We start from the raw sequence: 43,048 nt of genomic DNA, 5'->3' as shown, positions 1-43,048 counted from the left end.
TGCAGCACCGCTGCGTGAAGCGCATGGCGTCGTGAGCAGGGTCCATGGGCCGATCAAGCCGATGAATGCCGTCGATTTCCTCGACGGCCATGACCACCGGGCCACCCTCGGCCGCCAGGATCAGCATGCGCGGCAAGCCACGAGTGCTGCGCTGTTCAGTCACGCTGCCAGGCCACCCAGCTCCTGCAACGACAGGCACGGCACCAAGGCACCGCGTACATTGGCAACGCCCAACAGCACGCGCGAGCGCTGATGGGGTAGCGAATGCACGGCCTGCAAGGGCGCGATCTCGGCCAGGCATGCGGTAGGCAACGCCAGCCACTCCTCCCCAGGCGGAACAACAGCATCGAGCGCCCTGTACAGGCCTGCTCGACTGGCTCCAAGTCCGGCTGGGCATCGGTGTCCTGCACCAGTGCATAGCGGTCCAGCAGACGCGTGGCAGCGGCGGCGTACACCTCGCAGTTGCGGCAATGGGCATGACATGACGCTCAAGCAGCGGGCACTGCTTGTTGCCATGCACACCGATGCGATTCCAGCAGTCGTCGATGCGCACATCGGTTTCGGCGAGCAGGTCGGTCACAGCCTCATCGTTCATCGGTCAGCCTCCCGACCGGCACGCATGGCACGGCTCTGCAAACGCAGGGCCCCGGCCTGGTCACCTTGGGCCTGCAACAGCGCGGCCAGGTGAACGAGCGCTTCTGGGTGCTGCGGCTCAAGGTACAGCGCCTTGCGGTAGTGAACCTGTGCTTGTTGCAAATCACCTTCGGTGTCGCTGAGCAGGCCCAACCAGTAGTACACCTGGGCCGACGGCGGGTACTGGCGAAGGTAGCGCTGGCAGGCATCACGCGCCTGCTGGCTATTGCCGGCATTGGCATGCTCGGCAATGCTTGCCAGCAATTCGTGGGGGCCGGTCCGGGGGGCTTCGACGGTCTGCCGGTCAGGCACAGGCCCAAGGGACCCGCGCAAGCGCGGCACCGGGCGCTGGCCGAGCGGTAGCCGGTCAACGGCTTGATGGGTGGGGTCGTTGAATCGGCACGGCCGGCGCCGGGCGTTGCTGGGTCACATCGTCCTGGCGGACATAGGCAAACGACTGGGCAATACCCACCGGGCGCATGCCAAGGCGAGCCAGCAGGCTGCCTTCGGCAGGCCCGATGAACAGCACGCCTTGAGGATGAAGCAGGCGCTTGAGGGTTTCGAACACCCGTTGCTGAGTAGGCACATCGAAATAGATGAGCAGGTTGCGGCAGAACACGAAGTCGTAGAGGCCCTCCCGGTTGGCCAATGCCGGATCGAGGACATTGCCCACCTGCAGGGTCACTTGCTGGCGCACACGGTCATGCACGCGATGGCCTTCGTCAGCGACATCGAAATAACGTTCGCGAAAACCCAGGTCATCGCCACGAAACGCATTGCGCCCGTAGAGACCCTGGCTGGCCTTGGCCACGGACGCAGGGCTGATGTCCATACCGTCGATCAGGAAGGATGCCGGGGGAATGCCGGCATCGAGCAGCGCCATCGCCAGTGAATAGGGCTCCTCCCCTGTCGAACAGGGCAGGCTGAGCAAGCGCAGTGGGCGAGCGGCGGCCAATTTGGCCAGGCGTTTGTGCGCAAGGCCTGTCAGCGCAGTGAAGGACTCGCGGTAGCGGAAAAAACCACGTCTCCGGCACGATCACCGCTTCGATCAGCGCCTGCTGCTCGGCCAGCGATTGCTGCAGGCGCACCCAGTAGTCGTCCAGGCCGCTGGCACCCAGTGCCGCGCTGCGCTGACGCAGGGCACGCTCGACCATCGACGCGCCTACCGATTCGACATCCAAACCTATGCGCTCACGCAGAAAATGAAAGAAATGCCGTTCGTTCATGTGCAGGTCCCGCCCTGTGGGTCAGGGTACAGCACTCGGTGCACGGCCTCGGGCAACACCTGGTCGACCTCGATGCGCTGCACCAGACCCAGGGCATCCTGGCGGACCGGCCCCAGGTAAGGTGCGGGGTCATTGTTTACGCCATAGGGTTTGAATTCATCAGCACGGCAGCGCAGGGTTTCAGTGGCATGCTCCAGAATCAGGCCCAGTTGCAGTGCGCTGCGATAGCGCACCAGCACCAGGCGGGTACTGGTACGCTGCAACGCCGGCCGCCCCACGCACAGGGCAGCCAAATCCACCACCGGCACCAACTGCCCCCGGTAGGCAAGAATGCCCGCCCCCAGTGCGGCGCTTGCAGCACTGGCTTGAGGGGCTGACGGGGCAGCACCTTGATCACGTCCTGCACAGACAGGGCAAAACGCTGGTCACCCAGGTGAAACTGCAGGTAGCGCACCGTTGTCGTGGCCTGCCGGCACGGCGCGCGGTTGCATGTCGATCATCGCCTTCAGACTTTGAAGCGCGACACGCCGCCGCGCAGGCCGGCGGCGACCTGGCTCAGCTCGTCGATGGCAAAACTGGCCTGGCGCAGCGACTCCACGGTCTGGGTACTGGCGTCGCTCAGTTGCGCCAGCGCCTGGTTGATCTGCTCGGCACCGGTGGCCTGGGCCTGCATGCCTTCGTTGACCATCAGTACACGCGGCGCCAGTGCCTGGACCTGATGAATGATCTGGCTCAGTTGCTCACCGACCTGCTGAACCTCGAACATGCCGCGGCGCACCTCTTCGGAAAACTTGTCCATGCCCATGACCCCGGCCGACACGGCCGACTGGATCTCGCGCACCATCTGCTCGATGTCATAGGTCGCCACCGCCGTCTGGTCAGCCAGGCGGCGCACTTCGGTGGCCACCACGGCGAAACCGCGGCCGTATTCCCCGGCCTTCTCGGCTTCGATGGCCGCGTTGAGCGACAGCAGGTTGGTCTGGTCGGCCACCTTGATGGTGACGACCATCTGGGTGATGTTGCTGGCCTTCTCGTTGAGGATGCCCAGCTTGGCGTTGACCAGGTCGGCCGCACCCATGACCTGGTGCATGGTTTCTTCCATGCGCGCCAGCCCTTGCTGCCCGGAGCCGGCCAGGCTCGACGCCTGATCGGCGGCCGAGGTGACTTCGGTCATGGTGCGCACCAGGTCGCGGGAAGTGGCGGCGATTTCACGCGAGGTGGCACCGATTTCGGTTGTGGTGGCGGCCGTCTCGGTGGCGGTGGCCTGCTGCTGCTTGGAGGTGGCCGCGATTTCCGTCACCGAGGTGGTGACCTGCACCGACGAGCGCTGCGCCTGCGCCACCAGATTGGCCAACGCCTCGGCCATTTCATTGAAGCCACCCTGAACCGCGCCGAACTCGTCCTGGCGATCCAGGTTCAGGCGCATGCTCAGGTCACCCGAGCGAAGCCTGTCCAGCGCAGTCACGATGAGGCTCATGGGCGAGGTGATGGCGCGCAGCAGCAGCAAGCCACAGATACCGCGGCCACGATGGCCAGCAACAGTGACACAACCATGCTGCCCTTGGCCGTGTTCACCGCGCTGACGATTTCTCGGGTGGCCGCGTCGGGCGGACAGGCGATTCTGTTCGATCACCTCGTTCAGGTGCTTGCGCCCTTCGACCCAGGTGGGGGTCAGCACTTGGGCGATCAAACGCTGGGCTTCGGCATAATTGCGTTCGCGATACGCACTGAGCACCTGGTTGACGTTCTGCATGTAGGCTTGTTCGAGCTTCACGAAGGCGTCGAAGCGGGCCTGGTCCTCGCCATCGCGAATGGTGGTCTGGTAACTGGCCATGTGTTGCTTGAGCCGGTCTTCGAAACTCTTGAAGAGTTCCATGTCGGCCGAGCTGATCTCGCGCCGGTCAGAAAGACCAACTGTTGGCTGGTGACGTAACTGTCCACCCATGCGCTGCGGATCATCGAGCTGTAGTAGACCCCTGGAATGCTGTCGGCCCCAACTTCCTGCTCGGCAGATTCGATGGTCACCAAGCGCGAATAGGCCGCCACGATCATCAGCAGCATGATGGCGATGATCACGGCGAAACTTGCCAGGATCCGTTGGCGCAACGTCCAGTTCTTCACATTCAGCCCTCAGGGATTCACTACGAGCAGGAAAAATCGCCGAAGTATAGCCCAGGCGTCCTACAGAATTGCGTGTCATGTTCTGACAGAACGCCCAGACAACGCAGTGACCCTCCCGATCAGGCCAAAACTGCACGCGCGGCTCAGACCTGCCGCGCCTGCTTTTCCAGCTCCTCGCGCAACCCTTGGGCCAACCCCAGCTGGCGCGCCAGTTCGTCCAGATAAGCACGTTCCATGTAGTTTTCCTGATCGACCATCATCACGCTGGCCAGGTACATCTCGGCAGCGATTTCCGGCGTCTGGGCCGCCCGGGCCACCTCGGCCGGGTCCAGCGGCTTGTCGAGCTCCGCATGCAGCCACTGCTGCACTTCACGGTCACCGTCCAGGCGGGTGAACTCCCCCTCGATCAGCGCGCGTTCGCGCTCATCCACATGACCATCGGCCTTGGCCGCAGCGACCAGTGCACGCAGCACCGCCTGGCTGTGCTGCTCCACCTGGGCCGCAGGTACGCGTCTACCGTCTGGGGCTCTGGGGTGGGGGGTCTGTTGGTTGGCCTGCTGGGCCTGCCAGTTGCATAGGCCTTGTAGGCAAGCACGCCAAGCGCGCGAGAGCCCCCCGTAGGTAAGCGCCTTGCCACCAAACTTGCGGGCTTTCTTGCTGCCGAGTAACACGCCCAGCGCACCGCCGCCAAGCAGGCCACCACCTGCGCCTGACAGCAACCCGCCGAGCCCGCCGGCGCCTGCACCCGTCTTGGCCCCGCCTGCCTGCTTTTCTAGCAGTTGCTGGCCGGATTTGAGCAATTGATCAAGCAAACCCCGGGTATTCATCATGCGCATCTCCACATCATGGAAGTCAGCAGCCAGATTAAGACTTGCCCCACAACACGGCACAGAGGATTTGCTTCCAGATGTTGCATCGCCGGAGGCGGCTTGCCGGTGCCTGCACACCCGCCGCCGGCATCCACGTCCTTTCAGTCGCGCAGGTCCGATTCGTGAATTGGGCTCGACCGGCTGGTGGCCCGCTGGTATTGCGCCGGCCAGGTGGCCTGGTGCCCGCCCAGGTCGTCGTCTGCATGCAACGGCCAGTACGGGTCGCGCAGCAGCTCCCGGGCCAGGAAAATCAAGTCGGCCTGGCCTGTGCGCAGGATGTGCTCGGCCTGGGCAGGCTCGGTGATCATGCCCACGGTGCCCGTGGCCATCTCCGACTCCTTGCGCACGCGCTCGGCAAAGCGGGTCTGGTAGCCAGGGCCGGTCGGAATCTCGGCATTGCTGGACGTGCCACCTGAAGACACATCGATCAGATCCACGCCAAGCACACGCAGGCGCCGGGCCAGCTCGACGGTTTCGTCCGGGTTCCAGCCGTCTTCCACCCAGTCGGTGGCCGACACCCGCACGAACAATGGCAACTCGGCCGGCCAGACTGCGCGAACCGCTTCGACCACCTGCAAGGTCAGGCGGATGCGGTTCTCGAAGCAGCTGCCGTATTCATCCTGACGCTGATTGCTCAACGGCGACAGGAACTGGTGCAACAGGTAACCGTGGGCAGCGTGCACCTCGGACCACTTTGAAGCCCGCGTCCAGCGCGCGCCTGGCCGAGGCGACAAAAGCCTGCACCACGTCCTGGATCTGCGCATGGGTCAGCTCACTGGGCACGGTGTGCTCAGGATCGACGCGATCTTCGACGGCCCGACCGGCTGCCAGCCGCCCTCCTCCAATGTGACGCTGCCATGCTTGCCCAGCCAAGGGCGGTAGGTGCTGGCCTTGCGCCCGGCATGGGCGAGCTGGATACCCGGGATGGACCCTTGAGCGGTGATGAAACGGGTGATGCGCTGCAAGGGGCGATCTGCGCGTCCTCCCACAGGCCGAGGTCTTCAGCGGTGATGCGCCCGTCGGCCGTGACCGCCACGGCCTCGGTGACGACCAGGCCCGCACCGCCGACAGCGCGACTGCCCAGGTGCACCAGGTGCCAGTCGTTGGCCAGGCCATCGACCGAGGAATACTGGCACATCGGTGATACGGCGATACGGTTCGGCAGGGTCAGCTGACGCAGGGTGTAAGGCTCGAGCAGCATGCTCATGAGGGCACCTCCCAATGGCTGCAAAGTGATCCGGCCGGGCACTCGTTCACACATTCCTGGCCCGGTACCGGTCTGTGTTCAGACTAGACCAGATTGGTAGGGGAAGGTTCCATGGGATTTGGCAGTGATGCCCTGGGCGCTGGTGTGAAAAGCCTCGATACGCGGTGAGGCTGGGTTAAATACAGCCAGGCCTCTTCTCGAAACGTTTCACACAGATCCTGGCTCAGCGCGGCTCCATGTGGGCGATCATCAGTTGCACGCTTTCATTGCCGCGGAACTCGTTCACATCCAGCTTGTAGGCCAGCTCCACCCAGCGCACGGTCGGGTTGGGCCAAACCTCGCGGTCGATACCGAAGGCGATGCCGTCCAGGCGCACCGTGCCGCACTCGCTTTTGAGCACGACTTTCAGATGGCGCTCACCCACCACGCGCTGCTCGACCAGCTGGAACACACCGTGGAACAGCGGCTCCGGAAAATGTTGCCCCCAAGGCCCGGCTTGACGCAGCGCCTTGCCAGGTCCAGGTGGAATTCCTCCACCGCCAGACTGCCATCAGACAGCAGTCGCCCGGTGAGGTCGTCCTCGCACAGTTGGCGGCGGACCTCCTGGTCGAAGGCCTCGGCGAACGCGGGATAGTTGGCTTCGGGCAGGGACAGCCCCGCCGCCATGGCATGGCCGCCGAACTTGCTGATCAGCTGCGGATGGCGCGCGGCCACCGCATCGAGCGCGTCGCGGATGTGAAACCCCGGCACGGAGCGCGCAGAGCCCTTGAGCATGCCGTCACCGGCATCGGCGAAAGCGATGGTTGGGCGGTGATACCGTTCCTTGAGGCGAGAAGCCAGGATGCCAATGACGCCCTGGTGCCACTCTGCATCGAACAGGCACAGGCCATAGGGCATCGATTCGACCGGCAAGTCCCGCAACTGGGCCAGTGCTTCACGCTGCATGCCCTGTTCGATGGACTTGCGGTCCTGGTTCAGGCCATCCAGTTGCTGAGCCATGTCCAACGCCAGGGCATAATCCTCGCAGAGCAGGCACTCGATACCCAGGCTCATGTCGTCCAGGCGCCCGGCGGCGTTCAGCCGCGGGCCAGAATGAAACCCAGGTCGGTGGAGGTGATGCGCCGGTGGTCGCGCTTGGCTACCTCCAGAATTGCCTTGAGGCCAGGCCGGGCGCGCCCGGCACGAATGCGCTCCAGGCCCTGATGCACCAGGATGCGATTGTTCGCGTCCAGCGGCACCACGTCAGCCACGCTGCCCAAGGCAACCAGGTCCAGCAGTTCGCCAATGTTCGGCTGCGGCCGGGTGTCGTAGCGGCCCAGGCTGCGCAAGCGCGCGCGCAGGGCCATGAGCACGTAGAAAATCACCCCGACGCCTGCCAGCGACTTGCTCGGAAACGGGCAGCCTGGCTGGTTGGGGTTGATGATGGCATCGGCGTCCGGCAGCGCCTCGCCAGGCAAGTGGTGGTCGGTCACCAGGACCTTGAGGCCAGCCGCCTTCGCCGCCGCGACGCCGTCGACGCTGGAAATCCCGTTGTCAACCGTGACCAGCAGCTGCGGTTGGCGCTGCAATGCCACTTCGACGATTTCCGGCGTGAGGCCGTACCCGTATTCGAAGCGGTTGGGTACCAGGTAGTCCACGTGGGCCGCACCGAGCAGGCGCAAACCCAGCACGCCGACGGTACTGGCCGTGGCGCCATCGGCATCGAAGTCACCGACGATCAGAATGCGCTGGCCTTGGTCGATGGCCTGCACCAGCAGGTCGACGCCCGCGTCCATGCCCTTGAGCTGCTGGTAGGGCAGCAGGCGCGCCAGGCTCTTGTCCAGCTCGGCCTCGCTTAGCACGCCACGGGCGGCGTACAGGCGCGTCAGCAAGGGTGGCAGGTTGCCAAGAAACGGCAGGGTCGGGGGCAGCGGGCGAGATTCGATACGCATGGGATGCTTCAGCCACGCTCCCCCAGCAGCCACTGCAATTGCACTTCGTGCTGGCCACGGTCATCGGTCACGAACACCGTGCCTTCGCTGATCATCACATCCCATTTGATGCTGCGGGGCATGTCGGTGGCCAGGGTCTCGAGCACCTCCTGAGGCACGGCCGCGATGCTGAGGTTCTTGAGGTTCTTCACCGCGCTCACCACCTTGCCTTCCCACACACGCAGACTACCGTAGGCCAGCAGGCTGGTGCGTTCGGTACGGCGCGAGCACCAGGTCAGGCGATCGGCATCTGGCTGGCCTACTTCGATCCAGTGCAACACGCGGTCGTCCAGGCTCTTTTCCCAGAGCGCCGGCTCATCGACGTCCGACAGCCCCCGGCCGAATGTCAGGTTTTCGTTGTACCACAGCGCATAGGCCAACAGACGAACCGCCATACGCTCCTCGGTTTCCGACGGGTGCCGCGCGATGGTCTGCTTGACGTTCTCGTAGACATTGCGGTCGAGGTCGGTCAGGTTCAGTTCGAATTTGTAGGTGGTGGACGGCTGGGCCATGGTCGGGGTGCTTCTTGCCTGAAGAAAAGTCGCACAGTCTAACCGATCCAGTCCACGGTTGCGCCGCGGCAGTATCTGCCGCATCGCAGCTGTGATAAAAACACCGCTCTTCATAGCTGCCACGGATGCCCCATGTCGACGTCAAGCAAACCCCTCGCCGGCCTTAAAGTGGTCGAGCTCGGCACCTTGATCGCCGGGCCATTCGCATCGCGCATCTGCGCCGAATTCGGCGCCGAGGTGGTCAAGGTGGAATCGCCCGACGGCGGCGACCCGTTGCGCAAGTGGCGCAAGCTTTACGAGGGCACCTCGCTGTGGTGGTTCGTGCAGGCGCGCAACAAGCGCTCGCTCACCCTCAATCTCAAGCACCCCGACGGGCGCGACGTCCTGCGCAAACTGCTGGCCGAGGCGGACATCCTGATCGAAAACTTCCGTCCGGGCGTGCTCGAGAAGCTCGGTTTTGGCTGGGACGTGCTTCATGCGCTCAACCCACGGCTGGTCATGGTGCGCCTGTCAGGCTTCGGCCAGACCGGCCCATGAAGGAGCAACCAGGCTTTGGCGCGGTGGGCGAGTCCATGGGTGGCTTGCGTTACATCACTGGGTTCGAGGATCGCCCGCCCGTGCGCACCGGTATTTCCATCGGCGACTCCATTGCGGCGTTGTGGGCGGTGATCGGCGCACTGATGGCCCTGCGTCATCGCGAGGTCAACGGGGTTTGGGCCAGGTGGTCGACGTGGCGCTGTACGAAGCCATCTTCGCCATGATGGAGAGCATGGTGCCGGAGTTCGACGTCTTCGGTTTCATCCGCGAGCGCACGGGCAACATCATGCCGGGCATCACGCCCTCCTCCATCCATACCAGCGCAGACGGCAAGCATGTACAGATCGGCGCCAATGGCGATGCCATCTTCAGGCGCCTGATGTTGACCATCGGCCGTAGCGACCTGGCCGAGGACCCGAGCCTGGCCACCAATGACGGGCGAGACCTGCGCCGCGATGAGCTGTACGGGGTCATCGATCGCTGGGCCAACGGATTGCCACTGGAGCAGCTTATGCAGGCCCTGACCGCAGCCGAGGTGCCGGCCAGCCGCATTTACTCGGCCGAAGACATGTTCAGCGACCCTCAGTACCTGGCGCGCGAGATGCTTCTGGAGGCGCGCCTGCCCGATGGCAAGGCAGTGCGCATGCCGGGCATCGTCCCAAAGCTATCCGACACCCCAGGCTCTGCCGATTGGGTCGGGCCAGCACTGGGCGAACACACCGACGAGCTGCTAAGCCAGCTGGGCTATGATGCGGCCGCCGTCGCCGCCCTGCGTCAGGCGGGCGCTGTCTGAGCCTGTCGCTGTTCCATTGCCTGCGCCCCGTTAGGTTGGCATGGACGGGTGCCCTACTGGCTGCACTGCTGAGCGTGCCATCAAGCGCTCAGGAGCGGTTGCTGTGGCTGGTGCGCGATCTGCCACCGTTCAGCGTATCCGAGGGCCCGGAAGAAGGTCGTGGGGTGATAGACCAGCTGTTACCGCAGCTGATCCAGCAGATGCCCGAATATGCCCACAGCACCGTGCGGGTCAATCGTGCGCGTGGCTTGCAGATGCTGCAGGACAGCAGCAGCCTGACCTGTGATCCGATGCTGCTGTGGACTGCCGAGCGCGCTCGCTATGTGCGCTTTTCCATCCCGTTGCTGGGCGTGCAAACCAGCGGCCTGGTCGTGCGCAAGGAAAACCACGCCCTGGTGGCGCCCCACCTCGACGGTGAGGCGGTCGATCTTCAAGGCCTGCTGAGCGACCCATCGCTACGCCTTGGGGTAGTGGCAGAGCGCAGTTACGGGGCTGTGATCGACGATACGCTGAGCCACTTGCCAGATGCCTCCGTCAGCCGGCACTACGGCACGCAGGCCACCGCCAACCTGCTGCAGATGCAACGCTTGGGCCGACTGCGCCTGGTGCTCGGCTACTGGCCGGAAGTTCGCTATCTGATCCAGCAACAGGGCGGATCGCCTGCTGACTACCAATTTCACCCGGTTCAGGGTGTGAAGCCCTACCAATTCCTGCATGTAGGCTGCTCGGCCAGCCCGCAAGGGCAAGCCGCCATGGCCCACATCGATCAGGTCTTGACCCAGCTGCGCCAGACGGTGCTACCGAACCTGTATGCGCATTGGCTCGACCTCGCTCAGCGGGCGGACTACCTTGAACACAGTCGCGCTTTCTTCAGCGAGCACACGGCGGCACACGCCGAACGCCCTGAACAGGACGAGCGCCACGCCGCTGGGCCGATCAACCTTCAAGATCCCCAACCCAGATAAAAAGAAACCCCGGACGCTGGGGAAGAACGTCCGGGGTCAAGCGAAAGCCCTTGGGCTTCCAGCGACAGCAGTGGCCATGCGGGAGCAAAGCAGTGGCCGGCTGTACTGATCAATCTGATGACTCGCTCAGGCAAAGGTTCCCTGAGGTTGCTGACGCTGCTGCAATGCAGCAATCACGCAAGGTTGCAGCCGCCCTTCGGCGATCTGCAGATCACGGTGCAGACCATCGACCATGTCCACCAGCAGACGTTGCTCCTGCAATTGACGCTCGCTGACCGTGCGCTGTAATACCACCCTGGCCAGGTGGTCGTGGACGGTCAATTGCCGGTTACCGTGGCTATCGGCCAGGCCCAAGTGCGCCTGGTAAGGGGTGAGGGCTTGATTGAGCAGTCTGCAGATTCGTTCCATCCGGATTACTCGCTTGCTTGATGAGTTGTAAGGAGCAGACCTGCAAGCGAAGCGGAAAGTTCTAACCCTTCATGCTGTTGAATGCGCCGTCGGTGCGTTGATGGGTTGCGACCTTTCACGTTCGGACGGGCTTGGCAGTATTTGCAACACCCTTTGCAGGGCCGGGGAAGACAATGGCCATGGCAACTCCGCAATGACTTGCAAGCCAAAACCGCGGGCCTGATCAGCCAGGTTGCGTCGCCGGGCACCTGCCTGACCGACGAACAGCACCGGGCAGGCCAGCGGTAGCCGCTTGAGTATCGCAATGCCTGTGCGGGTGGGCATGGCATGGTCGAAAATCAATAAATCCGGGGAGAATGCGCCCGAAAGGCACGCGTCGAGCTCGGCCTTGTCCTGACAGACCCGCACCCGAAACACGCCCTGGGCATTGAGGGCCTGGTGCAGAAGGATCTGGTGGGACGGGCGCACCTGATGAATCAGTACATGGGGCTGTTGCATGAGCCGCTCCTGCTGGGAGGACCGGCTAATCTAGGCGCGATGACGATCGGCCAGAATAGGATTTTTCTGAATTAATGCATCGAAACCACTGAGGCTCCGGATCGGCCCGACCCGGAGCCTGCAAGGTCAGAGCGGCTTGCCGCGATTGCCGTGCTGGCTGACGAAGCCTTGTACTGCCTTGAGGTCATTGGGCAATACGGTGCATCGCTCTTCACGGCTGAACAGGTCGCTCATGTGCACGGGCAATTCAAGCGCCTTGCCAACGCCTGCCTGCTCGACCGCTTCAGGGAACTTGACCGGGTGTGCGGTACCCAGCACAACCATGGGCGTATCCAGGCTACGGCGGCACTCGCGACCGGCCTTGACGCCGATGGCCGTGTGCGGGTCCAGCACCTCGCCGGTCGTCTCAAACACCTCGGCGATGGTCTGGCAGGTCTGTTCATCGGTGACGGCCAGCGAATCGAAGAGCTTGCGCGCCTCGGTCCAGCGGTCCTGTTCGACGCTGAAGCCGCCGCCTTGGCGGAAGTTGGCCATCAACTCGGCAATCGACGCGCCGTTGCGACCGTGCAGATCGAACAGCAGGCGCTCGAAGTTGGACGAAACCATGATGTCCATCGACGGCGACAAGGTGGCGTGCAACTGCTCCTTGACGTACTGGTTGCCGCTCATGAAGCGGTGCAGGATGTCGTTGCGGTTGGTGGCCACCACCAGCTGGCTGATCGGCAGGCCCATGTTGCGTGCCAGGTAGCCTGCGAAGATATCGCCGAAGTTGCCGGTGGGCACCGAGAAGGCCACCGAACGGGCCGGGCCGCCAAGCTGCAGGGCTGCGTGGAAGTAGTAGACGATCTGGGCCATGATCCGCGCCCAGTTGATCGAATTGACAGCTACCAGGCGGGTGCCCTTGAGGAACGACTGGTCGGCGAAGCTCGCCTTGACCATTTCCTGGCAGTCATCGAAATTGCCTTCGATGGCGATGTTGTGGATGTTCTCGCCGAAGAGGGTCGTCATCTGCCGACGCTGCACTTCCGAAACCCGCTGGTGCGGGTGCAGGATGAAGATGTCGACATTGTCGCACCGACGGCAACCTTCGATGGCCGCAGAGCCGGTGTCGCCGCTGGTGGCACCGATGATCACCACACGTTCGTTACGCTTGGCCAGCACGTGGTCGAGCAAGCGACCGAGCAGTTGCAAGGCGAAATCCTTGAATGCCAGGGTCGGCCCGTGGAACAGCTCAAGCACCCACTCGTTGCTGTTGAGCTGGCGCAGCGGGGCAACGGCAGCATGGGCGAATTCGCCGTAGGTTTCTTCGAGAATTTTCTTGAAGTCGGCATCGGCGATGCTGCCCTCGACGAACGGGCGCATGACGCGGAAGGCCAGCTCGTGGTACGGCAGGCCCGCCCAGGATGCGATTTCTTCCTGCGTGAAACGTGGCAGGTTTTCCGGGACGTACAGGCCACCGTCGGTAGCCAGGCCGGCGAGCAATACGTCTTCAAAGTTCAGGGCCGGTGCCTGGCCGCGGGTACTGATATAGCGCATGGGACAAACCTTTGGTTTGAGCGGCAAGCCTGGTTTACCCGCAGCAGAAAAGGGCCGGAGGCCTCGTTCCTGGGCGGCACGCCTTGGCTTGCCGTGACTATAGGGTGTTCTAAAGCCCCTTCGCTGCGTATGGCTGCAGCGCCGGGGGTGTCGCTGGGGCTCTGTGCGAGAAGCCCCGGTACTCGGTCACGCATGTCCGAAAACAGCATTGCCGGACGTTCGTCACAAGGCTGTTCAGGCCAACCCTAGTTGAGCTGCTCGACGCGAATGCGCACGACCTGGCCTACCACATCCTGCAGGGCCTCGAGGGCAACGATAGCGTCGTTGATGCCCTGCTCCACCACCCGGTGGGTCAACAGGATCATCGGCACCAAGCCGTCTTGCTCTTCGGCTTCCTTTTGCATGATCGATTCGATGTTGATGCCACGCTCGGACAGAATGCTCGCCACCTGGGCCAGCACCCCTGGATGATCCTTGGCCTGAATACGCAGGTAATAGGCGCTCTCGCAGGCTTCGATCGGCAGGATCGGGTGCGCTGACAGCGAATCGGGCTGGAACGCCAGGTGGGGTACGCGGTTTTCCGGGTCAGAGGTCATGGCACGGACCACGTCCACCAGGTCACCCACCACCGAGGACGCGGTTGGTTCCATTCCTGCGCCTGCACCGTAGTACAACGTCGAGCCGGCGGCGTCGCCGTTGACCATCACGGCATTCATCACCCCATTGACGTTGGCAATCAGGCGGTCGGCCGGAATCAGCGTCGGGTGCACGCGCAACTCGATACCTTCGGCGGTACGGCGTGCCATGCCCAGGTGCTTGATGCGGTAGCCCAGGGCTTCGGCGTAGTTCACGTCCGCCGTGGTCAGCTGGGTGATGCCTTCGGTGTAGGCCTTGTCGAACTGCAGCGGAATGCCGAACGCGATCGATGCCAGGATGGTCAGCTTGTGCGCCGCGTCGATGCCTTCGACGTCGAACGTCGGGTCGGCTTCGGCATAGCCAAGCGCCTGGGCTTCGGCCAGCACATCCGGGAAGGCACGGCCTTTTTCGCGCATTTCGGTGAGGATGAAGTTGCCGGTACCGTTGATGATCCCCGCCAGCCAGTTGATACGGTTGGCCGACAGGCCTTCGCGAATGGCCTTGATTACCGGGATGCCGCCGGCCACCGCTGCTTCGAAGGCGACGATCACGCCCTTTTCACGGGCTCTGGCGAAGATTTCGTTGCCATGCACGGCGATCAGCGCCTTGTTGGCGGTGACCACGTGCTTGCCGTTCTCGATGGCCTTGAGCACCAGGTCGCGGGCCACGGTGTAGCCCCCAATGAGCTCGATGACGATATCGATCTCGGGGTTGCTCGCGACTTCGAACACATCAGCGGTAATGGGGGTACCGGTAATCTGGCAGTTCGGGTTCTGCGAGCGCATGGCGATCTGTGCCACTTCAATACCGCGCCCGGCACGGCGGGCAATCTCCTCGGCGTTGCGCTGAAGTACATTGAAGGTTCCGCCACCGACGGTCCCCAACCCACAGATGCCTACTTTGACCGGTTTCACTGTGAACTCCCCATTGAACGGCCGACACCTTTGCCGACCGTGAAACATGCCGTCACCCCATGACGACGGCGTATAGAACTGTATTACTTGGCAAGCGCCAGCTTGGCGACCTGCGGTGCAGGCTGGTAACCCGGAATCACCTGGCCATTTTCGAGCACGATGGCCGGTGTACCGTTGACGCCGATCGACTGCCCCAGCTGGAACTGCTTGCTGACCGGGTTGGTGCACTTGGCTGCCTTGATTTCATCACCCTCGACCATCTTGTCCATGGCTTTGCGACGGTCGCTGGAGCACCACACCGCCTGCAATTGCTGGTCGCCGGCCGAGCCCAGGCCCTGACGCGGGAAGGCGACGTAACGCACTTCGATACCGCGGCGGTTGAGTTCGGGCACTTCGGCATGCAGCTTGTGGCAGTACGGGCACGTGGTGTCGGTGAAGACGGTGATATGGGACTTGGTTTCGCCCTTGGCCGGATACACCACCATCTCACCTGCCGGAATGCCATTGATGAGCTTGGCTATGCCCAGGCGCTCGGCTTTTTCGGTCAGGTTGACGGGCTTGCCGTCCTGGATCTGGAACAGGTAGCCCTGCATCACGAACTGGCCATCAGCGCTGGCGTACAGCACACGCCCGCCTTGCAGCTTGACTTCGTACAGGCCGCTGACCGGGCTGCTGGCCACGCTCTCGACAGGCACTTCCAGGGACAGGTTCTGCAATGACTTGCGAATGGCCTGCTCGGCGCCGACTGGCGTATCGGGCGCCGCAGCCACGGCAAAGGTGCTGGCCAGCGCCAAGGCGGCGGCGGCGAAAAACGGGGTCACGCGCATGGATACTCCTGAGGGCGGACAGGGGCCGCAGAGCGTCACCTGAGTAAAACGACGAGGTGACTGGGCGGCCCTTGGTGCTAACCGCCCAAGCCTACCACATCACGCCTGGCTTGAAGCCGCCGCAGACTGCCGGTTGGGCGAACATGAAAAACATTCATCCGCGTGGATGGTGCTCGGCGTGCAGTTGCTGCAACCGTGCCTTGGCCACGTGGGTGTAGATCTGCGTGGTCGACAAATCGCTGTGGCCCAGCAACAGCTGCACCACGCGAAGGTCCGCACCGTGGTTGAGCAGGTGCGTGGCGAATGCGTGTCGCAGCGTGTGCGGCGACAAGGCCTTGTCGATGCCCGCCATCTGGGCATGGTGCTTGATGCGATGCCAGAAGGTCTGCCGGGTCATCTGCTCGCCGCGCAGGCTAGGGAACAGCACATCGCTGGGACGGCCGTTGAGCAATTCGGCACGGCCGTGGCGCAGGTAGCGCTCCAGCCACACCACCGCCTCCTCGCCCATGGGCACCAGCCGCTCCTTGCTGCCTTTGCCCATCACCCTGAGTACGCCCTGGCGCAGATTGACCTGATCGAGCGTGAGGCTGACCAGCTCGGTGACGCGCAGGCCGCAGGCATACAGCACTTCGAGCATGGCGCGGTCGCGCTGGCCGATGGCCTCGCCAAGCTCCGGGGCTTGCAACAAGGCTTCCACATCGGCCTCGGACAGCGACTTGGGCAGCGGTTTGCCCAGTTGTGGCATGTCTACCTGAAGCGTCGGGTCGATGGCGATGAGCTTTTCGCGCAGCAGGTAGCGGAAGAAACCGCGTAGCCCGGACAGGAAACGTGCGGTCGAGCGCGGCTTGTAGCCTTGGTCCAGGCGCCAGGCCAGGTGGTCGAGAATCAGTTCGCGGCCCGCATCGGGGAGGTTGACCGAGTGTGCTTGTAGCCAGCCGTTGAACAGGGCGAGGTCGCTGCGGTAAGAGGTGCGAGTATTGTCGGACAATCCCTTTTCGAGCCACAGGGCGTCCAGGAATTGATCGATGAGCGGGTGGTCCAGGGCGGGCATGCTGGGGGCTATTTGCGGCTGTGGGGGCGGTAGTGTTTCATAGCGATTGGCGGGTTGTCTGTATTTGGGGTGGGCTGGCTTGCAGTGCTTATCGAGGTTCGCGGGTTTTTATGGACCGGCGGCGAAGGGGGCGCGGTGAGATTAAATAATCGGTATGAACGTTTGAGCGCCTTGGGGCCTTGGCGCCTTAGCTTGGGCGTATGTGGCAAGTTGGTATTCATTGGCGAGGGGGGCGCACAGTCACCCTTCCGCCCTTACGGCGGCTCACTTTTTGTCTTGGCAAAAAGTAAGCAAAAACCGCCTGCTCCTGTCATCCGGCCCCTACGCTGCGCTCCGGGGTTCCCTCGCTCCGGGCTTGCTCCCGGGAGGACCGCGCTGCAGGCCCCATCCTGGGGCCCAGCGCTTGACAGGCATCCATGCCTGTCACCTCCCTGCGCAAGCCCTGCGCTCGGCCTCCTGAAGTCGCGATCTGCGGTGCCTGGGCTACCGCGCGCTTAGAAGCAAAAGCTAAAGCAACGGCACTGGCACTGGCACTGGCAAGAAGCCTGTCGAATTTCGTGCGGGAGCGGCGCTCCGGCGACGCCTTGCCTATGCAGGTTTTGATATTTCCTGCAGTACCGGCACCGGACGCTTGTCCTCGTCGATGGCAACGAAACTGAAGACGCCGTGAATCGCCCGCTCCCGGCCATCGAGATACATGTTTTCGACGAAGACATCCACCTGCACCTGCAAGCTGGTATTGCCTACCTTGATCACCGTACCCACCAGCTCGACGATTGAGCCCGCCGGGATCGGGTGCTTGAAGTCGATGCGATCGGTGGAAACAGTCACCAACGGCAAGCGGCAGAAACGCGTGGCCGCGATGAAGGACACTTCGTCCATCCACGCCAGGGCCGTGCCACCGAACAAGGTGTTGTGATGGTTGGTGGTGTTGGGGAACACCGCCTTGGTCACGCGGGTGACCGAAAGCTCGGTGCGGCGCTGAATTTCCTGGTCTCGGGTGGTCATGGCTGTCACCTGTACGAAGTTCAAAACGCAAAAAAGCAGCCCGAAGGCTGCTTCTTTCTCGCTAGGCGACCTGGGCCGCCGGGCAAACTGTACTCAGGACAGTTTTTCCTTGATGCGAGCGGCTTTGCCGGACAGATCGCGCAGGTAGTACAGCTTGGCTTTACGCACGTCACCACGACGTTTCACGGCCAGGCTGTCGATCTGTGGGCTGAAGGTCTGGAAGGTACGCTCTACACCAACGCCGCTGGAGATCTTGCGCACGGTGAAGGCGCTGTTCAGACCACGGTTGCGCTTGGCGATAACGACGCCTTCGAACGCCTGCAGACGGGAACGCTCACCTTCCTTCACTTTAACTTGAACGACAACGGTGTCGCCGGGTGCGAAGGTCGGGATTTCCTTGCTCATCTGCTCGGCTTCGAGCTGCTGGATGATCTTGTTGGTCATGCTGTGCTCCTAAGATGGATCGTGATCCACCATCGATACGTTTAACTATCGTCCCGCTCGTGGAGGTATTCCTCGAGCAGCTTCTTCTCTTCTCCAGAAAGCGAGCGACTTTCCAGAAGATCGGCGCGTCGTTCGAAGGTCCTACCAAGGGACTGCTTCATTCTCCAACGCCGGATGTGTGCATGGTTGCCACTAAGCAACACGTCGGGAACACGCTGATCCGCATACACCTCAGGTCGGGTGTAGTGCGGGCAATCAAGCAGACCATCGGTGAAAGAGTCTTCTTCCGCCGAGTCCACATGCCCTAAAGCTCCGGGCAGCAGCCGTGTAACCGCATCGATCAGTACCATGGCCGGCAGCTCGCCACCGGAAAGCACATAGTCGCCAATCGACCACTCCTCATCGACATGAGCTTCAATGAAACGCTCGTCGATGCCTTCATAACGACCGGCGATCAGGATCAATGATTCCTGTTCGGCCAGGCCTTTGACCGCCTGCTGAGTCAGCTTGCGGCCTTGTGGCGAGAGATAGATCACCTTCGCCGCAGCTCCGGTTGCCTGCCTGGCGTTGACCAGGGCATCTTCCAGAGGCTTGATTTTCATCACCATGCCAGGACCACCGCCAAACGGCCGATCATCTACCGTATGGTGACGATCTGTGGTGTAGTCCCGCGGGTTCCAGCACGTTACCTGAAGCAACCCCTGTTTCACCGCGCGGCTGGTAATGCCGTACTCCGTGATGGCCGAAAACATCTCGGGGAACAACGTGATGACGTCTACGCGAAGGTTACCCATCGATTAGAAGTCCGCGTCCCACTCAACCCGCATCACGCCTGCATCCAGGTCGATATCGAGCACGCATTGCGCAGTATAGGGCAACAAACGCTCGCGATCATCCAGGCTGCCTGCACACGGCTTGACCACCATTACATCGTTCGCACCGGTCTCCAACAGATGATCGACCTTGCCGAACAGGTGTTCGTCCTGGTTGATGACCTTCAGACCTACCAACTGGTACCAGTAGTACTCATCGGCGGCCAGGTTGGGCAAAAGGCTCCGCGCAATGCAGATTTCGTAACCGCTCAGAAGACGGGCTTCGTCACGATCCTCGAGACCTTTCAGTTTCACGACCAGGCCCTTTTGGGAGCCACGACCGCTGACCAGCTCGACCTGCTTTACCTTGCCTTCGTGCCGAAGCGTCCAGCTTGGATAATCCAACAGGTTTTCAATCGGATCGGTAAAGGAATACACCTTCACCTCGCCGCGAACGCCGTGAACCGAAAAAATCTTGCCAACGACGATGAGGTCGTCAGCCTTTTCTGGCGTCGCGTTCATATTGCTCAGGCGGCAGCCTTGGCAGCGTCCTTCAGCAGCTGAGCAACACGCTCAGACGGCTGTGCGCCCTGGCTCAGCCAGTAGGTGACGCGCTCTTGGTTGACCGACAGCTTGACTTCGGCGCCAGCAGCGATCGGGTTGAAGAAACCTACGCGCTCAACGAAACGGCCGTCACGGGCGTTACGCGAGTTGGTCACGGTCAGGTGGTAGAAAGGGCGCTTTTTCGAGCCGCCACGGGCCAGACGAATGGTTACCATGTGAACATCGTTCCTATAGTCGGTGCTGCAGTTGGTACTGCAAATCTGAATGCCAAATAGGCACACGGGTGCCCAAAAGGCCGCATATTCTCAAGGAATACACGGACATTTGCAAATGACTTTTTCGGTCGAAGCTTGCCCGACCGTCCAGACTTGCTGCGTAAGCCGCGAAAATCGCGACCGTTGTCCCGCTTGCGCGGGGTGAGGGGCCGGCACGAAGACGGTCTGCCCCGAAAACTTCACAGCTTGGGCATGCCGCCGCCCGGCAGCATGCCGCCGAGCCCTCGCATCATCTTGGCCATGCCGCCTTTGCTGGAGAACTTCTTCATCATCTTCTGCATCTGCTTGTGCTGCTTGATCAGCCGGCCGATGTCCTGCACCTGGGTACCGGAGCCTAGGGCAATGCGGCGCTTGCGCGAGCCGCTGATCAGGTCGGGATCGCGGCGCTCGGCCGGCGTCATGGAGTTGATGATCGCCTCCATCTGCTTGAACTGCTTCTCGGCAGCGCCCTGGGCATTGCCCATCTGCGACAGGTTGACGCCGCCGATGCTCGGCAGCTTGTCCATCAGCCCGCCCAGGCCGCCCATGTTCTTCATCTGCTGAAGCTGGTCACGGAAGTCTTCAAGGTCGAAGCCCTTGCCCTTCTTCAGTTTCTTGGCCAGCTTGTCGGCCTTGGCCTTGTCGATGGTCTGCTCGGCCTGCTCGATCAGGCTGAGCACGTCGCCCATGCCCAGGATGCGCGAGGCCACCCGGTCGGGGTGGAACGGCTCGAGCGCTTCGCTCTTCTCGCCCATGCCGATGAATTTGATCGGCTTGCCGGTGATGGCGCGCACCGACAGCGCCGCACCACCACGCGCATCACCATCGACCTTGGTCAGCACCACGCCGGTCAACGGCAAGGCTTCCCCGAACGCCTTGGCGGTGTTGGCGGCGTCCTGGCCGGTCATGGCATCGACCACGAACAACGTTTCGATGGGCTTGACCGCGGCGTGCAGGGCCTTGATCTCGTCCATCATGTCGGCGTCGATGTGCAGACGGCCTGCGGTATCGACGATGACCACATCGATGAACTTGAGCTTGGCTTCGCGAATGGCGGCTTCGGCGATGGCGACCGGCTTCTGGCTGATGTCGGACGGGAAGAAGGTGACGCCGATGTCGTTGGCCAGGGTCTCGAGCTGCTTGATAGCCGCGGGACGATAGACGTCGGCAGACACCACCATCACGCTCTTTTTCTTGCGCTCTTTAAGGAAGCGCGCCAGCTTGCCGGCGGTGGTGGTCTTGCCCGCACCTTGCAGGCCGGCCATCAGCACCACGGCAGGCGGGGCGGCATTGAGCGCCAGGTCCTCGTTGGCCGCCCCCATCAGGCTTTCGAGTTCGGCCTGGACGATCTTGACGAAGGCCTGGCCTGGGGTGAGGCTGCGCGACACTTCTGTGCCGACGGCACGTTCCTTCACGCTGTTGACGAAATCCTTCACCACCGGCAGGGCAACGTCGGCCTCGAGCAGGGCCATGCGCACTTCGCGCAGCGTGTCCTTGATGTTGTCTTCGGTCAGCTTGGCCTTGCCGGTGACATGGCGCAGCGTCTGTGACAGGCGGTCGGTCAGGTTTTCGAACATGATGATCCTTTCTGGCCCAGTAAAAGCCGAGGTTGTCAGGCGCCCGCGGGGAAATGCACACCCGCCAGGCACAGCAAGGCGGCGATTATAGCGAAGTGAAGCGACCGCGCACACCTTCAGTGGCACTCGCCAGTCGCGACGTGGGTTTGCCCCGTGCCTGCGCCGCCTCCGCCTTGCGCGCCCGTCAGTCTTCCTAGAGCGGCGCGGTTTATGCCAAACTCCGTCTCTTTAAGGCTCGCCCACCAGGACTTATGGTCTCCTCTCCCAGCCTCATCCCCAACCTGATTGCCGCTGCGCTCTACATCGTCGCGGCCATCTACCAGGGCTCATCCCTGGCCAAGGGCCGCAAGATCGACAAACGGCTACCCGGTCTGTTGGGCACCATTGCCGTGATCGCCCAGGGCGGTGCGCTGTTCTTCCAGCTGATCACCCCGCTTGGCCTGAGCCTGGATTTCTTCAGTGCCGCCAGCCTGATCGCCGTGGCCGTCATCGCCCTGACCTTGCTGGCATGCCTGCGCATCCCGGTGGAGAACCTGCTGGTGCTGTTGTTCCCGCTCGGTGCGGTCACTGCGCTGCTGGCCCAATTCGCGCCGCCGGGGACCGTGCCGCTGATCGATGAGGAACCGGGCATTCTTGCCCATATCCTCTTGTCGATTCTGGCCTACGGGCTGTTCACCATCGCCGTGTTCCAGTCGTTGCTGTTGCTGGTCCAGGACCATCAACTCAAGCACAAGCACCCCTCAGGCCTGATTCGAAACTTCCCGCCACTGCAAACCATGGAAAGCCTGCTGTTCGGCTTTCTCTGGGCAGGCTGGTGCCTGCTGTCCCTGTCGCTGGTGTCCGGCTGGTTGTTCCTTGACAACCTGTTCGCCCAGCACCTGGTGCACAAGACGTTGCTGGCCTGCGTGGCCTGGGTTGTGTTCAGCGTATTGTTGTGGGGGCGTACCCGCCTGGGCTGGCGGGGCCACAAGGCCATCCGCTGGACCCTGGCAGGCTTCTGCCTGCTGATGCTGGCCTATTTCGGCAGCAAGCTGGTTCGCGAATTCATCCTGCACATCTGACGGCCTTACATGAACATCCTGCCGTACGCACCTCTTCTCGGCACCTCGGCAATCGCCCTGCTGTGGTCTGCACTGCTCACCGCCATCGAGACCGCACGCCTGCACACGATGGTGTCGGGCGGCGAGAATGACAGCCCACCCAAGCTCTCGGGCCCTGCCCTGGTCCTGGGCGCCAGCCTGGGCAAATGGCTGGTGCTGGCGCTGGCCTGCCTGATCGGGCTGCGCCAAGGCGGTGACAATGGCCTGTGGCAGGCAGGCCTTGCTGCCGCTGCCGTTCTGTTGGTGTTCGCCGAGTACCTGCCGCGTCGCCTGGCCAGACGCAACCCGCACGTCTTCGTCAGCCTGGGCGCCTTGCTCAAGCCGCCACTGGTACTGCTGCAACCGCTGGCCGGTGTACTCGACGGCTGCGCCAAGCTGCTGCTGCGCCCACTGCGCAAGCAGCCCGCCGCAGTCGCCCTGCACCCCGAGCAAGCCGACGCCTTCGAGGACGACGAGCACCCGGAAACACCACGACGGGGCTTGCTCGACGGCATCCAGTCGCTGGACAAGATCACCGTCAACGACATTCTGGTGCCGCGCAACGAGGTCGATGGCATCAACCTCGACGAGCCGATCGCGCGCATCATCGAGCAACTGATCGTCAGCCGCCACACCCGTCTGCCGGTGTATCACAACGACATCAACCAGGTTGAAGCCATCCTCAACACCAAGCTGATCAGCCACTTGTTGCCGCAGGCCGAGCTGACCCTCGAAGCACTGCGCCAGGCGTGCTACGAGCCCTATTTCGTGCCCGAAAGCACGCCCTTGAACCTGCAGTTGCTCAATTTCCACAAGCAGCAGCGGCGCCTGGGCGTGGTGGTGGATGAGTACGGTGAAGTACTGGGTATCGTCACCCTGGAAGACATTCTCGAGGAAATCGTCGGCGAGTTCGAAGATGACCAGAGCCTGGGCAATCCCCATGTGCACAAGCAGCCTGACGGTACCTATGTCATCGACGGCACGGCCTCGCTGCGGGAGATCAACCGTAGCTTGGGTTGGCACCTGCCGTGCGATGGCGGACCAAAGACCCTCAACGGCCTTGTGACCGAAGCGTTGGAAAGCATCCCGGAGAGTGCGGTGTGCCTGAAAATCGGCCGCTATCGCCTGGAAATCCTTGAAACCGAAGACAATTGCGCCAGCAAGGTACTGGTATGGACGGCAACCCGATAGCTATACTCGGGCAACGCTTACCCAGCCCTGCCGTCCCGCCTGCTACCCGCACTCGGCGCTCCACGGTCAGTCCGCTTCGCTGAAACGCCCTGCGGCCCTGCTTCACCATCCTGAGCAGTGTCCGCCCGCCCCTATCCCCTTGGGCTATCGTCAGCCAGGCGAACACAACAACAATCGCGCCAGCGCCATGCGAACCGCTGTTCAGCCGGCTGCAATCGGTGTGTCCGTTGCAGGCTGACAGAGCACCATGGCGTTGCCCCAGACTGCCAGGGACCTTTGAATGACAACCAGCACCTACGCCGGCGCACCTGCCGCGCCGGTCAACTCGCCCGCGCGGGTTGCCACTGCCAGCTTCATCGGCACCGCCATCGAGTTCTACGATTTCTATGTCTACGCCACGGCAGCCGCATTGGTCATCGGGCCGGTGTTCTTCCCGTCCGGGTCCGGCACTGCCCAGATGCTGGCGGCCTTCCTGACCTTTGGCATCGCCTTTCTGGCCAGGCCACTGGGCTCAGCACTGTTCGGTCACTTCGGCGACCGTATCGGACGCAAGTCCACCCTGGTTGCCTCACTGCTATTGATGGGCGTTTCCACCACCGCCATCGGCGTTTTGCCGGGGTATGACAGCATTGGTGTGTGGGCACCGATCATCCTTTGCCTGTTGCGCTTTGGCCAAGGGCTGGGGCTGGGCGGCGAATGGGGCGGTGCGGCACTGCTGGCCACCGAAAATGCACCGCACGGTAAACGGGCGTGGTTCGGGATGTTCCCACAACTAGGCCCTTCGATCGGGTTTCTGGCAGCCAATGGCCTGTTCCTCACGTTGGCACTGACGCTTAGCGACGAACAGTTCCGCGAGTGGGGCTGGCGCATACCGTTTCTGCTCAGCGCCGCCCTGGTCCTGGTGGGGCTGTATGTGCGCCTGAAGCTCGAGGAAAGCCCGGTGTTCGCCAAGGCGGTGGCCCGCCAGGAGCGCGTGAAGCTGCCGGTGGTGGACCTGTTCGCCAAGCACTGGCGCCCGACCTTGCTCGGTGCCGCCGCCATGGTGGTGTGCTACGCACTGTTCTACATCTCCACCGTCTTTTCCTTGAGCTACGGCGTAAGCACGCTGGGCTACAGCCGTGAAACGTTCCTGGGGCTGTTGTGCTTTGCGGTGGTGTTCATGGCCTTGGCGACGCCGCTGTCGGCCTGGCTCAGCGATCGCTACGGACGCAAGCCTGTGCTGATCGTCGGCGGCCTGCTGGCCGTGGCTTCGGGCTTTACCATGGAACCGCTGCTGACCTCGGGTTCGACCACGGGCGTGGCGCTGTTCCTGACCATCGAGTTGTTCCTGATGGGCGTGACCTTCGCGCCGATGGGCGCCTTGCTGCCAGAGCTGTTCCCGACCCATGTGCGTTATACCGGCGCTTCGGCAGCCTATAACCTGGGCGGTATCGTGGGCGCGTCGGCAGCGCCGTTCTTCGCTCAGAAGCTGGTGAGCATGGGCGGCCTGAGTTGGGTGGGCGGGTATGTTTCAGCGGCGGCCGTGATCAGCTTGATTGCCGTGCTGTGCCTGAAGGAGACGCGCAATACCGAGCTCTAGGACGCTCAGGGTGGCCTCATAGCAGGAGCGTTGGGGCCGCCTGAGCGGCCCCAACGGCCTATCAGAACTCTACTTGCACGGCCTGGGCCGCACGGGTCGCCTTGGCGCGCGCCGCTTCGATGGATTCGTCACGGGCCAGGCAAACACCCATGCGACGAGTGCCGCTGATCTCAGGCTTGCCAAACAGGCGGATCGCGGTATCCGGCTCGCTCAGCGCAGCGCCGAGATTGGTGAAGGCGGTCTGCTTCGAGTGCCCCTGCGGAAGGATGACAGCCGAAGCACTTGGACCGAACTGGCGCACTACCGGAATCGGCAACCCGAGAATGGCGCGGGCATGCAGGGCAAACTGCGACAGGTCCTGGGAGATCAGGGTGACGAGGCCGGTGTCGTGCGGGCGTGGCGACACCTCGCTGAACCAGACCTGATCGCCCTTGACGAACAGCTCGACACCGAACAGCCCTCGCCCGCCCAGGGCATCGGTGACCGCCTTGGCAACCCGCTGCGACTCGGCCAGCGCCTTGGGGGTCATGGCCTGCGGCTGCCAGGACTCCTGGTAGTCGCCTTTTTCCTGACGGTGCCCAACCGGCTCGAGGAAGGTGGTGCCCCCGACATGACGCACGGTCAGCAGGGTGATCTCGTAATCGAAATCGATGAAGCCTTCGACGATCACCCGCCCCTTGCCGGCGCGCCCACCTTCCTGTGCGTAGGCCCAGGCGCTCTGCAGGTCGGCATCGCTGCGCAGAAGGCTCTGCCCCTTGCCGGACGAGCTCATCACAGGCTTGACCACGCAGGGGTAGCCGACATCGGCGACAGCCACCGCATAGTCTTCGTAGGTGTCGGCAAAGTGGTAGGGCGAGGTGGGCAGGTCCAGTTCTTCGGCAGCCAGACGACGAATGCCTTCACGGTTCATGGTCAGTTGCGTGGCGCGTGCAGTGGGCACCACGTTGAAGCCTTCGTTTTCCAGCTCCACCAGCGTGGCGGTGGCGATGGCTTCGATTTCCGGCACGATGTAATGCGGCTTCTCGGCCTCGATGACAGCGCGCAGCGCCACCCCATCGAGCATGTTGACCACGTGGCTGCGGTGGGCCACCTGCATGGCCGGCGCGTCGGCGTAACGGTCGACGGCGATCACTTCCACACCCAGGCGCTGGAGCTCGATCACCACTTCCTTACCCAACTCGCCACAGCCACAGAGCAGTACACGGGTCGCGGTCGGCGACAGGGGGGTTCCGATACGGGTCATTTCAGGTCCTCGAAGGCATCCGGGGCCGCGCCTGACTCGGCACCACCCGCTGAAAAAGGACCGCTATTCTACACCATCAGCCCGCCACGGCAGCCCGTCGGGCGCGAAATGCCATGGCCAGCCAGACGGCCGTGACGCCGGCGAACTTCGACGCCATGGCGGTACCGATGACCATGGGTGTGAGCGCACCGATCATGCCGAAGAAGATGAACGTATCGACCGGGATGCTCAAGGCCGAGCTCAACCACAGCCGGTCGCGCAGCGGGCGTCGGGTGACGCTGAAGACCAGCCAGTCGATCAGCTCGGAGACGAAGAACGCCGTGGCGCTGGCCAGGGCGATAGCGGGTTCGGAGGTGACGTAGGACAGCACCAGGGCCGCCAGCATGGCCACCAGTGCCCCATGCCCGAAGCGGGTCTGCACCATGTCGCGCAGGATGAAGACCAGGCCACCCCAGGCGGACCAGATGACGTCCAGGTGCGGGGCGCTGGAGAAGGCGTAGTTGATCAGCACGACACTGCTGATATAGGCAATCAGAAAGAGCATGGCGGGTAGTCTTTGGGCAAGCGGCACAGATTACCGTCGCCCGCCCTGGGAGGCAACCGCAGGACCGCTAGAGCACCAGCCCGGCTTCGGTAGCGCGCTCGTGGCAGCGCCTGAGCACCCCACGCCGCTCGTCGTTGCTCATCCGGCCCCACTGGCCGATCTCTGCAACGCTGCGCTGGCAGCCGGTACAGATATCCTGCTCATCCAGGGCACAGATATTGACGCACGGGGACGCCACGGGGCGCTCGCTCACCTCACTCATCGTCGGGCACCAGTTCCTTTGCGTAGCGCTGGGCGTTATGGACATAGTGCGCTGCGCTGGCCTCGAGCATGCGTTTCTGTTGCTCGGTCAGCTCGCGCACCACCTTGCCGGGCGAGCCCATGACCAGAGAGCCATCGGGAATTTCCTTGCCCTCGGCAATCAGGGCATTGGCGCCGATGATGCAGTGCTTGCCAATACGCGCACCATTGAGCACGACGGCGTTGATGCCAATCAGGCTGTAGTCGCCCACCGTGCAGCCATGAAGCATGGCGTTATGCCCAACGGTCACACCTTTACCCAGGGTCAGGGGCGAGCCCATGTCGGTATGCATCACGGTGCCGTCCTGCACGTTGCTACCTTCACCGATGTCGATCAGCTCGTTGTCGCCACGCAGCACAGCGCCGAACCAGACGCTGGCATGGGCCTGGAGACGGACATTGCCGATGAGCGTGGCGTTGGGCGCAGCCCAGCTGGTGGGATGAGTCTCGACCCGCAGGTCGCCCAGGCGATATTTCATGGTTGCTCCTCAGGCTGGGGTGCAGATGGCAGGGTGGGCCCTGCTCGTTTGTCGGTAGGACGTACAGGGGGATGGTGCAGGGAGATTCCGGCGTCGAACAACAGGTTGACCAGTTCGACGATCATGATTGCCGACAGCCCCCAGATCTTGTATTCGCCGTAGCGGTAACTGGGCACATACCAGCTGCGGCCCTGGTAATCGATGCGGTGGGTATGGTCACGTGGGTCCTGGCGAAAGAACTCCAGCGGAACAGTGAACACCGCCGCGATCTCGGCATCGTTGGGGCGGTATTCGACGAAGTCGGGAATGACGCCGACGTACGGCGTTACCTTGAGGCCATGCAGAGATATCAGGGGGCTGAGCGGGCCAAGCACCTCTACCAACCCCGGCGGCAGGCCAATTTCTTCTTCAGCCTCGCGCAGGGCGGTGAAGACCAGGTCCGGGTCTTCGGGATCGCGCCGGCCACCCGGGAATGCGACTTCGCCACCGTGGGTCGAAAGCCCCTTGGCACGCAGGGTCAGCACGAGCTCAGGTACTTCGCTGCGGGTAATGGGCAAGAGTACCGCCGCTTCCGGGAACCGCCGATCCGATTCCAGGGTTGCAGGTTGGTGGTTGCTCATTCGGCGAAGTAGCTCGTCCAGCATCGCGCTCACTCGTATCCAAGGCCTGCCCTGCATGATGCACGAAAGCCGTCAGCCACCCAACCCCTGCTGCTTGCGGCGACCGACCCGCCGCGCCAAGATAGGCCACGACAAAAGGAAGCCTCCATGAATTTCTGCAGTGCGTGCGGTCAGCCGGTCATCGAGCAGATCCCCCAGGGCGACACACGGTTGCGGTACGTCTGCCCCGCGTGCCACACCATCCACTACCAGAACCCCAACGTGGTGGCCGGTGTACTGCCTACCCATGGCAGCCGAGTGCTGCTGTGCCGCCGCGCCATCGAGCCGCGCCGTGGTTTCTGGACATTGCCAGCCGGCTTCATGGAAAACGGCGAGACGCTCGACCAGGCCGCCCGTCGCGAGACCATCGAAGAAGCCTGCGCGCGTGTAGGCTCGATGACGCTGTACCAGCTGTTCGATTTGCCGCACATCAACCAGGTGCATGTCTTCTTTCGCGCCGAGCTGGCGGACCTTGAGTTTGCCGTCGGGGTCGAGAGCCTGGAAGTAAGGCTGTTCGAGGAGCATGAGATCCCCTGGGATGCCCTGGCTTTCCGGACCGTGGCGCGGACATTAGAATGCTACTATCGCGACCGAATCGAGCAGCAGTTCCCCATAGGCCATGAATACCTGCCGCCGATGAACGTGTCGCCCACACCCCGTTAGGGTTTACGAAATGCCGCCCGGTGATGATTACCGCCGCGGGCCTTTCGCGAAGCCCGGCACAGAGCCTTCAGGATATTGCTACATGCGCTGGTTGCTTGCCCTCCTCTGCCTTGGCGTTGCCTCGATGTCCCAGGCGGCCTACACCGAAACCATCATCCGCAAACCGGTCTCGGCGGTGCAGACGGGCTCGCCTGCGCAACCGGCCGTGCAGCCTCAGGTCGACAAGGTACTGGTCATCAAGTCCGAGCGTCGCCTGCAACTGATCAGCCGCGGCGAGCCAATCAAGACCTACCGCATTTCCCTGGGCAAGCAACCGAAGGGCCCCAAGCAGCGCGAAGGCGACAAGAAAACCCCGGAAGGCTTCTACTGGCTGGACTGGCGCAAGCAGAGCGAGCGCTTCAACCTGGCCATGCACATCGACTACCCCAACGTCAGCGATGCGGCCCGGGCCAGCCAGGCAGGCGTGAAGGCCGGCAGCATGATCATGATCCACGGCACGCCGATCAATGACGAATACCCCGAGTGGTATTTCCATACGCTGGACTGGACAGACGGCTGTATCGCCATGCGTAACCGCGACATGCAAGAAGTCTGGAGCCTGGTGCGCGATGGCACGATGATCGAGATTCGGCCCTGATTTAGCGCAATTCATCTGTTTTTGCAGGAAAGACCCCACCTATTTGCTGGAACCTGCCTGACAGTGTCTTAGGCACGGGACGGCATCCAAGTGAATGCAGCGGCTTAAAGCATCCACGCAATCGGGTACGAGGCCCGTACCGCATCGCATGCCGTGCATGGGCGTTGCCCAGATCAACGCGCTGCTCTAGGTCACCACCGAAGGCTGCCCAGGGCTGAAACGCGGTGGATCCTGGGCTGATCCGCACCAGTAGGCATAACCGCTCTGAGCAGTGGGCATCGAGCCTGGGCGCCAGGCGCCACTTAGCAACCTTGGGACGGCGCCCTTCTCCGAGGCTCCTGCCAGATACACCACAGGGTTGCAACGTCCGTTCATGGTTCTGCAAACGAAATATCACAATTGCCCACTAGAGTGCGGTCTGGATCAATTCTGCAACCCAAGGACATGTGATGAGTCGTGATACCGGCGACAACCTGGACCGAAACCCCGGCACCAACACGGCCATGGCCACTGTCATGGACATTTACCTGAGCCGACGCAGTGTGATGCGCGGCGGTCTGGCCGCCGCCGTCACCTTGATCGCCGGCACCGGCTTGGGCGGTTGTGTCAATGGGGCTGAGATTCGCAGGCCTGCCGGCCCTGGTGTGTCGGCCAGCGGTAACGCTGCCAGGTCAGGGCTGACGCTGGGCTTCGACTCGATCCCCGGGTCACGCACCGATGCGTGCACCATTGCCAAGGGCTATCGTGCACGCGTCCTGGCCCCCTGGGGAACACCACTCAACCGGAAAGCCGCGCCCTGGAAGCCTGACGGCAGCAATACCGCTGTCGACCAGGCCAACGCCATGGGCATGCACCATGACGGCATGCATTTCTTCCCCATCGATGGCAGCTCGGATGATGGCCTGTTGGCCATTAACTTCGAGTACATCGACCCTGCAGCTTTGCACCCGGCCGGCCCCACCAGGGCAGCTAACGGCAAGCGGCCGGCAGAAGAAGTTCGCAAGGAAATCAACGCACATGGCGCTGGCGTGGTACGCCTGCGCAACGTGCATGGCCACTGGCAGGTGGTGGAGAACGATCCACTGAACCGGCGTTTCACCACCGCCTCGCCCATGCACATCAGCGGCCCGCTGCGCGGCACCGCTCATGTCAAGACCCCATACTCCACTGCCGGCACCCACTGCCGTGGCACCAACAACAACTGTGGCAATGGCTACACGCCTTGGGGCACCTACCTCACCTGCGAAGAGAACTGGCCAGGCATTTTCGTCAACCACGGTACGTGCCCGGAGGATCAGCGCCGCTTGGGCGTGGCCACCTCCAGCAGCCAGTACCAGTGGGAAAGCGCCGCGGGTGATAGCGGTGAAGACGCTGGCGAGTTTGCCAGATTCGATGTAACGGCCAAAGGCACCAGTGCACTGGAGGATTACCGCAACGAAGCCAGCACTTACGGCTACATCGTCGAAATCGACCCGTATGACCGCACCACCCTGGCCACCAAGCGCACGGCGCTGGGTCGCTTTCGTCACGAAGGCTGTGCACCGGGCGTGCCAGTCGCTGGCAAGCCTCTGGTCTGGTACATGGGTGACGATTCGAACAACGAGTACCTTTACAAGTGGGTGTCGCAGGCACCGTGGGACCCCGCCGACGCTCAGGCTGCCAACCGCCTGGCCACAGGGGCCAAGTACCTCGACCACGGCACGCTGTACGTGGCTCGCTTCGAGGCCGATGGCACGGGGGTATGGTTACCGCTGGACGTGCTTACCCCTACCACCGGGGGTGGCACGCTGGGTGCACGCTTTGGTGACCTGCCGGGCATCTTGCTCAATACCCGTGGCGCTGCCGACGCCGTGGGCGCTACGCCGATGGATCGGCCGGAGTGGACCACTGTCAATCCGCTCAACGGCGATGTGTACCTCACACTGACCAATAACAGTACGCGCACGCCGGACAAGGTCGACGCGGTCAATCCACGCGGGCCCAACCGTCATGGCCATATCATTCGCTGGCATGACAGCGACGATCACCTGCGCTTGACCTGGGACATCTTCGTGTTTGGCGCCAATGCGGGCGGTGGGGCCGAGATCAACCGTTCTGGACTGACGGAACTCAACCAGTTCGCCAGCCCTGACGGGATGCGATTCGATAGTCGCGGGGTGCTGTGGTTCGAGACGGACAACAGTGAGTCGACGGTCAGTGACTACACCAACGACCAGCTGTTGGCGGTGATTCCAGGTCTGCTGGTGGATGCGGCGGGGCGGCAGGTGCCGGTCAATGGGCAGAACCAAGGGGGGTTGCGGCGGTTTTTCGTGGGGCCCAACGGGTGTGAGGTGACGGGGATTGCGTTTACGCCGGATAACAGGACGTTGTTTGTCAATATTCAGCATCCGGGGAATTGGCCAGTTTCGGAGGATGCTACCGAGGGGGCTGTTGGGGGGAAGCGGGTTAGGCCGCGGTCTTCCACGGTGGTGATTCAGCGGGAGGATGGGGGGGAGATTGGGACGGTTTGATTGGGTTCTGGGGGACTACGTAGGTTATTCAACCTTAAGTTTCAAGTTCCAGATTCTATAGTCCATGTTTTATGTGAGATAGGAATTTTGGCGGGGGCGCTTGTATCGATTAGATATTCAGTGGCGGGGGTGGCGCACAGTCACCTTTCCGCCCTTACGGCGGCTCACTTTTTGTCTTGTCAAAAAGTAAGCAAAAACCGCCTGCTCCTATCATCCGGCCCCTCCGCTACGGGCTTGCTCCCGGGAGGACCGCGCTGCAGGCCCCATCCTGGGGCCCAGCGCTTGACGGGCATCCATGCCCGTCACCTCCCTCCGCAAGCCCTGCGCTCGGCCTCCTGAAGTCGCGATCTGCGGCGCCTGAACTACCGTGCGCTTAGAAGCAACAGCAACAGCAACAGCAACAGCAACAGCAACAGCAACAGCAACAGCAACAGCAACAGCAACAGCAACAGCAGGCTGTAAACTTGATGTAGTTATTTAATGCGCGTGCATCATTTAAATATTACTCGATATCCATGTGAGAGCGGTCCATCGCGGCGCAAGGCCGCTCCTACAGGACATGTATAACTATGTGCGGCGCTCGATCTTGATCTTGATCTTGATCTTGATCTTGATCTTGATCTTGATCTTGATCTTGATCTTGATCTTGATCTTGATCTTGCTTTTGATCTTCGCGACTTCAGAAGGCCGAACGCAGGTCTTGCGGAGGGAGGTGACAGGCATGGATGCCTGTCAAGCGCTGGGCCCCAGGATGGGGCCTACAGCGCGGTCCTCCAGGGAGCAAGACCGGAGTGAGGGAACCCCGAAGCGCAGCGTAGGGGCCGTATGAACGGAGCGCAGCCTTTTTTGGTTACTTTTTGTGGCGTTTGACAAAAAGTAACTCGCCGTAAGGGCGAAAAGGTGATTAAGCGTCGCCATCGCAAATGGACTATGCGCTCTATCAATACCCACACCAACCCAATCAAACTTCAACTTCAACTTCAACTTCAACTTCAAACTTCAAACTTCAAACTTCAAAGCATTGGCACATATATCGAGTTGGTATTCATTGGCGCGGGTGGCGCACAGTCACCCTTCCGCCCTTACGGCGGCTCACTTTTTGTCTTGTCAAAAAGTAAGCAAAAACCGCCTGCTCCTATCATCCGGCCCCTACGCTACGCTCCGGGGTTCCCTCGCTCCGGGCTTGCTCCCGGGAGGACCGCGCTGCAGGCCCCATCCTGGGGCCCAGCGCTTGACGGGCATCCATGCCCGTCACCTCCCTCCGCAAGCCCTGCGCTCGGCCTCCTGAAGTCGCGATCTGCGGCGCCTGAACTACCGTGCGCTTAGAAGCAACAGCAACAGCAACAGCAACAGCAACAGCAGGCTGTAAACTTAATGTAGTTATTTAATGTGCGTGCATCATTTAAATATTACTCGATATCCATGTGAGAGCGGTCCATCGCGGCGCAAGGCCGCTCCTACAGGACATGTATAACTATGTGCGGCGCTCGATCTTGATCTTGATCTTGATCTTGATCTTGCTTTTGATCTTGCTTTTGATCTTCGCGACTTCAGAAGGCCGAACGCAGGTCTTGCGGAGGGAGGTGACAGGCATGGATGCCTGTCAAGCGCTGGGCCCCAGGATGGGGCCTACAGCGCGGTCCTCCCGGGAGCAAGACCGGAGTGAGGGAACCCCGAAGCGCAGCGTAGGGGCCGTATGAACGGAGCGCAGCCTTTTTTGGGTACTTTTTGTGGCGTTTGACAAAAAGTAACTCGCCGTAAGGGCGAAAAGGTGATTAAGCGTCGCCATCGCAAATGGACTATGCGCTCTATCAATACCCACACCAACCCAATCAAACTTCAACTTCAACTTCAACTTCAAACTTCAAACTTCAAACTTCAAACTTCAAACTTCAAACTTCAAACTTCAAACTTCAAACTTCAAACTTCAAAGCATTGGCACATATATCGAGTTGGTATTCATTGGCGCGGGTGGCGCACAGTCACCCTTCCGCCCTTACGGCGGCTCACTTTTTGTCTTGTCAAAAAGTAAGCAAAAACCGCCTGCTCCTATCATCCGGCCCCTACGCTACGCTCCGGGGTTCCCTCGCTCCGGGCTTGCTCCCGGGAGGACCGCGCTGCAGGCCCCATCCTGGGGCCCAGCGCTTGACGGGCATCCATGCCCGTCACCTCCCTCCGCAAGCCCTGCGCTCGGCCTCCTGAAGTCGCGATCTGCGGCGCCTGAACTACCGTGCGCTTAGAAGCAACAGCAACAGCAACAGCAACAGCAACAGCAACAGCAACAGCAACAGCAACAGCAGGCTGTAAACTTAATGTAGTTATTTAATGCGCGTGCATCATTTAAATATTACTCGATATCCATGTGAGAGCGGTCCATCGCGGCGCAAGGCCGCTCCTACAGGACATGTATAACTATGTGCGGCGCTCGATCTTGATCTTGATCTTGATCTTGATCTTGATCTTGATCTTGATCTTGATCTTGATCTTCGCGACTTCAGAAGGCCGAACGCAGGTCTTGCGGAGGGAGGTGACAGGCATGGATGCCTGTCAAGCGCTGGGCCCCAGGATGGGGCCTACAGCGCGGTCCTCCCGGGAGCAAGACCGGAGTGAGGGAACCCCGAAGCGCAGCGTAGGGGCCGTATGAATGGAGCGCAGCGTTTTTTGGTTACTTTTTGTCGCGTTTGACAAAAAGTGACTCGCCGTAAGGGCGAAAAGGTGATTAAGCGTCGCCATCGCAAATGGACTAAACACTTTATCACCACCCACACCTAAGCATTCAAGTTCTAAACATATAACTCCGAACTTAGAACTTAGAACTTAGAACTTAGAACTTAGAACTTAGAACTTAGAACTTAGAACTTCCACATCATCAGGCAGGATATCGAAACCCATCAAAACTCCCGACCCAACCTGTAAGAGGCTAACTCACCCCTCACCCACCACGACGAGCATTAAAAGTCCACCAACCGATAAACCTCATAGGCCGGCGTCTCATACGGATGACTCTGCTTGAGCGCAGCAACAACCTGACGAATCAGGTCATCGCCCACCACAAGCTCCACCCTCCACTCCTCCACCACCTCGACCTGACCCGCCCGCCCAAGAAACGGCGAACTGCCGTCCAATGGACGAAACTGGCCCTGGCCCAAGGTCTGCCAAGCACAGTGGTCATAATCACCCATGTGCCCACCACCTGCGGCGAACACAGCAGCCTTGACCACCTCCACATGGCTGGCAGGGACGAAGAAGGCGAGCTTGTACACGCCTTAGTTCACCCACACCCGCGCATTGCGGAACATACGCATCAGCGCCGCATCTTCCTGCCACTCATCCGGGCGCCACGAGTTCTGCACGGCACGGAACACACGCTCCGGGTGCGGCATCATGATGGTCACGCGGCCGTCGCGGCTGGTGAGCCCCGTGATACCGCGTGGCGAGCCGTTGGGATTGGCCGGGTAGGCCTCGGTGACCTTGCCGTGGTTGTCCACGTAACGCAGCGCCACGCAACCGGACACATCGGCCTCCAGCAAGGCCTCTTCACTGGCGAACTCGGCATGGCCCTCGCCGTGGGCGATGGCGATCGGCATGCGCGAGCCGGCCATGCCCTGCAGGAAGATCGAGTTGGACTTCTGCACCTCGACCATGGCCACCCGCGCCTCGAACTGCTCGGAGCGGTTACGCACGAAGTGCGGCCAGTACTCGGTGCCCGGAATCAGCTCGTGCAGGTTGGACATCATCTGGCAACCGTTGCACACCCCCAGGGCGAAGCTGTCGTTACGCTCGAAGAACGCCTGGAAGGCATCACGCGCACGGCTGTTGAACAGGGCCGACTTGGCCCAGCCCTCGCCTGCACCCAACACGTCGCCGTAGGAGAAGCCGCCACAGGCGACCAAGCCCTTGAAGGCCTCGAAGTCCACGCGACCAGCAAGGATGTCGCTCATGTGCACGTCGATGGCCGCGAAACCGGCACGGTCGAAGGCAGCCGCCATTTCGACCTGGCCGTTGACGCCCTGCTCACGCAGGATGGCCACTTGCGGGCGCACGCCTTTCTTGATGTAGGGCGCGGCGATGTCGTCGTTGACATCAAAGCCCAACTTGACCGACAGCCCTGGGTTGTCTTCTTCGAGCAGCAGGTCGAATTCCTGATCCGCGCAATCGGCGTTGTCGCGCAGGCGCTGGATCTGGTAGCTGGTCTCAGCCCACTGGCGCTGAAGCATGCGGCGGTCGTCATCGAACAGCACTTCGCCGTTCAGGCTGATGGAGACTTCGGCGTTGTTGACCGGCTTGCCGATCACCGCCACGCACTGCTCACCCAAGCCAGCGGCGCTGAACTGGACCAGTACGTCCGGGGTAGCGTCCTGACGCACCTGAATGACCGCGCCCAGCTCTTCGTTGAACAGGATGGCCGGGATGTCGGCCTTGCTGTCGGTCAGCGGATCGAGGTGCAAGTCCAGACCGCAGTGACCCGCGAAGGCCATTTCCAGCACGGTGGCGAAGAGGCCGCCGTCGGAGCGGTCATGGTAGGCCAGCAGGTGGCCGTCGGCATTCAGGCCCTGGATGACGGCGAAGAACGCCTTGAGGTCTTCGGCATCGTCCACATCCGGCGCCTGGGCACCGAGCTTGCCGTAGGTCTGCGCCAGGATCGACGCGCCCATGCGGTTCTTGCCACGGCCCAGGTCGATCAGGATCAGGTCCGTCTCGCCCTTGTCCATGCGCAATTGCGGGGTCAGGGTGCCGCGGATGTCGGTAACCGGCGCAAAGCCGCTGACGATCAGCGACATCGGCGAGGTCACGCTCTTGTCCACGCCGTCCTCGCTCCACTTGGTTTTCATCGACATGGAGTCTTTGCCGACCGGAATCGTCAGGCCCAGCTCTGGGCACAGCTCCATGCCCACAGCCTTGACGGTGTCGTACAAGCGGGCGTCTTCGCCCGGGTGGCCGGCGGCCGACATCCAGTTGGCCGACAGCTTGATGTCGGACAGTTTGTCGATACGCGCGCCGGCCATGTTGGTCAGGACCTCGCCGATGGCCATGCGCCCGGAAGCCGGGGCATCGAGCAGGGCCAGCGGGGTACGCTCGCCCATGGCCATGGCTTCACCGGTGTACACGTCGAAGCTGGTGGCGGTGACGGCACAGTCAGCCACCGGCACCTGCCAGGGGCCGACCATCTGGTCGCGCGCCACAAGGCCGGTGATGGTGCGGTCGCCAATGGTGATCAGGAAGCTCTTGCTGGCAACGGCCGGGTGGTTCAGCACGCGCTGCGCAGCGCTGTCCAGGTCCAGGGTGCTCGGATCGAAGTCGTCGCCCAACTCGGCTTCGCGGCTGACCGAGCGGTGCATGCGCGGCGGTTTGCCGAGCAGCACGTCCAGCGGCATGTCGACCGGCGTGTTGCCAAAGTGGCTGTCGGTCACAGTCAGGTGCGGCTCGGCAGTCGCCTCGCCGACGACTGCGAACGGGCAGCGCTCGCGCTCGCAGATGGCCTGGAAGCGCTCGAAGTCCTCGGCGCTGACTGCCAGTACATAGCGTTCCTGGGATTCGTTGCTCCAGATTTCGTGCGGGGCCATGCCCGGCTCGTCATTGGGCACGTTGCGCAGCTCGAAGCGGCCACCGCGACCGCCGTCGTTCACCAGTTCAGGGAACGCATTGGAGATACCGCCCGCCCCCACGTCGTGGATGAAGGCGATGGGGTTGTGTTCACCCAACTGCCAGCAACGGTCGATGACCTCCTGGCAACGGCGCTCCATCTCGGGGTTTTCGCGCTGCACCGAGGCGAAGTCGAGGTCGGCCGAGCTGGCGCCGGTGGCCACCGACGAAGCGGCGCCGCCACCCAGGCCGATCAGCATGGCCGGACCGCCCAACACGATCAGCTTGGCACCGACGGTGATCTCGCCCTTCTGCACGTGATCTTCGCGGATGTTGCCCATGCCGCCGGCCAGCATGATCGGCTTGTGGTAACCGCGCACTTCTTCGCCGTGCGGGGTGTTGATGGACTGCTCGAAGGTACGGAAGTAGCCGGTCAGGGCCGGACGCCCGAACTCGTTGTTGAAGGCAGCGCCGCCCAGCGGGCCTTCGACCATGATGTCGAGGGCATCGACGATGCGGCCAGGCTTGCCGTAGTCCTGCTCCCAGGGCTGCTCGAAGCCTGGGATGCGCAGGTTGGACACGGTGAAGCCGGTGAGGCCGGCCTTGGGCTTGGCGCCACGGCCGGTGGCACCTTCGTCACGGATTTCGCCGCCAGAACCGGTCGATGCCCCGGAGAAGGGAGCGATGGCGGTCGGGTGGTTGTGGGTTTCCACCTTCATCAGAATGTGTACCGGCTCCTGCACCGCACCATACTGGCGGGTTTCAGGGTTCGGGTAGAAACGACCAGCAACGTTGCCGACGATGACCGAAGCGTTGTCCTTGTACGCCGACAGCACACCTTCGCTGTGCATCTGGTAGGTGTTCTTGATCATGCCGAACAGGCTCTTGTCCTGCGCCTGGCCGTCGATGTCCCAACTGGCGTTGAAGATCTTGTGGCGACAGTGCTCGGAGTTGGCCTGGGCGAACATCATCAGTTCGATGTCGTTGGGGTTGCGCTTGAGGCCCTGGAACGCGGTGACCAGGTAGTCCACCTCGTCCTCGGCCAATGCCAGGCCGAGGTCGATGTTGGCCTGGGCCAGAGCGTCGCGGCCACCGGCGAGGATGTCCACTGACGTCATGGGCCTTGGCTGGGCGTGGCTGAACATGTCGGCGGCCTGCTCAAGCTGGCCCAGCACGCGCTGGGTCATGCGGTCGTGCAACTGCGCCGACACCTGCTCGGCCTCGGCGTCGCTGAGGTCACCGGCAACGTAGTACGCAATGCCGCGCTCCAGGCGCTGGATCGACTGCAGGCCGCAGTTGTGGGCGATGTCGCTGGCCTTGCTGGCCCAGGGCGAAATGGTGCCCAGGCGCGGTACGACCAGGAACAGGCGACCGGCGGGCTCCTGCACCGGTACGCTCGGGCCGTACTTGAGCAGACGGCCCAGCACCTGCTGCTGGTCGGCGGTCAGCTCGCCGTCGGTATCGGCGAAGTGGGCAAATTCGGCATACAAACCAGTAACAGCGGGGACTTTCTGGCTCAGTTGCTCGAGTAACTTACCGTGGCGAAAGGCAGAAAGGGCAGGAGCGCCGCGCAGGATCAACATCGTCGGGACAGCCTCAGAAGGGGTGTGCTTGGAGGCCGTGCATTCTAGCCTAATTCGTTGGCTTGCGGCACCCGCTGTAGCGCATGGCTGCCGGGCGGCGGAACCGGACCGGCGGGTCAAAATTTCCGGGGGTTCTACCACTTGTCAGGGGCCGTGTTGGCAGCTCATCGGCAGCGCCTGCCCGGGCTGGCAAAAGGGGGGGCGATCGCTCTGATGCAGGGCCTGCACCCTGTACCAGACCATGAACGCAGCGCTGGACGGTGCGCACGAGTGACAAACCCCAGTAAGCGCTATCAGACAAGCTAGCCGTTGTCGAGATATGGCACGGCCAGTCCTTTGCGTATACTGCAACCTATGTTCACCCACACTGCTTTGCGCCAGCGTTGCGCCAGATGGCTTTTCGCAACCGGACTCTTTCTGCTGCTTGGTGGCTGCGTTGAAAAACCCAGTACCCTCGAGCGCGTGAAGGAGGACGGTGTGCTGCGCGTGATCACCCGCAACAGCCCGGCCACCTATTTCCAGGATCGCAACGGTGAGACCGGCTTCGAGTACGAACTGGTCAAGCATTTTGCCGATGACCTGGGCGTGAAGCTGGAAATCGAGACCGCCGACAACCTCGACGAACTGTTCGACGACCTTGGCAAGCCGTCCGGCCCGGTGCTGGCAGCCGCCGGCCTTGTCAGCAGCGAACGGCGCCAGGTCCAGGCGAAGTTTTCTCACCCCTACCTTGAGGTGACGCCTCAGGTCATCTACCGCAATGGCCGCTCGCGCCCGACCAGCGCCCAAGGCTTGGTCGGCAAGAAGATCATGGTGCTCAAGGGCAGCAGCCATGCCGATCAGCTGGCCGAGCTGAAAAAACAGTACCCGGGCCTGCAATACGAAGAGTCCGATGCCGTGGAGGTGGTCGACCTGCTGCGCATGGTCGACGAAGGGCAGATCGACCTTACCCTGGTCGACTCCAACGAACTGGCCATGAACCAGGTGTACTTCCCTAATGTGCGCGTGGCCTTCGACCTGGGCGAGTCTCGTGACCAGCGCTGGGCCGTCGCCGCAGGCGAGGACAACAGCCTGCTGAACGAGGTGAACGAATTCCTCGACAAGTCCCAGAAGAATGGCACCCTGCAGCGCCTGAAGGACCGCTATTACGGGCATGTCGACGTACTGGGCTATGTGGGCGCCTACACCTTCGCCCAGCACCTGCAGCAACGTTTGCCCAAGTACGAAAAGCATTTCAAGAGCTATGCCAAGGTCGAGCAGGTGGACTGGCGCCTGTTGGCCGCCATCGGCTACCAGGAATCCATGTGGCAGCCGGAGGTCACCTCCAAGACCGGCGTGCGTGGCTTGATGATGCTGACCCAGCGCACCGCCCAGGCCATGGGGGTTTCCAACCGCCTGGACCCCAAGCAGAGCATCAAGGGTGGCGCCAAGTACTTCATGAAGATCAAGGCCGAGCTGGACGACAGCATCCAGGAGCCCGACCGCACCTGGTTCGCGCTGGCCGCCTACAACGTCGGCAGCGGCCACCTGGAAGATGCGCGCACCCTGGCCAAGCGCGAAAAGCTCAACCCCAACAAGTGGCTGGATGTGAAGAAGATGCTACCGCGCCTGGCGCAGAAGCAATGGTACCGCCAGACCAAGTACGGCTATGCACGGGGCGGCGAACCGGTGCACTTCGTCGCCAACATCCGCCGCTACTACGACATTCTCACCTGGGTTACCCAGCCTCAGCTCGAAGGCCAGGTGGCCGAGGGCGACCTGCATGTACCGGGTGTGAACAAGGCTAAACCGGCAGAGCAATCAGCGCCGTTGTAGCCGGTCACGTCACGGCTTGGCCCGGCGAGCCTTGAAGAAGTCACTGAGCACTTGCCCGCACGCTTCGGCCATCACGCCCCCCTCTACCAGCACACGGTGGTTCAGGAAGCCTTGCCCGAAGAACTGGCCCTGGCTCTGCACGATCCCGGCCTTGGGTTCCAGTGCGCCGAAGACCACGCGCATCACCCGCGAATGCACGATCAAGCCGGCGCACATGCTGCACGGCTCCAAGGTCACGTACAGCGTGCTACCCGGCAGGCGGTAGTTGCCGACCGCCCGCGCGGCGGCGCGGATCGCCACCATCTCGGCATGGGCGCTGGGGTCGCTGTCGGTGATCGGGCGGTTGAAGCCCTGGCCGATGACCTGGCCGTCCTGCACCAGCACAGCGCCCACCGGCACCTCGCCCAGCTGGGCGCCCTCGGCGGCCAACGCCAACGCCATGCGCATGTAGGTCTGGTCATGGCTGCGGTCGATGATCTGCGGTCGCATCAGACCACCGCGATCGCGGCCATCAGGCCGGTTTCCATGTGGTCGATGACGTGGCAGTGGAACATCCAGGTGCCCGGGTTATCGGCGACCAGCGCAACCTGGGCGCGCTCGTTCTTGCCCAGCAGGTAGGTGTCGGTGAACCACGGCTCCTTGATGTCATGCCGGTTGGAACCAATCACCTTGAAGCTCATGCCGTGCAAGTGGATGGGGTGCTGGTACTGGGTCATGTTCTTCAATTCGAAAATGTAGCTCTTGCCCTTGGTCAGCGTCGCGATCGGGCGATCGGCGCAGGTCTTGTCGGTGATGTCCCAGGCCTGACCGTTGATCTGCCACAGGCTCGGCGGCTTGCCCTGGTCGGTGCCGACCGACACCTTGCCTGCCCACTCGAAGTTGAAGTTGAGCTTTTCGGCGTTTTCCAGGTCCGGCTCGGCGATGGGGTTGGGCGGCAGCGCCGCTGGCCAGTCGCTGGGCGCATCCGGGTTGGCCACCGCGCGCAGGGTGCCCAGGCGCACGAAGCCATCGCGAAGGGAGATCTCTTCGCCGGCCTCGGGAATGCGGATCGCCAGGCAAATGCGCATGCCAGGCCCCAGCCAGTAGTCATCCTCCAATGGCCGGGGGGTGACGGGGTTGCCATCGAGCGCGTAGATCCGCGCTTCGCAGTTGCCCTTGAGGTTGATGCGGTACGTCCAGGTGTTGTCCAGGTTCAGCAGGCGCACGCGCACCACCTGCCCTGCCGGCAGCTCGGTCACGGCATCGGCTTGGCCGTTGATGGTGATCAGCCGCCCTGCCGTCCCATTGCGCGCCGCCTCGCGCGGGACGCTGAACGGCATCCAGCCCCCCTGCTCGTCCACATGCCAGGTCTTGAGGTTGAGCGTGCGCTCATGCTTGAAACCGGTGGGTTCGCGCTCCTCGACGATCAGCGGGCCCACCAGGCCCCGGCCCAGCTCTTCGGAGCTGCTGACATGGGGGTGGTACCAGTAGCTGCCGGCATCGGGCACCCGGAACTTGTAGTCGAAATACTCCCCTGGCTTGACTGGCAATTGCGACACATACGGCACGCCATCCATTTCCAGCGGCAAGCGGATGCCATGCCAGTGGATGGTGGTCTCGATCGGCAGGTGGTTGATGAAGCGCACGCGCAGCCAGGTACCCTGCCGCACGCGCAGCTCGGTCCCAGGGGCACTGGGCCCGAACGCCCAGGCTTGAGTCGTGTGTCCAGGGACCAGTTCGACGTCAAGGGGCGCTGCGATCAGCTCGTAGTCATGGCCGGCATTGTCATCTTCGACCTTGCCCAGCCAGTACCGCGCGGCGCCCCCCGCGCCCAGGCCAACCACA

Annotated in this window: 34 protein-coding genes and 6 pseudogenes (1 of these 40 cut by a window edge); 9 read left to right on the top strand and 31 right to left on the bottom strand. The window is 62.4% G+C overall.

Annotation, left to right across the window (positions count from 1 at the left end; genetic code table 11):
- Positions 1-159 precede the first annotated feature (159 nt).
- The 8 genes and pseudogenes from FH041_RS23360 to FH041_RS22570 all read right to left on the bottom strand — a co-directional run bounded on the left by FH041_RS23360 (position 160) and on the right by FH041_RS22570 (position 8,538).
- On the bottom strand, positions 160-312 hold the full coding sequence (locus tag FH041_RS23360) for a chemotaxis protein CheW (protein ID WP_373682128.1): 153 nt from the start codon (positions 310-312) through the stop codon (positions 160-162).
- A gap of 279 nt (positions 313-591) precedes the next feature.
- Positions 592-1,859 (bottom strand): annotated as a pseudogene (locus FH041_RS22600) (CheR family methyltransferase).
- Positions 1,856-2,359: pseudogene (locus tag FH041_RS22595) on the bottom strand (chemotaxis protein CheW). The pseudogenes FH041_RS22600 and FH041_RS22595 overlap by 4 nt, the downstream one beginning before the upstream one ends.
- A gap of 5 nt (positions 2,360-2,364) precedes the next feature.
- A pseudogene (locus tag FH041_RS22590) lies at positions 2,365-3,980 on the bottom strand (methyl-accepting chemotaxis protein).
- Between the two features lie 143 nt (positions 3,981-4,123).
- On the bottom strand, positions 4,124-4,810 hold the full coding sequence (locus FH041_RS22585; RefSeq protein ID WP_257225219.1) for a tellurite resistance TerB family protein: 687 nt from the start codon (positions 4,808-4,810) through the stop codon (positions 4,124-4,126).
- Positions 4,811-4,950: 140 nt separating this feature from the next.
- Positions 4,951-6,056: pseudogene (locus FH041_RS22580) on the bottom strand (NADH:flavin oxidoreductase/NADH oxidase).
- 223 nt (positions 6,057-6,279) lie between these two features.
- A pseudogene (recJ, locus tag FH041_RS22575) lies at positions 6,280-7,987 on the bottom strand (single-stranded-DNA-specific exonuclease RecJ).
- Positions 7,988-7,995: 8 nt separating this feature from the next.
- Positions 7,996-8,538 (bottom strand): YaeQ family protein, encoded by a 543-nt coding sequence (locus FH041_RS22570; RefSeq protein ID WP_023534041.1) that lies wholly within the window; start codon positions 8,536-8,538, stop codon positions 7,996-7,998.
- Between the two features lie 132 nt (positions 8,539-8,670).
- On the opposite strand from FH041_RS22570, the pseudogene FH041_RS22565 reads away from it, so the two are divergent.
- A pseudogene (locus FH041_RS22565) lies at positions 8,671-9,868 on the top strand (CaiB/BaiF CoA transferase family protein).
- Positions 9,869-9,870: 2 nt separating this feature from the next.
- A complete protein-coding gene (locus tag FH041_RS22560) occupies positions 9,871-10,833 on the top strand; it encodes a TIGR02285 family protein (RefSeq protein ID WP_373682153.1) in 963 nt (320 codons plus the stop codon).
- Positions 10,834-10,959: 126 nt separating this feature from the next.
- On the opposite strand, the gene FH041_RS22555 is transcribed toward FH041_RS22560, so the two are convergent.
- The 12 genes from FH041_RS22555 to ffh form a co-directional block, all read right to left on the bottom strand.
- Positions 10,960-11,241 carry a DUF3509 domain-containing protein gene (locus FH041_RS22555; protein ID WP_023534040.1) on the bottom strand — a complete coding sequence of 94 codons (282 nt, stop codon included), beginning with the start codon at positions 11,239-11,241 and terminating at the stop codon, positions 10,960-10,962.
- A gap of 69 nt (positions 11,242-11,310) precedes the next feature.
- Positions 11,311-11,739 carry a response regulator transcription factor gene (locus FH041_RS22550; RefSeq protein WP_128610241.1) on the bottom strand — a complete coding sequence of 143 codons (429 nt, stop codon included), beginning with the start codon at positions 11,737-11,739 and terminating at the stop codon, positions 11,311-11,313.
- A 126-nt stretch (positions 11,740-11,865) separates the two neighbouring features.
- On the bottom strand, positions 11,866-13,275 hold the full coding sequence (gene thrC / locus FH041_RS22545) for a threonine synthase (protein WP_027913825.1): 1,410 nt from the start codon (positions 13,273-13,275) through the stop codon (positions 11,866-11,868).
- A 245-nt stretch (positions 13,276-13,520) separates the two neighbouring features.
- Positions 13,521-14,825 carry a homoserine dehydrogenase gene (locus FH041_RS22540; protein ID WP_023534107.1) on the bottom strand — a complete coding sequence of 435 codons (1,305 nt, stop codon included), beginning with the start codon at positions 14,823-14,825 and terminating at the stop codon, positions 13,521-13,523.
- A gap of 83 nt (positions 14,826-14,908) precedes the next feature.
- Positions 14,909-15,652: a thioredoxin fold domain-containing protein gene (locus tag FH041_RS22535; protein WP_027913823.1), complete on the bottom strand. Its 744-nt coding sequence runs from the start codon at positions 15,650-15,652 to the stop codon at positions 14,909-14,911.
- Positions 15,653-15,806: 154 nt separating this feature from the next.
- A complete protein-coding gene (xerD, locus tag FH041_RS22530; RefSeq protein ID WP_027913822.1) occupies positions 15,807-16,703 on the bottom strand; it encodes a site-specific tyrosine recombinase XerD in 897 nt (298 codons plus the stop codon).
- A 588-nt stretch (positions 16,704-17,291) separates the two neighbouring features.
- Positions 17,292-17,711, bottom strand: a complete 420-nt coding sequence (locus tag FH041_RS22525; RefSeq protein WP_027913821.1) for an acyl-CoA thioesterase — start codon at positions 17,709-17,711, stop codon at positions 17,292-17,294.
- Positions 17,712-17,804: 93 nt separating this feature from the next.
- A complete protein-coding gene (rplS, locus tag FH041_RS22520) occupies positions 17,805-18,155 on the bottom strand; it encodes a 50S ribosomal protein L19 (RefSeq protein ID WP_023533640.1) in 351 nt (116 codons plus the stop codon).
- Between the two features lie 41 nt (positions 18,156-18,196).
- Positions 18,197-18,949 carry a tRNA (guanosine(37)-N1)-methyltransferase TrmD gene (gene trmD, locus FH041_RS22515; RefSeq protein WP_023533658.1) on the bottom strand — a complete coding sequence of 251 codons (753 nt, stop codon included), beginning with the start codon at positions 18,947-18,949 and terminating at the stop codon, positions 18,197-18,199.
- 3 nt (positions 18,950-18,952) lie between these two features.
- On the bottom strand, positions 18,953-19,489 hold the full coding sequence (gene rimM, locus FH041_RS22510; RefSeq protein ID WP_027913820.1) for a ribosome maturation factor RimM: 537 nt from the start codon (positions 19,487-19,489) through the stop codon (positions 18,953-18,955).
- 5 nt (positions 19,490-19,494) lie between these two features.
- Complete coding sequence (gene rpsP, locus FH041_RS22505; RefSeq protein ID WP_023533649.1) at positions 19,495-19,746, bottom strand: 30S ribosomal protein S16; 252 nt, start codon at positions 19,744-19,746, stop codon at positions 19,495-19,497.
- Positions 19,747-19,985: 239 nt separating this feature from the next.
- Positions 19,986-21,362: a signal recognition particle protein gene (gene ffh, locus FH041_RS22500; protein WP_023533651.1), complete on the bottom strand. Its 1,377-nt coding sequence runs from the start codon at positions 21,360-21,362 to the stop codon at positions 19,986-19,988.
- A gap of 251 nt (positions 21,363-21,613) precedes the next feature.
- Here ffh and FH041_RS22495 point away from each other — a divergent pair, with 251 nt between their 5' ends.
- From FH041_RS22495 to FH041_RS22485, 3 genes are all read left to right on the top strand, one after another.
- On the top strand, positions 21,614-22,423 hold the full coding sequence (locus FH041_RS22495; RefSeq protein WP_027913819.1) for an inner membrane protein YpjD: 810 nt from the start codon (positions 21,614-21,616) through the stop codon (positions 22,421-22,423).
- 9 nt (positions 22,424-22,432) lie between these two features.
- Positions 22,433-23,632, top strand: a complete 1,200-nt coding sequence (locus FH041_RS22490; RefSeq protein ID WP_028686919.1) for a transporter associated domain-containing protein — start codon at positions 22,433-22,435, stop codon at positions 23,630-23,632.
- A 280-nt stretch (positions 23,633-23,912) separates the two neighbouring features.
- Positions 23,913-25,211 (top strand): MFS transporter, encoded by a 1,299-nt coding sequence (locus FH041_RS22485; RefSeq protein WP_049695507.1) that lies wholly within the window; start codon positions 23,913-23,915, stop codon positions 25,209-25,211.
- Between the two features lie 61 nt (positions 25,212-25,272).
- Here the strand turns inward: FH041_RS22485 and purT are convergent, their stop codons facing one another.
- From purT to FH041_RS22460, 5 genes are all read right to left on the bottom strand, one after another.
- Positions 25,273-26,454 carry a formate-dependent phosphoribosylglycinamide formyltransferase gene (gene purT, locus FH041_RS22480; protein WP_028686921.1) on the bottom strand — a complete coding sequence of 394 codons (1,182 nt, stop codon included), beginning with the start codon at positions 26,452-26,454 and terminating at the stop codon, positions 25,273-25,275.
- Between the two features lie 76 nt (positions 26,455-26,530).
- On the bottom strand, positions 26,531-26,998 hold the full coding sequence (locus FH041_RS22475; protein WP_023533643.1) for a VUT family protein: 468 nt from the start codon (positions 26,996-26,998) through the stop codon (positions 26,531-26,533).
- A gap of 67 nt (positions 26,999-27,065) precedes the next feature.
- Positions 27,066-27,251: a DUF1289 domain-containing protein gene (locus tag FH041_RS22470; protein ID WP_371920335.1), complete on the bottom strand. Its 186-nt coding sequence runs from the start codon at positions 27,249-27,251 to the stop codon at positions 27,066-27,068.
- Position 27,252: 1 nt separating this feature from the next.
- Positions 27,253-27,777, bottom strand: coding sequence for a gamma carbonic anhydrase family protein (locus FH041_RS22465; RefSeq protein WP_023533654.1), 525 nt, complete (start codon positions 27,775-27,777; stop codon positions 27,253-27,255).
- Positions 27,774-28,430 (bottom strand): CoA pyrophosphatase, encoded by a 657-nt coding sequence (locus FH041_RS22460; RefSeq protein WP_225806658.1) that lies wholly within the window; start codon positions 28,428-28,430, stop codon positions 27,774-27,776. The genes FH041_RS22465 and FH041_RS22460 overlap by 4 nt, the downstream gene beginning before the upstream one ends.
- 114 nt (positions 28,431-28,544) lie before the next feature.
- Here FH041_RS22460 and FH041_RS22455 point away from each other — a divergent pair, with 114 nt between their 5' ends.
- From FH041_RS22455 to FH041_RS22445, 3 genes are all read left to right on the top strand, one after another.
- A complete protein-coding gene (locus FH041_RS22455; protein ID WP_028686922.1) occupies positions 28,545-29,099 on the top strand; it encodes an NUDIX hydrolase in 555 nt (184 codons plus the stop codon).
- Positions 29,100-29,181: 82 nt separating this feature from the next.
- Entirely contained in the window at positions 29,182-29,736 is a 555-nt protein-coding gene (locus tag FH041_RS22450; protein ID WP_023533642.1) for a murein L,D-transpeptidase family protein, read from the top strand.
- Between the two features lie 449 nt (positions 29,737-30,185).
- Positions 30,186-32,246, top strand: coding sequence for a PhoX family phosphatase (locus tag FH041_RS22445; protein ID WP_028686923.1), 2,061 nt, complete (start codon positions 30,186-30,188; stop codon positions 32,244-32,246).
- 567 nt (positions 32,247-32,813) lie between these two features.
- On the opposite strand, the gene FH041_RS22845 is transcribed toward FH041_RS22445, so the two are convergent.
- The 4 genes from FH041_RS22845 to purL all read right to left on the bottom strand — a co-directional run bounded on the left by FH041_RS22845 (position 32,814) and on the right by purL (position 39,412).
- Positions 32,814-32,969 carry a hypothetical protein gene (locus tag FH041_RS22845; protein ID WP_168199547.1) on the bottom strand — a complete coding sequence of 52 codons (156 nt, stop codon included), beginning with the start codon at positions 32,967-32,969 and terminating at the stop codon, positions 32,814-32,816.
- A 1,689-nt stretch (positions 32,970-34,658) separates the two neighbouring features.
- Entirely contained in the window at positions 34,659-34,784 is a 126-nt protein-coding gene (locus FH041_RS23085) for a hypothetical protein (RefSeq protein WP_257225216.1), read from the bottom strand.
- 413 nt (positions 34,785-35,197) lie between these two features.
- Complete coding sequence (locus tag FH041_RS22430; protein ID WP_027913812.1) at positions 35,198-35,509, bottom strand: NGG1p interacting factor 3 protein, NIF3; 312 nt, start codon at positions 35,507-35,509, stop codon at positions 35,198-35,200.
- 3 nt (positions 35,510-35,512) lie between these two features.
- Entirely contained in the window at positions 35,513-39,412 is a 3,900-nt protein-coding gene (gene purL, locus FH041_RS22425) for a phosphoribosylformylglycinamidine synthase (RefSeq protein WP_027913811.1), read from the bottom strand.
- Between the two features lie 354 nt (positions 39,413-39,766).
- Here purL and mltF point away from each other — a divergent pair, with 354 nt between their 5' ends.
- A complete protein-coding gene (gene mltF / locus FH041_RS22420) occupies positions 39,767-41,224 on the top strand; it encodes a membrane-bound lytic murein transglycosylase MltF (protein WP_028687083.1) in 1,458 nt (485 codons plus the stop codon).
- Between the two features lie 9 nt (positions 41,225-41,233).
- Here the strand turns inward: mltF and tadA are convergent, their stop codons facing one another.
- Positions 41,234-41,713: a tRNA adenosine(34) deaminase TadA gene (gene tadA / locus FH041_RS22415; protein WP_023533384.1), complete on the bottom strand. Its 480-nt coding sequence runs from the start codon at positions 41,711-41,713 to the stop codon at positions 41,234-41,236.
- A protein-coding gene (locus FH041_RS22410; RefSeq protein WP_028687082.1) for a multicopper oxidase family protein crosses the window boundary here: on the bottom strand, positions 41,713-43,048 show its 3' portion. It continues 47 nt past the right edge of the window; 1,336 of the gene's 1,383 nt are visible here — the last part of the coding sequence; its start codon lies beyond the right edge, outside the window; its stop codon occupies positions 41,713-41,715. Before FH041_RS22410 ends, tadA begins: the two co-directional genes overlap by 1 nt.

Source organism: Pseudomonas sp. SWI7 (genome assembly GCF_006351945.1).
Taxonomy (GTDB): Bacteria; Pseudomonadota; Gammaproteobacteria; order Pseudomonadales; family Pseudomonadaceae; genus Aquipseudomonas; species Aquipseudomonas fulva.
The sequence above is the reverse complement of the archived record's forward strand: the minus strand, read 5'-3'. Positions and strand labels throughout refer to the sequence as shown.

What these genes read in the sequence shown, in the direction of transcription:
- FH041_RS22845 (WP_168199547.1), bottom strand. Translation starts at nt 32,969, where the DNA reads ATGCCTGTCACCTCCCTCCGCAAGACCTGCGTTCGGCCTTCTGAAGTC.
- purL (WP_027913811.1), bottom strand. Translation starts at nt 39,412, where the DNA reads ATGTTGATCCTGCGCGGCGCTCCTGCCCTTTCTGCCTTTCGCCACGGT.
- ffh (WP_023533651.1), bottom strand. Translation starts at nt 21,362, where the DNA reads ATGTTCGAAAACCTGACCGACCGCCTGTCACAGACGCTGCGCCATGTC.
- FH041_RS22445 (WP_028686923.1), top strand. Translation starts at nt 30,186, where the DNA reads ATGAGTCGTGATACCGGCGACAACCTGGACCGAAACCCCGGCACCAAC.
- xerD (WP_027913822.1), bottom strand. Translation starts at nt 16,703, where the DNA reads ATGCCCGCCCTGGACCACCCGCTCATCGATCAATTCCTGGACGCCCTG.
- thrC (WP_027913825.1), bottom strand. Translation starts at nt 13,275, where the DNA reads ATGCGCTATATCAGTACCCGCGGCCAGGCACCGGCCCTGAACTTTGAA.
- FH041_RS23085 (WP_257225216.1), bottom strand. Translation starts at nt 34,784, where the DNA reads ATGCCTGTCACCTCCCTCCGCAAGACCTGCGTTCGGCCTTCTGAAGTC.
- FH041_RS22585 (WP_257225219.1), bottom strand. Translation starts at nt 4,810, where the DNA reads ATGATGAATACCCGGGGTTTGCTTGATCAATTGCTCAAATCCGGCCAG.
- FH041_RS22475 (WP_023533643.1), bottom strand. Translation starts at nt 26,998, where the DNA reads ATGCTCTTTCTGATTGCCTATATCAGCAGTGTCGTGCTGATCAACTAC.
- FH041_RS22485 (WP_049695507.1), top strand. Translation starts at nt 23,913, where the DNA reads ATGACAACCAGCACCTACGCCGGCGCACCTGCCGCGCCGGTCAACTCG.
- FH041_RS22555 (WP_023534040.1), bottom strand. Translation starts at nt 11,241, where the DNA reads ATGGAACGAATCTGCAGACTGCTCAATCAAGCCCTCACCCCTTACCAG.
- FH041_RS22570 (WP_023534041.1), bottom strand. Translation starts at nt 8,538, where the DNA reads ATGGCCCAGCCGTCCACCACCTACAAATTCGAACTGAACCTGACCGAC.
- FH041_RS22525 (WP_027913821.1), bottom strand. Translation starts at nt 17,711, where the DNA reads ATGACCACCCGAGACCAGGAAATTCAGCGCCGCACCGAGCTTTCGGTC.
- mltF (WP_028687083.1), top strand. Translation starts at nt 39,767, where the DNA reads ATGTTCACCCACACTGCTTTGCGCCAGCGTTGCGCCAGATGGCTTTTC.
- rplS (WP_023533640.1), bottom strand. Translation starts at nt 18,155, where the DNA reads ATGACCAACAAGATCATCCAGCAGCTCGAAGCCGAGCAGATGAGCAAG.
- FH041_RS22550 (WP_128610241.1), bottom strand. Translation starts at nt 11,739, where the DNA reads ATGCAACAGCCCCATGTACTGATTCATCAGGTGCGCCCGTCCCACCAG.
- FH041_RS22455 (WP_028686922.1), top strand. Translation starts at nt 28,545, where the DNA reads ATGAATTTCTGCAGTGCGTGCGGTCAGCCGGTCATCGAGCAGATCCCC.
- FH041_RS22535 (WP_027913823.1), bottom strand. Translation starts at nt 15,652, where the DNA reads ATGCGCGTGACCCCGTTTTTCGCCGCCGCCGCCTTGGCGCTGGCCAGC.
- FH041_RS22495 (WP_027913819.1), top strand. Translation starts at nt 21,614, where the DNA reads ATGGTCTCCTCTCCCAGCCTCATCCCCAACCTGATTGCCGCTGCGCTC.
- FH041_RS22465 (WP_023533654.1), bottom strand. Translation starts at nt 27,777, where the DNA reads ATGAAATATCGCCTGGGCGACCTGCGGGTCGAGACTCATCCCACCAGC.
- purT (WP_028686921.1), bottom strand. Translation starts at nt 26,454, where the DNA reads ATGACCCGTATCGGAACCCCCCTGTCGCCGACCGCGACCCGTGTACTG.
- rimM (WP_027913820.1), bottom strand. Translation starts at nt 19,489, where the DNA reads ATGAACGCGACGCCAGAAAAGGCTGACGACCTCATCGTCGTTGGCAAG.
- tadA (WP_023533384.1), bottom strand. Translation starts at nt 41,713, where the DNA reads ATGCGACCGCAGATCATCGACCGCAGCCATGACCAGACCTACATGCGC.
- trmD (WP_023533658.1), bottom strand. Translation starts at nt 18,949, where the DNA reads ATGGGTAACCTTCGCGTAGACGTCATCACGTTGTTCCCCGAGATGTTT.
- FH041_RS22450 (WP_023533642.1), top strand. Translation starts at nt 29,182, where the DNA reads ATGCGCTGGTTGCTTGCCCTCCTCTGCCTTGGCGTTGCCTCGATGTCC.
- FH041_RS22490 (WP_028686919.1), top strand. Translation starts at nt 22,433, where the DNA reads ATGAACATCCTGCCGTACGCACCTCTTCTCGGCACCTCGGCAATCGCC.
- rpsP (WP_023533649.1), bottom strand. Translation starts at nt 19,746, where the DNA reads ATGGTAACCATTCGTCTGGCCCGTGGCGGCTCGAAAAAGCGCCCTTTC.